This window comes from Fibrobacter sp., from assembly GCF_045131395.1.
Lineage (GTDB): Bacteria > Fibrobacterota > Fibrobacteria > Fibrobacterales > Fibrobacteraceae > Fibrobacter.
In genome coordinates this window covers 403,701-461,371 of sequence record NZ_JBGUQY010000002.1, presented here as the reverse complement: position 1 = coordinate 461,371, position 57,671 = coordinate 403,701, and the positions used below count along the sequence as shown (strand labels likewise).

Annotated in this window: 38 protein-coding genes and 1 pseudogene (2 of these 39 cut by a window edge); 10 read left to right on the top strand and 29 right to left on the bottom strand. The window is 51.4% G+C overall.

Annotation, left to right across the window (positions count from 1 at the left end):
* The 10 genes and pseudogenes from nuoK to ACJMNB_RS01870 form a co-directional block, all read right to left on the bottom strand.
* Nucleotides 1-29 carry the 5' end (the start) of an NADH-quinone oxidoreductase subunit NuoK gene (gene nuoK / locus ACJMNB_RS01915; protein ID WP_405338427.1) on the bottom strand. The gene continues 286 nt to the left of window position 1, outside the view, so 29 of the gene's 315 nt are visible here — the first part of the coding sequence; it begins with the start codon at nt 27-29; the stop codon falls past the left edge of the window.
* Nucleotides 29-583, bottom strand: a complete 555-nt coding sequence (locus tag ACJMNB_RS01910; protein ID WP_405338425.1) for an NADH-quinone oxidoreductase subunit J — start codon at nt 581-583, stop codon at nt 29-31. Before ACJMNB_RS01910 ends, nuoK begins: the two co-directional genes overlap by 1 nt.
* On the bottom strand, nt 583-1,152 hold the full coding sequence (locus ACJMNB_RS01905) for a NuoI/complex I 23 kDa subunit family protein (RefSeq protein ID WP_405338423.1): 570 nt from the start codon (nt 1,150-1,152) through the stop codon (nt 583-585). Before ACJMNB_RS01905 ends, ACJMNB_RS01910 begins: the two co-directional genes overlap by 1 nt.
* Complete coding sequence (locus ACJMNB_RS01900) at nt 1,152-2,507, bottom strand: NADH-quinone oxidoreductase subunit H (protein ID WP_405338421.1); 1,356 nt, start codon at nt 2,505-2,507, stop codon at nt 1,152-1,154. Before ACJMNB_RS01900 ends, ACJMNB_RS01905 begins: the two co-directional genes overlap by 1 nt.
* Nucleotides 2,507-4,138: a 2Fe-2S iron-sulfur cluster-binding protein gene (locus ACJMNB_RS01895; RefSeq protein ID WP_405338419.1), complete on the bottom strand. Its 1,632-nt coding sequence runs from the start codon at nt 4,136-4,138 to the stop codon at nt 2,507-2,509. Before ACJMNB_RS01895 ends, ACJMNB_RS01900 begins: the two co-directional genes overlap by 1 nt.
* A 4-nt stretch (nt 4,139-4,142) precedes the next feature.
* Complete coding sequence (gene nuoF, locus ACJMNB_RS01890) at nt 4,143-5,450, bottom strand: NADH-quinone oxidoreductase subunit NuoF (protein ID WP_405338417.1); 1,308 nt, start codon at nt 5,448-5,450, stop codon at nt 4,143-4,145.
* 2 nt (nt 5,451-5,452) lie between these two features.
* Nucleotides 5,453-6,517 carry an NAD(P)H-dependent oxidoreductase subunit E gene (locus ACJMNB_RS01885; protein ID WP_405338415.1) on the bottom strand — a complete coding sequence of 355 codons (1,065 nt, stop codon included), beginning with the start codon at nt 6,515-6,517 and terminating at the stop codon, nt 5,453-5,455.
* Complete coding sequence (locus ACJMNB_RS01880) at nt 6,514-7,707, bottom strand: NADH-quinone oxidoreductase subunit D (RefSeq protein WP_405338413.1); 1,194 nt, start codon at nt 7,705-7,707, stop codon at nt 6,514-6,516. Before ACJMNB_RS01880 ends, ACJMNB_RS01885 begins: the two co-directional genes overlap by 4 nt.
* A complete protein-coding gene (locus ACJMNB_RS01875; protein WP_405338411.1) occupies nt 7,704-8,330 on the bottom strand; it encodes an NADH-quinone oxidoreductase subunit C in 627 nt (208 codons plus the stop codon). The genes ACJMNB_RS01880 and ACJMNB_RS01875 overlap by 4 nt, the downstream gene beginning before the upstream one ends.
* Before the next feature lie 138 nt (nt 8,331-8,468).
* Nucleotides 8,469-8,969: pseudogene (locus ACJMNB_RS01870) on the bottom strand (NADH-quinone oxidoreductase subunit B); the annotation flags it as partial.
* A gap of 280 nt (nt 8,970-9,249) precedes the next feature.
* Here ACJMNB_RS01870 and ACJMNB_RS01865 point away from each other — a divergent pair.
* The 3 genes from ACJMNB_RS01865 to ACJMNB_RS01855 are packed head-to-tail and all read left to right on the top strand — an operon-like array spanning nt 9,250 to nt 12,343.
* Entirely contained in the window at nt 9,250-10,938 is a 1,689-nt protein-coding gene (locus tag ACJMNB_RS01865) for a putative bifunctional diguanylate cyclase/phosphodiesterase (RefSeq protein WP_405338409.1), read from the top strand.
* An 18-nt stretch (nt 10,939-10,956) separates the two neighbouring features.
* Entirely contained in the window at nt 10,957-11,148 is a 192-nt protein-coding gene (locus tag ACJMNB_RS01860; protein WP_405338407.1) for a 4Fe-4S binding protein, read from the top strand.
* Nucleotides 11,141-12,343: an NAD(P)/FAD-dependent oxidoreductase gene (locus ACJMNB_RS01855; protein ID WP_405338405.1), complete on the top strand. Its 1,203-nt coding sequence runs from the start codon at nt 11,141-11,143 to the stop codon at nt 12,341-12,343. Before ACJMNB_RS01860 ends, ACJMNB_RS01855 begins: the two co-directional genes overlap by 8 nt.
* Nucleotides 12,344-12,371: 28 nt before the next feature.
* Here ACJMNB_RS01855 and ACJMNB_RS01850 read toward each other — a convergent pair whose 3' ends face one another.
* The gene (locus ACJMNB_RS01850) at nt 12,372-13,097 is read right to left on the bottom strand and encodes an NAD(P)H-binding protein (protein WP_405338403.1); all 726 of its coding nucleotides are present in this window, start codon (nt 13,095-13,097) and stop codon (nt 12,372-12,374) included.
* 12 nt (nt 13,098-13,109) lie between these two features.
* Nucleotides 13,110-14,195: a histidine phosphatase family protein gene (locus tag ACJMNB_RS01845; RefSeq protein ID WP_405338401.1), complete on the bottom strand. Its 1,086-nt coding sequence runs from the start codon at nt 14,193-14,195 to the stop codon at nt 13,110-13,112.
* A 119-nt stretch (nt 14,196-14,314) separates the two neighbouring features.
* On the opposite strand from ACJMNB_RS01845, the gene ACJMNB_RS01840 reads away from it, so the two are divergent.
* Together ACJMNB_RS01840 and ybaK are read left to right on the top strand one after the other, a co-directional pair.
* On the top strand, nt 14,315-16,789 hold the full coding sequence (locus tag ACJMNB_RS01840; RefSeq protein ID WP_405338399.1) for a glycogen/starch/alpha-glucan phosphorylase: 2,475 nt from the start codon (nt 14,315-14,317) through the stop codon (nt 16,787-16,789).
* Nucleotides 16,790-16,855: 66 nt separating this feature from the next.
* Nucleotides 16,856-17,353: a Cys-tRNA(Pro) deacylase gene (gene ybaK, locus ACJMNB_RS01835; protein ID WP_405338397.1), complete on the top strand. Its 498-nt coding sequence runs from the start codon at nt 16,856-16,858 to the stop codon at nt 17,351-17,353.
* On the opposite strand, the gene ACJMNB_RS01830 is transcribed toward ybaK, so the two are convergent.
* The 11 genes from ACJMNB_RS01830 to ACJMNB_RS01780 all read right to left on the bottom strand — a co-directional run bounded on the left by ACJMNB_RS01830 (nt 17,319) and on the right by ACJMNB_RS01780 (nt 44,538).
* On the bottom strand, nt 17,319-19,775 hold the full coding sequence (locus tag ACJMNB_RS01830; protein ID WP_405338395.1) for an ATP-binding protein: 2,457 nt from the start codon (nt 19,773-19,775) through the stop codon (nt 17,319-17,321). The two genes, ybaK and ACJMNB_RS01830, sit on opposite strands and share 35 nt — an antisense overlap.
* 59 nt (nt 19,776-19,834) lie before the next feature.
* Nucleotides 19,835-20,941 (bottom strand): BMP family ABC transporter substrate-binding protein, encoded by a 1,107-nt coding sequence (locus tag ACJMNB_RS01825; RefSeq protein WP_405338393.1) that lies wholly within the window; start codon nt 20,939-20,941, stop codon nt 19,835-19,837.
* Nucleotides 20,931-22,031 carry a BMP family ABC transporter substrate-binding protein gene (locus tag ACJMNB_RS01820; RefSeq protein ID WP_405338391.1) on the bottom strand — a complete coding sequence of 367 codons (1,101 nt, stop codon included), beginning with the start codon at nt 22,029-22,031 and terminating at the stop codon, nt 20,931-20,933. The genes ACJMNB_RS01825 and ACJMNB_RS01820 overlap by 11 nt, the downstream gene beginning before the upstream one ends.
* Before the next feature lies 1 nt (nt 22,032).
* On the bottom strand, nt 22,033-24,249 hold the full coding sequence (locus tag ACJMNB_RS01815; RefSeq protein WP_405338389.1) for a response regulator: 2,217 nt from the start codon (nt 24,247-24,249) through the stop codon (nt 22,033-22,035).
* A gap of 22 nt (nt 24,250-24,271) precedes the next feature.
* Complete coding sequence (locus tag ACJMNB_RS01810) at nt 24,272-25,318, bottom strand: HD domain-containing phosphohydrolase (protein WP_405338387.1); 1,047 nt, start codon at nt 25,316-25,318, stop codon at nt 24,272-24,274.
* Between the two features lie 114 nt (nt 25,319-25,432).
* Nucleotides 25,433-30,469, bottom strand: coding sequence for a hypothetical protein (locus ACJMNB_RS01805; RefSeq protein WP_405338385.1), 5,037 nt, complete (start codon nt 30,467-30,469; stop codon nt 25,433-25,435).
* Between the two features lie 95 nt (nt 30,470-30,564).
* Nucleotides 30,565-32,436, bottom strand: a complete 1,872-nt coding sequence (locus ACJMNB_RS01800; RefSeq protein WP_405338383.1) for a T9SS type A sorting domain-containing protein — start codon at nt 32,434-32,436, stop codon at nt 30,565-30,567.
* Nucleotides 32,437-32,566: 130 nt separating this feature from the next.
* Nucleotides 32,567-33,649, bottom strand: coding sequence for a tRNA 2-thiouridine(34) synthase MnmA (gene mnmA / locus ACJMNB_RS01795; RefSeq protein WP_405338381.1), 1,083 nt, complete (start codon nt 33,647-33,649; stop codon nt 32,567-32,569).
* The gene (gene sprA / locus ACJMNB_RS01790) at nt 33,649-40,521 is read right to left on the bottom strand and encodes a cell surface protein SprA (RefSeq protein WP_405338379.1); all 6,873 of its coding nucleotides are present in this window, start codon (nt 40,519-40,521) and stop codon (nt 33,649-33,651) included. Before sprA ends, mnmA begins: the two co-directional genes overlap by 1 nt.
* Nucleotides 40,522-40,837: 316 nt before the next feature.
* Nucleotides 40,838-42,457, bottom strand: a complete 1,620-nt coding sequence (locus tag ACJMNB_RS01785; RefSeq protein ID WP_405338377.1) for an acyl-CoA carboxylase subunit beta — start codon at nt 42,455-42,457, stop codon at nt 40,838-40,840.
* Between the two features lie 188 nt (nt 42,458-42,645).
* Nucleotides 42,646-44,538, bottom strand: a complete 1,893-nt coding sequence (locus ACJMNB_RS01780) for an AIPR family protein (RefSeq protein ID WP_405338375.1) — start codon at nt 44,536-44,538, stop codon at nt 42,646-42,648.
* 265 nt (nt 44,539-44,803) lie between these two features.
* Between ACJMNB_RS01780 and ACJMNB_RS01775 the strand changes: the two genes are divergently transcribed.
* The 3 genes from ACJMNB_RS01775 to ACJMNB_RS01765 are packed head-to-tail and all read left to right on the top strand — an operon-like array spanning nt 44,804 to nt 48,389.
* A complete protein-coding gene (locus ACJMNB_RS01775; RefSeq protein WP_405338373.1) occupies nt 44,804-45,556 on the top strand; it encodes a leucine-rich repeat domain-containing protein in 753 nt (250 codons plus the stop codon).
* 34 nt (nt 45,557-45,590) lie between these two features.
* Nucleotides 45,591-46,901 (top strand): S41 family peptidase, encoded by a 1,311-nt coding sequence (locus tag ACJMNB_RS01770; RefSeq protein ID WP_405338371.1) that lies wholly within the window; start codon nt 45,591-45,593, stop codon nt 46,899-46,901.
* A 39-nt stretch (nt 46,902-46,940) separates the two neighbouring features.
* Nucleotides 46,941-48,389 (top strand): S41 family peptidase, encoded by a 1,449-nt coding sequence (locus ACJMNB_RS01765; RefSeq protein ID WP_405338369.1) that lies wholly within the window; start codon nt 46,941-46,943, stop codon nt 48,387-48,389.
* Between the two features lie 34 nt (nt 48,390-48,423).
* Here ACJMNB_RS01765 and ACJMNB_RS01760 read toward each other — a convergent pair whose 3' ends face one another.
* Nucleotides 48,424-49,737, bottom strand: a complete 1,314-nt coding sequence (locus ACJMNB_RS01760) for a M23 family metallopeptidase (RefSeq protein WP_405338367.1) — start codon at nt 49,735-49,737, stop codon at nt 48,424-48,426.
* A gap of 84 nt (nt 49,738-49,821) precedes the next feature.
* Entirely contained in the window at nt 49,822-50,751 is a 930-nt protein-coding gene (locus tag ACJMNB_RS01755) for an FKBP-type peptidyl-prolyl cis-trans isomerase (RefSeq protein WP_405338365.1), read from the bottom strand.
* A gap of 127 nt (nt 50,752-50,878) precedes the next feature.
* Here ACJMNB_RS01755 and glmS point away from each other — a divergent pair, with 127 nt between their 5' ends.
* On the top strand, nt 50,879-52,705 hold the full coding sequence (gene glmS / locus ACJMNB_RS01750; protein ID WP_405338363.1) for a glutamine--fructose-6-phosphate transaminase (isomerizing): 1,827 nt from the start codon (nt 50,879-50,881) through the stop codon (nt 52,703-52,705).
* 117 nt (nt 52,706-52,822) lie between these two features.
* Nucleotides 52,823-54,391: a segregation/condensation protein A gene (locus ACJMNB_RS01745; RefSeq protein ID WP_405338361.1), complete on the top strand. Its 1,569-nt coding sequence runs from the start codon at nt 52,823-52,825 to the stop codon at nt 54,389-54,391.
* 38 nt (nt 54,392-54,429) lie between these two features.
* Here the strand turns inward: ACJMNB_RS01745 and ACJMNB_RS01740 are convergent, their stop codons facing one another.
* The 4 genes from ACJMNB_RS01740 to ACJMNB_RS01725 all read right to left on the bottom strand — a co-directional run.
* Nucleotides 54,430-55,143 (bottom strand): zinc metallopeptidase, encoded by a 714-nt coding sequence (locus tag ACJMNB_RS01740; RefSeq protein ID WP_405338359.1) that lies wholly within the window; start codon nt 55,141-55,143, stop codon nt 54,430-54,432.
* A gap of 70 nt (nt 55,144-55,213) precedes the next feature.
* A complete protein-coding gene (locus tag ACJMNB_RS01735) occupies nt 55,214-56,404 on the bottom strand; it encodes an ABC transporter permease (protein ID WP_405338357.1) in 1,191 nt (396 codons plus the stop codon).
* Nucleotides 56,401-57,648 (bottom strand): ABC transporter permease, encoded by a 1,248-nt coding sequence (locus ACJMNB_RS01730; protein ID WP_405338355.1) that lies wholly within the window; start codon nt 57,646-57,648, stop codon nt 56,401-56,403. The genes ACJMNB_RS01735 and ACJMNB_RS01730 overlap by 4 nt, the downstream gene beginning before the upstream one ends.
* A 10-nt stretch (nt 57,649-57,658) precedes the next feature.
* A protein-coding gene (locus tag ACJMNB_RS01725) for an HlyD family secretion protein (protein WP_405338353.1) crosses the window boundary here: on the bottom strand, nt 57,659-57,671 show its 3' portion. The gene runs 986 nt beyond the window's last position; 13 of the gene's 999 nt are visible here — the last part of the coding sequence; its start codon lies beyond the right edge, outside the window — the gene reads right to left on this strand; its stop codon occupies nt 57,659-57,661.

The following is a 57,671-nucleotide window of genomic DNA, read 5'->3' as shown; positions in this document are numbered from 1 at the left end:
ATCTGGATGTAAATCGGTTGGAGTTCCATTACTTATCCTCCTTATGATCGGAGACATTTTCTTCGGAGACTTCAGAGCCCAGGCGCTTCTTAGCCATCAGCACGGCAGCACCCATGGAAGAGAGCAACAACAGGCCAAGCACTTCGAACAGAACGAAGTAACCGGGGCCCGTCTTCGAGGTATCGAAGAGGTTCTTGGAAGTCATTTCCACAGAGCCACGGAGCGTCGTCACGTCGAAACCCATGGGAGAAAGCACCAGGGCAAAACCCACGAGGCCGGCAAGGGCGAGAGCCGCAATGATCACGAAGATGGACACTCCATCGAACATGGGCGTCTTGGAATCCTTCGCAGCGTTCAAGACGGAAATCACGAACACCAGGAGCATCATGATTGCACCGGCGTAGACCATGATCTGCACAACGCCGATAAAGGGGCTACCCACAAGGCCGTAAATGCCAGCGAGGGAAAGCATGGTGAGCACCAGCGAAAGACCGCCATACAACGGGTGCTTCGAGAAAAGCACGCCAAGAGCGGCAATCACGGCAACCGCAGCGAGAACAATGAAATAAATCAGGGCAAGCATTACTTTACCTCCATTCCCCAGACAGCACGGGCCTGGGCATTCTTTGTTCCACCCGGAGCCTTCTGGCTCTGTTCATCTTCGGGGTAATCCTTCGGATCCCAGCTGGTGAGAGTCTTAAGGTTTGCGACGAATTCTTCGCGGGTGCGATGTTCAAAGATGATTTCCTTGGTATCCATGCGGAGTGCATCTACCGGGCAGGCTTCAACGCAAAGGCCGCAGAACACGCAGGTCAAATGGTCGATATCGAAACGCTTCACCTTCTTTTCGATACGGGGATCGTCACTGGCGGTAGCTTCGATATAAATACAGTGAGCGGGGCAAGCTGCAGCGCACATGCCGCAGGCCACGCAACGGGGACTGCCATCGGGGCGAAGCATCAGGCGATGCTTGGCGCGATAGCCGCTAAGAACTTCGGGCTGACCTTCCGGGTAAGAAATGGTCGGCAAGGTTTCGTAGCGGAACAGGCCGCGGGCTGCGTGCTTGAGGGTTGTCCACAAGCCGCGAATGGCCTCGAAAATGTAGAGGCGTTCCACCCAGTTCATGGGTCTCTGTTTAATAACGCGAGCCATTAGTTACCTCCCATAAGCTTTGCAACCACGGCGGTCACAACGAGGTTCAAAATAGCGATGTTCAAGATAATCTTCCAGCCGAGATGCATAATGTGGTCGTAGCGGAAACGCGGGAGCGTCCAGCGGACCCAAATCCACACCCAGCAGAAGAACACGCTCTTCACGAGGAGCACCAGCAAGTGGATGAGAGCCGTACCGAGGGCAGCGCCCAGGGTATTCACGGCAACGCCGTCAATCATGGTGATTTGCGGGTTATAGAACATCCAGGAGCAAACGCCGGCAGCAATGAATGCGGCAGCGGCCACCCAGCCGATAGTCTTGTAGAGAGTATATTCGCGCAGGATTTCCATCTTGTTGCTCTGCTTGGAAGCGGCAAGCTTGCGAGAGTAACGGTAAATCATGTGGAGGAATGCAAGAGCGAGGAAGGCCAGCACCCAGCAGAGAATGGCGAGAGAGCCACCCATGTGAGCCTGGATGGTTTCGGTCGTCACGAACGGGACCGAGTAGCCGCCCAAGAAGAGGGTTGCCACCAAGAGGCTGCTAATGCAAATGTGGGAGTATTCACCCATGTAGAACAGGCCGAACTGCATGGCGCCATATTCAGTGTGGTAACCGGCAACCAGTTCAGGTTCACCTTCAGCCACGTCGAAGGGAGCACGACCCGTTTCAGCAATCGTCGCAATGAGGAAGCAGAAGAAAGCCACCGGCTGGGCCACAATGCCCCACACGTGGTTTTCTTGCCAGCTCACGATGTCGGTGAGGCTGAAGGAGCCTGCGAGCACCAGGAGACCCATCATGGAAAGGCCCTGGCAGACTTCGTAGCTAATGGTCATTGCAGTGGTACGCAAGGAACCGAGGTAGCTGTACTTGGAGCGGGAGCTAAGGCCAGCGAGAACGGCACCGTAAGCGGAGAGGGAGCTGAAACCGAAGAGCAACAGGATGCCCACTTCGGAATCAACGATCGGGCCTGCAATACGGACTACAGAGCCGCCCCATTCGAATACCATCGGACCAAACCACGGGATGACACACGGGCTGAGGAACACGATGGCAAAGGGGATGGCCGGAGCCACGTAGTAAAGGAACTTCTTGGAACCGGTCGGAGCAAACATTTCCTTGAAGAAAAGCTTGGTACCGTCGCACATGTTCTGCACATAGCCGAACAGGCGAACCTTACCGAAGAACGGAACCTTGATATAGGAGCGGTTCGGGCCCTGGCGGTCCTGCATAAAGCCTGCACCACGACGTTCCATAGGAATCAGGAGCAGAATATAGAGAACCGGCACAAAGCAGAAACCAAACTTTGCGATGGTAATGAGCCATTCCACCCAAGTTTTGGATTCAATAATATCCATTAGGCGTTACCTCCTTCGAGCAACTTACCAGTGCTCTTGATGGTATCGTAAGAAAGTCCAGCCAAGACGCTTGCATATTCGCCAGCCTTCTTGAAGGCGTCGAATGCGCTTTCGAACTTGTAGCCGGCAAGTTCAGAGAGCACTTCGTAAGCGGGGCGAAGGTTTTCGTCGGGGCAAACCGGGCAGGCGTTCAGCTTCTGAAGAATATTCATGCTGTTCACCATGGTACCCTGGACTTCGCTCCAGTGACGAATACCGAAAGCCAGCGTGGCCTTCTTGGCAGTAGCGTCGTCGAAAGCAGAGAGGACGATGCGGGTCGGAATCTTTTCGAGAGCGGCAGCGACATCGCCAACTTCGCCGAAGATATCCGCATTCACCGTAATGAGCACCTTGAATTCAGGAGCACCCTTCACCAGGTCGCTTCTGAGGCGATCCACGAGATTGTCCAGATTGTTGTCAGGAATGCCCAGCAGCTTGAAACCGGCGCGGTTAGCCAGCGGGTCGCCACTCATGGCGATGCCGTCGGGGGCACCCACCTTCTTGAAGGTGCCGCCGAAGAGTTCGGCGGAGTCGCCCAGGCTTTCCTTGAGCATGCGGAGGGCAGCAAGATCTTCAATCGTGCAGGAGCCACCGGCAACCAGGGCGACCTTGCCCCCATTCTTAAGGGCGGCCTTCACTGCATCCAAGTCCATCGCCGGAAGGCGGTTCTTGTCGAAGTTCTGGAAAGCGAGACGGCTGGTGTTAGAGAGCCAGCTGCGGTTCACTTCAGGATTGCAACGCGGCATCACACGGTAGATGTGACCGTCGGCGTGATCCAGCCAAATGTTTGCACCCAGGGAGTCGTCCATCGAAATGGTCGGCGTATGGGAAAGGAGCCATACGCGCTTCTGGAAACGGAAATACTTGGCGGTCATGGCGCCCACCGGGCAAACGTCGGTGACGCACAAGTCATATTCGTGGTCCAGCTTTTCGCCCGGGAAGGTGGTAATGTAAGTGTGGTCGGCGCGGCCAGCGAGCTGCAGCTGTTCGGAACCGGCGATGCTACGCATAAAGCGCACGCAACGGTCGCACTGCACGCAACGTTCTTCGTCGAGCAACACACGGGGACCGAGGTCCACGTGCTTACCGCCACGGAGCTGACCCTTGGCATCCACAAACTGGTGGGCCGGATTGCCGTGGTAGTTCTTGCCGTATTCAGGACGCATGCGAGATTCGCACTGGCCTGCTTCCATGTAGTTTTCTTGCAGGGTGCATTCACCGGCCTTGTCGCAAATGGGGCAATCCAGCGGGTGGTTCACCAGCATAAATTCCTGCGTTGCCTTGCGGGCGTTCTTCACGCGGGCGCTAGAAGCCGGCGTGTAGATCTTCATGCCCGGAGCCACCGGAGTATAGCAGGCAATCACCAGCATGCGACCGCGGGGGCCTTCTTGTTCCACCAGGCACTGGCGGCAGTTACCGGACACCGGCAAATACGGGTGGTAACATACGTGAGGAGTTTCAATCCCGACAGCCTTGAGGGCTTCGAGGAGGTTCGTATCGCCTGGAACCATCACCGGCTTGTCGTCCACGAAGATTTCCACCTTCGGGCTGTTCTCGGTCGGGAGTTTCGGCATGTTGTAGTAGTTACTCATATTATTACCAGAAAATTCCAGGACGATAGTTTTCCTGAACACGCGGCTTGGCGTGGTCGGGGTTCTTTGCAATCAATTCATCAAAGTCGGCTCTGAACTTTGCGGTGTAGCTAGACACCGGGCCGCCGAGAGAAATGGAAAGCGGACAAATCGTCACGCCGCCAAATCCACCGGAAAGGCTCTGCATGAGTTCCACGTCGCCGTCGTGACCCTTGCCATCCACAATCTGGTTCAGAATGCGGTGCAGGAGGCCCGTACCTTCGCGGCACGGAGTGCACTGGCCACAGGATTCGTGGCTGTAGAAGTTGCCGAGCACGTTCAGGAGTTCAGCCATGTTGTGGGTATCGTTAATCACGATCATGGCGCCCGAACCGAACATCGTCTTCATGGAAGCGAGGCATTCGTAGTCCATGGTGGCCACGGCGCATTCGCCAGCATTCAGCGGAGCGCAAGAGGAACCACCCGGAAGCACAGCCTTCAGGTTTCCGCCCACGACGCCACCGGCGTATTCGTTAATCATCGTCATCATCGGGGTGCCGAGCGGAGCTTCGTACACGCCCGGATTCTTCACGTCGCCCGAGATGCAGAACACCTTGGTACCGCCGGCACGGGGAGTACCCATCTTGGCGTATTCTTCGGGTTCATGCTGGAAAATCCAGGGGAGAGCCATAATGGTTTCGACGTTGTTCACGCAAGTCGGAGACTTCCATGCACCGCTCACTGCCGGGAAAGGCGGCTTCAGGCGGGGCTGACCCTTCTGGCCTTCGAGGGAGTTGATAAGAGCAGTTTCTTCACCGCAAATGTAGGCGCCAGCGCCGCGGTGAACAAAGATATCGAAACTGAACTTGGTTCCGCAAATGTTTTCGCCGAGGTAGCCGGCAGCGTAAGCCTGGTTCAAAGCCTTGTTCAGGCTTTCAATGCAGGGCAGGAATTCGCCACGGCAGTAGATATATGCGGCGCGGCTACCGAGAGCCCAGGCAGCAATAATCAAACCTTCAATCAAGCGGTGCGGATCTTCCATCATCAGGAAGTGATCCTTAAAGGTACCGCCTTCGCCTTCGTCAGCGTTCACCACGATGTACACAGGCTTGCCGGAATTGCGCGGAACAAAGCTCCACTTCATGCCGGTCGGGAAGCCTGCACCGCCACGGCCGCGAAGACCGGAACGCTGCACGTAGTCGATCACTTCGAACTGGCTCATGTTGAACAAGCGTTCAGAAATGTTGGCATAGCCACCCAGCTTCTTGTAGACTTCGATGTCCTGGGCGCCCTTGCCAAAGTTTTGCGTACAAACTTTAATTGCTTCTGCCATAATTAAGCCTTCGCCTCCTCTACCGGAGCCGGTTTCTGGGTGGTGACGGCTTCCTTGGAAGGCTTAGCCGTGCGTTCACCGGAAGTTGCAATCATGCGATAGACATCGCCCGCCTTGCCGCTTGCATCGACGAAAGCCTTGTCCTTCACGCCGGGCTCGCCCACAGCGACCCAGTTGCTGCCGTCCTTCTTTTCGACGACAAGCTTCGTGAATTCAGGAGCGCCCTTCCAAGTGAGGGTAGCACCGTTTTCGTCTGCTTCGGCCTTCACGTTCAAAACCGGAGAAGGAGGAGCGTAGTCAGCAACCTGCGGCTTAGCCGTAGCGCCCGGAGCACCGGGGTGACCGCCGTGGCCCTTCACGATACCGCCGAGCACGTCGTGCTTCGGCACGTTATTTGCATTGGCCTTGCACCAGTCGATAATGCGATCGATGCTAGCTTCGGTAAGAGTCGTACCGCGCTTCATCTTGAGCTGACCGTCCACCACGTCGGTGGCGAAGTCATCGTTCACCAGCATCATGGGGCCGTTTCCGCAGCTACCCAGGCATTCCACCTGAAGAATCGTGAACATGCCATCGGGAGTGGTTTCGCCGCTCTTGATGCCGAGCTTGTTTTCGACATACTTGATCAGCGGCTGAGCACCCTTGATAGCGCAGCTGATGTTGCGGCAGAACTGCAACAGGAACTTGCCCTTGGGAGCATGGTTGTACATGGTATAGAAAGTAGCGACGCCGAGAGCGTGTGCCGGAGCGCAACCGCAAACGTTTGCAGCCCAGCGGATACCTTCGGTGGGAACCCAGCCGAACACGCCCTGCACCAGCCAAAGGACTTCGAGGAGAGCACCCTGGCCCACCGGATAGCGGCTGAGCAAGTCGGCGCAACGTTCCTTGATTTCAGGAGTGTCGAGTTTTTCGAGCAATTCCTTGGTAGAGGGCTGCGGAACGGGCTTGTTCACGTAGCCAAAAGTCTGTCCCGGATCCGGGAGGGCGCCAATGGCTTCGCTCGGACCGTCGAACTTCAAATGGTTGTTCGATACAAACTGAACTGCACCTTGAATATGTTGTGTCATCGGTCAAGTTCTCCAGCAATCATGTTGAGGCCAGGCAGAGTTGCCATCGAGTCGGCAAGGGTCAGGCCTTCGACCAGTTCGTTAAATGCAGACACATGGGCAAACGACGGGGAACGCACCTTGATTCGGTACGGGTGGCCGCTGCCATCAGAGACGATGGTGAAGCCCAGTTCGCCGTTAGCGCATTCGCTTGCGCAGTAGTATTCGCCTTCGGGCACGCGGATGCCTTCGTACACGCTCTTGAAGCGGCCAATCAAGGCTTCCATATCCTGGTAAGCGAGCTTGTGCGCGGGCACGCGGATGCGTGGGTCGACGATGTCGACCGGGCCCGGAGCGAGGCGCTTCAGGGCCTGGCGCACAATCTTCACAGATTCTTCGATTTCAGCGAGGCGAACCTGGAGACGGTCGTTGGCGTCACCCTGAGTGCCGACCACGACTTCCCAGTCGTAGGTTTCGTAATCGTAGTAAGGTTCATCCTTGCGGAGGTCGCTTTCGACACCCGTGGCGCGGAGACACGGACCAGTCCAGCCGTAGCTGATAGCGCGTTCGGCAGAAATCTTGCCGACGCCCACGGTACGATCGAGGAAGATACGGTTGCGGTCCAAGCAGGCATGCAGGTCCTTCAGGGCCTTTTCCACCGACTTGCAAGCGGCAAGAACATCTTCTTCGAAGCCATTGTAGCTATCGCGATAGAGACCGCCAATGCGGGCAAAGCTATTGGTGAGACGAGCGCCCGTGAGCTTTTCCCAAATCAGCATGATTTCTTCACGCGGGTTAAAGGCATACATGAACGGAGTGGTACCGCCCAAGTCCTGGAAAGCTGCAGCGACGCAAATAAAGTGGTCGTTAATACGGGAGAGTTCGTTCACGATCACGCGGAGCACCTTGGTGCGTTCCGGGATCTCGATGCCGTACATGTTTTCCACAGCGCGGCAGAACGCAATGTTGTTCATCATGGCCGAGCAGTAGTTCAGACGGTCGGTGTAAGGAATCACCTGCTGCCAGGTGCCGCGTTCCACCATCTTTTCAAAGCCACGGTGCATGAAACCGATTTCATGGACGCCAGCCACGATGGTTTCGCCATCGATAGCAGCCAGCAGGCGCACGCAGTGGTGAGTTGCCGGGTGCGTGGGGCCCACGTTCAGGGCCATCAGGTTTACTTTTTCGCCATTCGGGTCAAGTACGATCATTCTCTGATACTCCCTTCAAGGTATTCTTCTTCAACAGGCATAATTTCCTTGGAGCGCTGGATAACCTTGTAGCCCTTGTCTTCCAGACGCTTTTCCAGTTCCGGAATCAAGAAATCGGTCGTCGAAAGCCACTGGCGCTTCTGGGCAGGATAATCCTTGCGCAGCGGGTGGCCCACAAATTCAACATGGTTCAGAATGCGGCGCAGGTCCGGGTGACCTTCGAACACGATGCCGTACTGGTCATAAACTTCGCGTTCGAGCCAGTTGGCGCTTGCATACAGATCGGTAATGGTCGGGACCTTCAGGTCGGCTTCGCTGACCAGCACCTTAAGACGGAGACGACGGCCCGGATTCTTGACGCTCTTGAAGGCGTAAGAAACCGCAAAGCGTTCCCCTTCATGGTTCGGGTAAGTCAGGTAGTCGATACCGGCCAAATCCAGGAGCATGTCCATCTTGAACGAGGGGTCGTCCTTCAGGAACTCAACCGCATTGTGCAGGTATTCCTTGGGAATCACCACGCAGGCATCCCATTTGGCCTTTTCTTCACGCTTGCCGCCAAACTTCGATACGAGGACGGAGACAGCCGTTTCTGCAAAATTCACTTCGCTATTCACGGAATCCATTTTTTACTCCTTCCAGAACTGGGCTTTCTTGGCGAGATCACCGGCCTTTTCAGCCACCTTTTCCTTCAAGTCGAGAGCCTTTTCACGGGCGAATTCGCGAGCTTCAGCCTTGGCCTCGGCAGTCTTCGCCTTGATCATTTCCAGCTGTTCCTTGACGCGTTCGGCACGCTGTTTCATGTAAGATTCGTCCTTGATCTTCTTCTGAAGGTCAAACATGGCTTCGAAGAAGGCTTCCGGACGAGAGGGGCAACCGCCGATATAGACGTCCACCGGAATAATGTGGTCAATGCCCGGCACCGTGCAGTAGCAGTCATAAAAACCGCCAGAGCTTGCGCAAGCGCCCATGGCAATCACCCAGCGGGGTTCAGCCATCTGTTCGTACATGCGCTTGAGAATCGGAGCCTGCTTATAAGAAATCGTACCTGCCACGAGCAGCACATCGGACTGGCGCGGCGTAAAGCGGACGTATTCTGACCCGATACGTGACAAGTCGTAGCGGCCCACTTCGGTACTCATGAATTCGATTGCACAGCATGCCGTACCATACGGAAACGGCCATAGGGAGTTCGTACGGCCCCAATTGACCAGAAAGTCAAGAGAAGTCGTAATGAAATTCGGCTTTTCTGCCTCATTACTCATAGGAGGTTACCTCTTTAAATGCGAGCGTAAAGATAGCTTTTTAGAGTAAGGGAGAGTGGCTAAAGGGCAAAGAAAAGATGAATGTAATATATATTCCAAGTTAGATTAATCTAATTCAACAGCCTACTTTTTTGTGACCGGTCGCACACTTTTTTCTAGAAAAGCTTATATTAGAAGAGTTCTGAGCGAATTTGCCCACATAGGAAAGAAATAAGCTTGCAACCTATATAAATTTTTTATAGTTTTGGCGCGGTTTTGGTATGTTGATGTTGAGGATGTAATGGATATTCCGCTGTACAACGACATCTATCTTGATTTCAGGTCCAAGCTCCTGGGGCCTGTCTTCAGTACAGACGAAATATTCGCCATCATGGCCAGAAACCTCCCTCCCCTCGCAAAAAGTGCTAACATCGGCTTGATCCACTGCAATTTCTACGCACCGGTCAGCCAATTTGCCCCGAACGGCATTTCTGGGGAGTTTACGGCCTACCATGACAAGGAAAAGCTCCCTACACGACCGGCCACTCCGGATTTTTCCGAGACCATGACCACCGGCGAGCAGGGTTCCTTTACATTCCAGGCTCACCCCATCGAAGGCCATACCTTCACAGATTTTGAGAGAAAGTTCGTCCAACTGCTAAGCTGGGACTTCTTTATCCTCTCCGGTCGAGCCCGTCTTATGGGCAATACCCGCAAGGTCGCCATTTCCGACGGCATGACGGGCGCCTACAACCAGGCCGGCATTTTCGCCTTCACCCAGCAGTTCATCAGGGAAAACCTCAAGGACTACACCGCCTTCTTTATTAACCTGAAGAACTTTAAGTATATCAACAAGTCCTTGGGCAACAACATGGGCGACCTCGCCCTCAGGACATTCGTAAAACAGATCCTCCTGTTCCTGGACAAAACCGAACTTGTTGCAAGACTGGGCGGCGACAACTTCTTCATCCTCACGAAGAAAGAACGCCAAAACGAATTTATCGAAAAGTTCAGAGTCTCCGAGCTGAGCCTGAGCCAGGGCCCCAAGCCCGTAGACATCCGCATTCAGGCCCGCATGGGCGTCTACCCCATCGAAGAAAACGTCATTGTCGGCGATGCACTGAATAACGCCTCCACGGCAGTGATGGCTGCAAGAGCCATCAAGAACCGCGACGTGGTGTTCTTCACTAAGGAAATGCAGATCCAGTCGATCCACCAGAGGGAAATTTCCAGCGAGTTCCACAACGCCCTCAGGAATCGCGAACTGGTGGTATTCTATCAGCCCAAGGTCTCCCTGACCGACAAGCACATGAACGGTGCCGAAGCCCTGGTACGCTGGGTCCGTCACAAGACTATCGTGCCCCCCATGGACTTTATTCCCATCCTGGAACGGGAAGGCACCATTTGCGAACTGGACTTTTACGTTTTCGAAACCGCCTGTAACGACCTCCACGAATGGCTCAAAGTCGGAATCGAGCCCGTACGCATTTCTTCGAACTTCTCAAAATTGCATTTGCGCAACAGCGATTTTGCCGACCGTATTCTCGGCATCATGAAAAAGTACGAACTTGACGGCAAGTACATCGAAGTGGAACTGACCGAAGTATCGGACTTTGACGATTCTGTCGCCATGCAGAAGTTCATCGACATCATGCGCAAGCACAATATCGGCGTCGCTATCGATGACTTCGGTACGGGCTACTCCACCTTGAACGTGCTCAAGGACTACAACATCAGCGTCGTCAAGATCGACAAGTCCCTCCTGAACAACATCGGCAAGGCCAACTCCCACGACGAAATCATTCTCCGCAACGTGGTGAAAATGGCCCGCGAACTGGATAAGGACGTCATCGCCGAAGGTGTGGAAACCCAGGAACAGGCCGATTACCTGAAGGGAATCAACTGCGGCAGCGCCCAGGGATTCCTGTTCGACAAGCCACTGGTCCGCGACGATTTCCAGAAGCGCCTGATTGGCGAAGTAACTTACTAATTGCTATATTCTTCTTTAATGAAGAAGCTTGTTCACGACAGAAAGGTTTGTCTCGCCTGCGCTGGTTGCGTAGGCATTTGCTCCAAGATGGCACTTGACATGTACGGGCTCGATTTGCAAATCGACCACGAAAAATGCATCAAGTGCGGTATTTGCGCCAAGGCATGTCCCGTAGGCGCGCTGAAACTCGTGGAGGTGGACAATGCTTAATTCCGAATACGATGTAGTTGTCATTGGCGCAGGGCCGGGAGGCTCTGTGGCCGCAAGAAATCTGGCCCGAGCTGGCCACAAGGTCCTGCTTCTCGAAAAGCGGGAACGCATCGGGTTCCCGGTGCGTTGCGGCGAAGCCAGCACTACCCTCGCCGACTTGCAGACTTACGGTCCCATCGACGAAAGCTGCATCGAAAGCATTATCAACGGGCTGTACATTTATGGCCCCAACGGCGTGAATATCGAAGTTCCCAAGCCGGGCACCGGCATCATGCTGAACCGCGAAATATTTGACCCCTGGCTGGCAAAGCTTGCGGCCGACGACGGCGCCCAGGTAGAAACTTGCGCCCGCGCGGAATTCGTGGGCGACGTGGAAGGCGGCAAGCGCATGGTCCGCGTCGTGCTCGGCAAGGGCGACGGATGCGGTAGCGTTACCGAAACCGCCACCCAGGAAATTTTTGCCAAGATGGTCATTGCAGCCGACGGCGTAGAAAGCCGCATCGGTCGCATGGTAGGCCTCAAGTCCGAACAGAATCCCCGCGAAACCTGCACGGGCGTCGATATCCAGGTACAGGGACTTTTGACCAAGCCCGACTACCTGACCTTCTGGCAGGGCCACGACTTTATTAACGATGGCTACATCTGGAGTTTTCCGAAGCAAAAGTCCAACGTGACGAACTTCGGCGCAGGCTTCCTGGCCGCCGGAAAGCATTCGGGCAATATCCTCGAAGTCACCATGGAATGGCTGGAAAAGCTTTTCCCCGGCGCAAAGATCAATCACACTGTCGGCGGAATGGTTCCGGTTTCAAGCACCCTCAAGGATTATACCCTCGACCACTTCGCCCTGGTGGGCGACGCCGCCCACCACACCAACCCGCTCACGGGTGGTGGCATCGCTGCCGCGATGCGCGCCGGCAGGTTCTGCGCCCAGTACGTGGACCAGGGCCTCAAGGTAAACAACCTTTCGAAGCAGTTCCTAAAGCAGTACGAAAAACGCTGCTACGACCATTTCGGCAAGACTCACGACTTTGAATACAAGTTCCGCCGGTTCCTGCTCGCCATCAACCGCGAAGAACAAATCGGGCTTTACAAGGTGCTGCAAGGCTTTGCCCTCAGCGGATACAAGAAGAGCGCCTTCTTGAAGACGCCCGTTCAGACCGCGAAGTACCTGTACAAGTTCTGGAAGTTCAAATAGTTCCAATGTTTTCCCGCATAGGCGGGACTCAAAACAAATCGTCGACTTTCGTTTGCGCAAGCACGCGGTTATAGATAATCCGCTTGCCCAATTTTCCGTCCGTGGCGCACACGTGATCTTTGGGCGGTCTCAAGATAGAAGTCACCAAATGGGCCGCCACCGTTTCGGCATGCACCGGGCGCACGTAGGCAGGAATCCATTCAGGATGCCTTCCGATGGTCTTTTGCAAAAGATCTTCACCAAAACGTTTGTCCTTGTGTTTACCAAGCAAAAGCGAAGGGCGCACCAGCGTCAAGGTTTCAAAGCCCATCATGTCCAGACCATCTTCCAGTTGACCCTTTAGGCGGTTATAAAAATAAGGCGAACGGCTGTCGGCACCCATGGCACTGACACACAGGAAATTTTTCACCCCAGCCTTCTTGGCGAGGGCAGCCAGTTTCAGCGGAAGTTTCAGATCCACCTTTTCTTGGGCGGCCTTGCTTCCCGCCTGCTTTCGAGTGGTCCCTAGACAACACACCACGGCATCGCAGCCCACAAAGCCCGCGTAGAAAAACAGGCGCATGGCATCGTCGTCTTGTTCAAAATCCACCTGCTTGAAGTCAATCTTGGAAGCCCCTTCCAGAATTCCAAGTTCATTCATGTCCGGCACATTCCGCACAGGACAAAAAACTCGCACCACCTGCGGGAGGCGAGCGAGTAATTTCAAAACATTCTTGCCGACGAGACCCGTCGAGCCGAGAACCGCAATTTTCATATAGGGACTATTCTACGGATTTTCTAATGCAGCAAGGGAATCAATCTTAGCTTGTCTTGCTTCGGTATACATGAAACCGACATCGTTTCCACGAACAGGATAAACTTCAACCTGATCTTCCGCATTCAAAACAACCGCAATACCCGACAGATAATTCACCCAGCGGCCGTCTCTATAGAAATTCACAGTCGCTTGTCTATTGCTTGCGTAAACAACCAAAGGTTCCAAAAGGACATCATGTGAAACCAAAACGCTCACACGTTTCCATTTAGGCATATTCGCAACAATGTTTTCCATCACAAACTGATTTCCCCTTTCAAAGAGATCATAAAAATGAAGATTCAACGTCTCTACTTGAAATTGTTCTCCAAAAGCATAGGCAGAAACGACTTTCCAACTACCACCTTTTTTCTTGGCATAGGCATCGAGACTATCTGAAGAAACCGTCAAGAAATAGCTTCCATTCAACAACTCCGCTTGCGTTTCCGTTTCAAAATCAGTTTCCCCACGGCCTTTTGCAATGTTATTGCAGGTTTCACGGGTACGGACAAAATCCGTCGATGCATAATAGAACGATTCATCGCCACCAGCAAGTTTTGCACCAACATTCAACGCTTGAGCCACGCCAGCCTCAGTAAGAGCTGATTCTTGGCCAAGTCCCGATTCACGTGCAGCATGACGTAATACAAAAGCGATTCTATAAGTTTCGGGAGCGGCCTTGTAGATATCGCCGACATCATAAAAGCCGTTCGTATCGGGTTCTACAGACAACGTTTTTACTTCAGCAAATTTGGCAGGCACCGTTACAGATGCCGACGACAAGATTTCAGGATCGGAAGATTCCGATGCGGAAGAGAGAGTCTCGGTACCGGCCTCCGGATTCTGTTCACCCGGATTTCCTTGATTGCCGGAATCACCCTGGCTACTAGAAGTGGGGTTTTCAGCATTTTCTCCAGCAGAAGAAGACTCCACAGTAGCGGGGTCCGACGGATCAGCCCCATGACTGGACGAGTCATCCCCGCAGCCGACCATACAAGCAAACGCAATGGAACAGACGATTGGGAAAGATTTCATAGCCGTTTTACAAATCAAGTTCATATTTTTTCCTTATAATCGTTTTTTCATTGAACAATTTAATTATTTGCACCTCGCAAAGCCCGTAAAAATTTCTAAACTTACTGATGTAGAATTTTAACCCTAACCCTAAGGACTGTCTTATGGCAAAAACATTCAAGAAAGCTGAAGAAGTCTCCGTGCTCGGGACCGATGCGGAATCGTTCCGCAAGGCATTTACCGACCATATCCACCACACCCTCGCTCGTAACAGCGCTACCGTGACCGACCACGAAAAGTTCTTGGCCGTTGCTTACGCCGTGCGCGACCGCCTGGTAGACCGCTGGATCAAGACCCAGGAAACCTACTACCAGAAAGACGTGAAGCGCGTCTATTATCTGTCCCTCGAATTTTTGATTGGCCGTACTCTCGGTAACTCCGTTCTGAACCTCGATGTCGAAAGCGCCGTGACCGAAGCTCTCGACGAACTGGGCATGACCCTCGAAGAACTCCGCGAACAGGAAGTGGACGCCGGTCTCGGTAACGGTGGTCTCGGCCGCCTCGCCGCATGCTTCCTCGACTCCATGGCCACCCTGGAACTCCCGGCCACCGGTATGGGTATCCGCTACGAATACGGTATGTTCAGCCAGAAGATCGTGAATGGTGAACAGGAAGAACAGCCGGATAACTGGCTGCGTCTCACCAACCCGTGGGAAATCGCACGTCCGTCAAACGAAGTCAAGGTGCCCATGTATGGTTACGTAGTCAGCTGGATGGACGAAAAGGGCAAGCTCCGCAACCGTTGGGAAACCAAGGACTACGTGCTCGCTCTCCCCTACGACACTCCGATTCCGGGTTACAAGAACAACACCGTGAACAACCTGCGCCTCTGGAGCGCCAAGTCCACCGACGACTTCGGCCTCTCCTACTTCAACAACGGTGACTACATCGCCGCCGTGCAGGACATGGAACTTTCCGAAACCATTTCCAAGGTGCTCTACCCGAACGATGCTTCCATGAACGGTAAGGAACTGCGCCTCAAGCAGCAGTACTTCCTCTGCTCTGCATCGCTCCAGGATATCATCCGCCGCTTCAAGAAGCTCCACGAAGGCGAATGGAAGGTGTTCCCCGAAAAGGTCGCCATCCAGTTGAACGACACGCACCCGGCAATCTCTATCGCCGAAATGATGCGCATCTTGCTCGACGAAGAAAACCTGGAATGGGACGAAGCATGGGAAATCGTGACGCACACCTTTGCATACACGAACCACACCTTGATGCCCGAAGCTCTTGAAAAGTGGCCGGTCAGCCTCTTCGAAAAGCTCCTGCCGCGTCACCTCCAGATCATTTACGAAATCAACGCACGCTTCCTCCGTCAGGTGTCCCTCAAGTGGCCCGGCGACAACGCTCGCCTCGCCCGCATGAGCCTCATCGAAGAAGGCGGCTGCAAGATGGTTCGCATGGCTTACCTCTCCATCGTGGGTTCCTTCGCCGTGAACGGTGTGGCAGCACTCCACTCCGACCTCCTGAAGACCACTCTCTTCAAGGACTTCTACGAACTGTGGCCTGAAAAGTTCAACAACAAGACGAACGGCGTGACGCCGCGTCGCTGGGTCCGCAAGGCTAACCCGGCTATGTCCGAACTCATCACTTCCAAGATCGGCGAAGGCTGGGTCAAGGACCTCGACGAACTCAAGAAGCTCGAAAAGTTTGCCAAGGACGCCAAGTTCCAGAAGGACTTCATGGCTGTCAAGAAGCAGAACAAGGAACGCCTCGCCAAGTACCTGAAGGAAACTCAGGGCGTGGAAGTCGACACCAACACGTTCTTCGACGTGCAGGTCAAGCGTATCCACGAATACAAGCGCCAGCTCCTGAACATCCTGCATGCCATTCACCTGTACATCCAGTTGAAGGACGGCAAGGAAATCATGCCGCGTACCATCATGATTGGTGGCAAGTCCGCTCCGGGTTACTGGATGGCCAAGCAGATCATCCGTCTTGCCAACGCCGTTGCCGCCATCATCGATGCCGACCCGGTTTGCAAGGGCAAGCTCAAGATGGTGTTCCTCGAAAACTACCGCGTGTCTTTCGCCGAAAAGATCATTCCGGCCGCAGACCTCTCCGAACAGATTTCTACCGCAGGCACCGAAGCCTCTGGTACCGGTAACATGAAGTTCGCCTTGAACGGTGCACTCACCATCGGTACTCTCGACGGCGCCAACGTTGAAATGAAGGAAGAAGTCGGTGACGACAACATCTTCATCTTCGGTCTCACCGTTGAAGAAGTGACCGACCTGCTCGCCAAGGGCTACCGTCCGCGCGACTTCTACGAACACGACGATGATCTCCGCCGCGTGATCGATCTGATCGCATCCGGATTCTTCTGCCCCGATCGTCCGGACCTGTTCAAGCATATCGCCGACAAGCTCCTCACCAACGACACCTACCTGCTCTGCGCAGACTTCCGCAGCTACGTGGACATGCAGAAGAAGGTCGCCGAGGAATACTTGGACAAGAAGACCTGGGCCGAAAAGGCTATCCTCAACGTGGCTCGCATGGGCAAGTTCAGCTCCGACCGTACTATCAAGCAGTACGCCGAAGAAATCTGGAATGCCAAGGGCTGCAGCATCAAGCTGTAATTAACGGCTAACCTTTAAGCAAAGGGCTGCGATTTTATCGCGGCCCTTTCTTTTTATATTTGGGCTATGGAAATCAAGAAGACTAATGCGGCACGAATCTTGGACCGCCAGAAAATTTCTTACGAGCTAATCCCCTACAAGGTTGACGAAAACGATCTCGGTGCGCAGCATGTGGCCGACAGCCTCGGCGAAGACATCAATCAAGTTTTCAAGACGATTCTTGTTCACGGCGACAAGATCGGTTATCTCGTGTGCGTGGTGCCGGGCAATCTCGAAGTGGACTTGAAGGGAGCCGCCAAGGTGAGCGGCAACAAGAAGATTGATACCGTCCCCCTCAAGGACTTGACTCCGCTTACCGGCTACATTCGCGGCGGTTGCAGCCCCCTTGGCCTCAAGAAGAACTTCCCTATTTTCATTCACGAAACCGCGATGCAGTTCGAATACATTTACGTGAGTGCAGGCGAACGCGGCTTGCAGCTGAAGGTTGCGCCCGCCGACTTAGTGAAAGCAACCCGCGCCACCGTAGGCGTCATTGCGCGAGTTCCGCCTGAAGTACCCGAATAAGCGCTTCGTATTCAACCATGAACGCTTCGTGATTCTTCTTTACGAAATCTAGATTGCCTTCCTTACAGGCCATTTCAAGGGCCTTGGCATTTTCCGAAACTTTAGTAGCACCGATCGTAAGAGAGGTGCTTTTTATTGCATGCACCGTAATGCGATAATACTCGAAGTCGCCCTTTTCAAAGTATTCCTTCAATTCTCCGGACTTTTCGCTCTTTGCATATTCGTCCAGCATTTCCTTATAAAACGCCTGGTCGTTCATGCAGTAGGCAAGGCCCGTGGCCGTATCCAAATAATCCGACAATTTGGTTTGCTGCTTTGCCGTAGACATCTGAACCGGTTCAGCAGCCTTGTCTTCACCAACCTTCTTAACCAAATCCTTCCGCAAGAATTTTTTCAGCGTTGTCAACAGGACTTCTTCGCGGATCGGTTTCGCCATATAATCGGAGAAGCCTTCGTCCATATAGCCGTTTCGGGCATCGGAGACTGCATTTGCAGTAAGCATTACTACAGGCGTAATAGCATTCGGATTCTTTTCCAGCTCCTTCATGCGGCGGAAAGCTTCCACCCCATCCATCACCGGCATCATGTGATCCAGGAAAATCACGTCGTAGCGTTTAGCTTGAATAAGTTCCAGGGCCTCGGCACCATTGACCGCCGTATCAATTTGGATCTTGGTTTCCTTCAGGAGGCCAGCAAACACCTTCAAGTTCATTTGGACGTCGTCCACCACCAAGATTCTTGCATCAGGAGCTTCGAACCTTTCGTGAGCGGCATCGACCACATTCACGTGTTCCTTATACAGCTTCTCAAAGTCACCTAGAGGTTTTTCGTCGCTTACTTGCTGCAACAGGCGCACCGTAAAGACGGAACCCTCGCCATAGGTACTTTCAACGCCGATGGATCCACCCATCATATCCAGCAGTTGCTTGGTCAGATTGAGACCAAGGCCCGTACCTTCGATATTGCGGTTGCGTTTTTCGTCCAGTCGCACAAAGTCGGCAAATAGTTTCTCGCGATCCCTTTCGCGAATACCGATGCCCGTGTCCTTCACCTGAATGCAAAGTTCCACCTGTTTTGAATCGTCTCCCTGAATAGGGTCCACCTTCACCTTTTCGGAGTAAACCTTCAGCGTCACGGAGCCTTCATTTGTGTACTTGACGGCATTGGAAAGCAAGTTGTTCACCACCTGCCTAATGCGCACTTCATCGCCAAACAAGGCCCTTGGAATTGCCGGCGAAATGTCCATCACCAGTTCCAGGTTCTTGTCGTGGGCACGAATGGCCACCATATTGTAGCAGTCGTTCAACACCGTAAACACACTATAGGTAACAGGCAAGATTTCCATTTTGCCCGATTCGATTTTAGAAATATCCAGAATATCATTAATGAGTGACAGCAACGTCTGCCCGGCACTTTGAATGTTCAAGGCATAATCCCGCAGAGTTTCGTCTTTACATTCCTTTAGGAGCATGGAATCCATACCCAAAATTCCGTTGATTGGCGTGCGTATTTCATGGCTCATGTTAGCCAGGAAAATACTTTTCGCCTTGCTTGCACTTTCGGCATTTTCCTTTTCCCGGAGCAGTTCCTTGTTTTCACGCGCCTTCTTTTCGGAAAGCACCACATAAATCATGGCAATGGTAAACATGAAAATCAAAAGACCGAACACCCAAAGAATCAAGAACGAGATGCCGTCTTTTTCTGAAGCTACCACGCTTGCAGGCACCACGCCCCGCAAAGAAACTCCCGGTAACTTAAGTTCCGCCACAAAATAATAATATTCCGTTCCCTCTACTTCCCAATTGGTTGCAGAGGCAATAGAAACGTTCAGGCCGCTGGAAAGTTTATCGCGAACAGCCCCATAACCGTCTTCACCCCACAATAAATCGGTTCCTAAAGAATCGTTGGAAGAATTGATAATGACGTTGTCGTTTGCTCCCCAAATCGTCGCATAGCCTTTACCGCCATAACACACCACGCCAAAATTCTTGACAACCGTTTCTTCTTTATACATGCGGAACAACACATACTTGATATTTTTCCCGCTATACACGGGAGCCGAGAACATGAGTCCCGTTCCCTTGGAATAGCTGATGAATCTTGCTCCATGGAAGGATTCCGAAATACCCTTGAAATCCGAGGCTTGAATTTCTGCCGTATCACCACTATAGACAACATTACCATTCAAGGCCACGACACCATAGTAATATTCTCCATTGGGATCTTCCAACGCAGAAAGCATTCTCTCTACATGGGGCAAATTGGCAGAAACACCCGAAGCGATACCCGACAAGGATTTCAATTCAAGCAAAAGACGGTCAGCCTCGGCACTGGCATAGCTTTCCGCTTGGTAAGCCACCTGCTTTTCCGCATAGTTCTGGAATAGGCTAGAAAACTTGACCCGCAGCAATACTCCTACCAAAAGGAGAATCAATACAAAGAATAAAATTCCTATTAAGGGTCTTACACCAAACTTTTTTATCATGGTTCAATCGCACCCTTGATGAGCCAATTCATTTCGCTGTGCAGAACTTCGTCACTAAAGGTTTCCCCCTCCTCAGACCGAATTTGTCCTTGGACATCCACAATCCGCCCAGAGAACACATTGTAACCCGTCTTGATTTTCTCGGCAGCTGCATTTACCAACGCCTTCACGGAATCAGGGACTTCGCTTGAATAGAACGCAAGGCCCACGGCATCTTTTTCAAGACCGATCCAGTAATCCATATTCTCGTTATCCTTTTTCTGGATATAATCCTGAATAAAGTTCCTATAAATAATGTACCAGTTTATCGCGATAGAGGTGAGCATTCTCGGAGAGAAACGATTATTTTCTACATGGTTTCCAATGCAATAAAGGCCTCGTTTTTCGGCAACTTCAATAATAAAGGCGCGATCTTGATGGAACGCGATGACGTCAATGCCCGAGCTGTCAATCAACTTGTTGGCATTTTCGGTTTCCGTCTCCCCTTCGTTCCAGGAATTTGTCCAGCGCACATATACATTCGCATTCGGATTAACGCTTTGCACACCCAGGATAAACGCATTCAGGCCTCTGTAAACTTGAATGTTCTTCATGGCAGCCACAAAGCCCACATGGTTCGTCTTGGTCATGGCGCCCGCGACAATTCCCGCCAGGTAGCGAGCCTGGTAAATGCGAGCAAAATAGGCCTTATAGTTCGGAGCGTCATACTCCCAGTTGATTCCGTAGAATGTTACATCCGGATGGGATTCAATAATATCCCTAATCAAGATTGGATAGTTGTAGCTCGTAAGCACAATGACTTTCAAGCTATCGGCAATCATTCCGTTCACGGCATTTGCTAGGGGAATACGTTCTTCGGGAACATCGATAGTCAAAGTTCTTTGCACGCCAAGGGAATCACACGCTGCCCTAATCCCCTTATAATGCGTTTCATTCCAGCCGTTATCAGCTGTATCGCTTAAAAGGACAAAGCCTACACGGAGCTTTTGAGATTCCGTTTTCTTGACCGACTCCCTATTATCGACTTTGTTAAACACCACATACAGCATTACAAAAAAGATGGCAACCGCCGTCAATGCCCCAATGGTTATTTTACTCTTCATCTATTTTCACCCCCTTTACGAACCAGTTGAAATTATTCAGCATATCGCTATCGGACATGCTTTCCCCTTCGTTAATACGAATCGTTCCGGCGTTATCTTCGATGGGTCCGTAAAATACATCAAAGGAACCGTCCTGAATCTTTTTGCGTTCACTGGCAACCATTTCGATTGCTTTCGGATCCACATGCTTCGTGAAAGGCGCCAAGTCCACTACGCCCGAACTAACTCCGCTCCAGTAATTTCTCCCTACGAACTTTTTCTTGAGGACTTCCAGAATATGGGGCGTATAGAAATTTTCCCAACGCCATACAGGAGCTGTCAAAAAATGTTCCGGATACAAATCCGAATTATCCAGATTGTAGCCCACAATCCATAACCCAAGGGAATCCGCAATACGCATGGGCTCATGGCTATCCGCATGCAAGGTAAGCACGTCTATGGAATCGTTTTGCGCAAGAAGTGCACGAGTCGCTTCCCCACAGGCCTTGTCGTCATTCCAGGATTTTGTCCAACGAACAATCACGTTCGCATCTGGGTTCACCTTTTGTACGCCCAAGGTAAAGGCGTTAATGCCGCGAACCACTTCGGGTATTTCGAAGGAAGCCACATAGCCCACCTTGCCGGTTTTTGTCTGCATGCCAGCGACAATGCCCGAAAGGTAACGCATTTGATAAATGCGTCCAAAATAGGTTGACATGTTCTTTGCGTATTTCACTCCAGAGGCATGGAAGAATTTTATGTCAGGATGCCTAATCGCAACTTCCTGGACATAGGGCCCCAACTGGAAAGAATTCGCCACAATGATTTTGACTCCGGCCGCAATGAGACCTTCCATTACTTCTTCAGATGTTTTATTTGCCGGAATCCTTTCACGGAAAAAAACATCCAGGTTCAGTTCCTTGGCAGTCTTTCGCATGCCCTCGTAGTGAGACTGGCCCCAACTTTGATCGCTAATGGAGCCGTTCATGATCATTGCAACTTTTGTCTTTTCGCGCGTAATGTCAGTATTTTTCTTTTTCACATTGAACGTGAGCAATCCTGCTATAATGACAGCAAGGATTAACGCCGGAATAACATAAACCAGTTTCATGTTACGAACCTCCTGCAGCAAGATAGTTCGACAGTTTTTCTAGAACCGCTTTGTAATCAGCCATGCACTTTTCGTGCTGGTTCCGGACAAAATCAACATTTCCTTCTTTACAGGCCATTTCAATGGTCTTAGCCGTTTCTGACAAGGCCACCGCACCAATCGTCAGCGATGTACTTTTCAGGGAATGCATATTGATGCGGTAATTGTCAAAATCCTCTTTTGCAAAGGCACTTTCCAAATCGGCGCAATGATCATTTTTAACGTATTCGGCAAGCATCTCGCGATAAAAGTCTTTATCGTTCATGCAATAACCAAGTCCCGTTGCAGTATCCAGAATTTCCGAAAGTTCGTCCATCGGGTGCGACGTCGGCCTTGGCGGATTTTTCTCGACATTTTCTACCTTGTCGATCAGTTCCGGCGGCAAGAGCTTTTTCACCGTCGTCAACAAGACCTCTTCACGAATGGGCTTGGTGATATAGTCCGTAAAGCCGGCCTGAATGTAGGCATCCTTCGCGCCCACAACCGCATTTGCCGTAAGCATCACCACAGGTGTCTTTTTAATGTCAAAGGATTTTATATCCTTCATGCACTGCAGGGTTTCTATGCCGTCCATCACAGGCATCATGTGGTCCAAAAGAATCAAGTCGTAATGATTTTTTTCAACAAGGGCGAGAGCATCTTCGCCATTGGTTGCCGTATCGACTTGTATTTCGGTTTCCTTGAGAAGCCCGCAAACAACCTTCAGGTTCATGGACACGTCATCCACTACCAGCAACCTGGCGTTTTTCGCCTTGAACTTTTTCACGCCGGAATTAAATGAAATAAATTCCTTATGGCGCTCCATAAAGTTGCCTATGGCGGCATCGCCCATTACAGGCTGCGGAACATGGACTTCAAAGACGGAGCCGGAACCATAAACGCTCTTTACCAAAACCCGGCCATCCATCATTTCGACCAGCTTTTTGGTAAGGTTCAATCCGAGACCCGTTCCCTCGATATTCCTGTTGCGGTCCAGGTCTATGCGTTCAAAGCTCTGAAACAACTTGCCGCGATCGTCAGAACGGATACCGATACCCGTATCGGCCACAATGATAACCAGCTCAATGCGCTTGCCCGAATTTTCCTCGGGCAAAGCCTTAAAATCGACCAGCAAGTCAACCGTTCCCGCAGGCGTGTATTTGATGGCATTCGAAAGCAGGTTGTTTATAATCTGGCGAAGCCGCACCTCGTCACCGCTGAGCAGCGAAGGCGTTTTGGGGTTCACGTTGATATTGAACTCCAGGCCCTTGCTTTGGGCTCTAGGATTCGCCACACTGTAGCAGTCGTTCAATACAGCAAATAAATCATAGTCCCCAATCAAAAGCTCCATCTTGCCAGATTCAATCTTAGTAATGTCCAGGACATCATTCACCAGCGAAAGCAAGGTATGCCCTGCATTCTGGATATTTTGGGCATATTCAAGTAACGTGGCGTCCTTGCACTCCTTCAAAAGCATGGTATTCATTCCCAAAATGCCGTTAATCGGAGTACGAATTTCGTGGCTCATATTGGCAAGGAAAAAGCTCTTGGCCATATTTGCCGATTCCGCGTTCTTGCGCGCTTCTTCGGCTTCGGCCCAGGCCTTGCGCAGTTCATCGGAATGCTGCGCCTTTTTGCGGGCATTGTCCAAGTTTTCAAGCAACCTATGGGTAAGCTTCGCAATGGTAATGCACAAGAGCGTCATGGCTATGGCTTCGATCAAGAACCCCGCCGATCGAGAAATCCACCAGAACGTGTCCGAAGAAAATTCGCCGTGATTTGCACCGGGAGCCCTAAAATAAAGGGATATCACTATCAACAAATAACTGAAAATCGAAATCTTGAAAGTAAAGGCCGCATTAAAGAACAGTAGGCTTGTGACCATGGCAAGGGTATAGGTCATATAGACGCCAATGTTTTCATTAGTCGCAAGCATTGCAATAATGCATCCCATGCCCAGTACGCAAAAATACCTGCGCACCATCAACGAAGCCCCCATGCGCTCAATAAAAGTCGGGAGCCACAAGATAACAAAAGCAATTGCCGTCAAGACATTCAATTCAAAATAGTCAATTTTGAACAAATGAACAACATTCCCGAGATAAATCAACGGAAACATGGCCCACAACCAACGCATGACCCTAGTCAGCGTCTGCAAGACCCTACGGTCATTTTCATCGAAAATGTCATTAGAATCCATTGTCGACTCCAGTTGATTCATTCTAATAGTCCTGCCCGTCATCTCGCATTTCGTAGTTTACATCGTCATCGATCATCTGAAGCATGATGTCCGCAAAGTCCGGATCGAACTGCATTCCCCGGCCTCTCAGAATTTCACTGCGGACAGAGCTCTGCGGAAGGGCAGAACGGTAGCTGCGGCGGCTGGTCATGGCATCGTAGGCATCGGCCACGGCAATGATTCGGGCAATTTCGGGAATAGCGTAACCGGCTAGGCCCTCGGGGTAACCCTTGCCGTCAAAGCGTTCATGGTGATAATGGGCCCCGATTTCGATATTGGGCATGCCGGTAATGTTCTTCAGGATTTCGACACCGATACTCGGGTGCTGCTTAATGGTTTCGTATTCTTCGTCCGTGAGCTTTGAATTCTTGTTCAAGATATTGTCCGGAACCCCGATTTTTCCGATATCGTGCAAAAGAGCCACGAAATAGATTTCATCTTGGAATTCCACAGGCTTGCCTAGCCGACGGGCGATTTCCCTGCTATACTTGGCCACTCGGCTGGAATGGCCGTTTGTGTAACGGTCCTTGGCATCAATGGTAGACGCCAAGGTCTTCACCACCTGTAACGAAAGGACTTCAAGCTTATGCCGGCTTTCTTCCAGTTCAGCAGTCCGGCGTTCGACCTCATTCTCCAGTGAGACCTGCAACTTGCGCAAAGACAGGATTCTCTTGATTCGCTCCAGCACCACCTCGGGCACCAAGGGCTTCTGGATATAGTCCTGGGCCCCCTCCTTAAACACCCGGACCTCGGTCTCCCGGTCGCTGTCCGCCGTCAGGAACACTACCGGTAAGTCGTTGCAATTCTTCATCTTACGAATTTCGGCCAGCAACTCGAAGCCGTTCTTTCCCGGCATATGCACATCCAACAGCGCAAGTGCGGGCATTTCCTTTGACAGGTAGTCCAGGGCCTCTTCATAGGAGTTCGCCATTACGACGTTATACGTCGAACTGAGCATGTGCTCGGCGAATCTAAGGTTCATACGATCGTCATCCACAATTAAGATCGTTTTCTTTTGCGAAACCAACATGTTAAATCCTCTTTACAATAAATATATAATTGGAAAAGGCCCCGTCAAGGGCTTTCTCACAAAAACAATACGCAAAAATGTCTTTTTTATTACAACTTTAAAGCTTTGAACCGTCTACAGCTTAATTTTGAAGGTCTTTTTCACCCCCGGAGAGTTCACCCGGACAAGGACAACTCCGCTCGCCGGTATATCCTGCAAAAGGATCGACCGCCCCATATTCAGGGACTTTACCGGAATTCGCTTGCCATCGATACCCACCACAGTCACCTTGGCATTGGCTGGAATATCCTGGGAGAACTCAAGAGCCCAGCTCCTGACACCACGGTGAACTAGGTTCACGCGGTTCGGGGCGGTAATCGCCGCCACAGCCCTCGTCGGACCGGTAAGGATCTTCCAGACAAGAACAGAATCCTTGTAGCCCCGGCCCACGTACAGAGAAGTATCGTAACGCAGCACGGCCATTGCATGGTATTCACCCGGCATGGTCTGCGAGACATCGGCATAATCGACCAAAACCTGCTCCGGAACATTTTCAAGCTTTACGGAATGTTCTGTGGCATCGAAATCGAATTCTATGGTCTTGCCCCACACAACCCTGGAAAGATCCAGCGTATCCTTGTTGATGACCCACTTTAGGCTATCCTTGAAGACAGGCGCATTGTAAAGGGCGGTATCGTATTGCAATGTCACACGAGCGACATACGTTCCAGGTACAGTTGCGGAGCCGTTGGTATAAGTCGCCTTCACTTGTTTCGGTAAGCCACTCAAAGAAACCGACTTTTCCTTTCCATCATATTTGAAAGGAGCCGTATAGTTCCAAGCCACCTTGGAGAAGTCCAAATCAGTCTTTACCGGCGGAATTGTCTTTTCCGCAATCAGGCGAACCCAAATCGACTTTGCAACACCATCCGATTCAACCGTCAGCATTGCAAGCGTATCGCGGCTCAGAGCATCGAATGTCACCGAATCTGCATTGAACGTGACCGCGGCCAAGTCCGAAGACCACGTGACACTTTCGCCAAGTGCATTTTTAGAGGCGACCTTGAAGGTTGCATCTATCGAATCAGCGCTGACATAGCTACTGTCCGTCAAGGACAAATAGACGGGCGTTGCACCGAGCGCGCTAATATTGCGAACATCGTCGACCGTCGATTCCGCGAAAATCTTCAGCTGCGGGTAATAGCCATTCACATTCACCCAATCTTCGGCGCGAAGCACCGAGGGCAAGGAGTCGGCAGTGAGTTCGGCTGTAGTATATAGCGACAGTCCCTCAAGCGTATCCAAAACAGCAAGCTGCTTGTCGACAACCGCACTGTCCCATGCCACCGGATGGTAATAGGAATCATCTTTCACCACAACAGCACCATAGGCAATAGCCGAATGTATTTCGAAAAGTGAATCCGCGGGCGCATTGACAATGCTATTGTACAAGGATTTTTCTGCATCTACATCTACCACAATAGAGCCGCCGTTCACAACATTCCTCATATTGATGACTCCATAGGAATACCCCATCAAGCCAGCAACTTTCGACTCGGCAGAAGCACTACGGACACGGACAGACCCATAATTCGCCACGTTTTCAAAACCGATGGAACTCTTCACCAAGGCCATAATACCCACACCCACAATTCCACCCAGATAGGCGTTCCTCACTCCGGATGACTTTGCAATATCAAAATCGATGTTTCCAACATTGATCACGTTTTCAAATTTAGACCAATCTTCAGAATACACACCAGGATTAAGCGAACCTACAATACCACCCACCATTTCTCCGCTCGCAGGCGTTACGTTGATAACCTCAATCTCGTCTGAATTCGATACATACAGATTTCCCTTATTGTAGGAATCCTTCACAAGGAGACGACCTGCAGATCCTAACAAACCTCCCAAAGTCACGGTACTATAAGAAGACACATTCCTCTTCGCATAAAGATTTGCTTCGTTGTGACAATTTTCAACCCGGAACTGATTTAAATCGTTCAAAATACCGACAAGGCCACCTTCATGAAGTTCTCTCGAATAGGCATCAATCTCTCCGAAATTATGATTGTTCGCAAAGTACAGGGAATCGGCATTGATTTGACCCGCAACTCCGCCGATAAAGACATCATTCTGTACAAGTTCAGCCAGAACAGATGTCGTAAAAGACACGTTTCCTTCATTGGTAGAATTTTTCACCGTTAGGAACGGAGACCTTTCTACATAACCAATGACACCGCCAACATAGGCATGGGTCATTTGAGAATCGGACTTCACTTCAACACGTCCAGTATTCGCAACAGAATCGATAACAACGGGATCTGAATCGTAACTTACATCAAGCACGCCCATAATTCCACCGGCATTCAAATAGGCATAGCCACCCTTTTCGAGCAAGAGATTACCCTTATTGGCAAGTCCTGTTAACTGGTGGAAATGGCATTTACCAAATAGGCCACCAACAGAATATGTTTTTATGAACAAGCTTGTGGAATAAGAACCCATTTGTACATGGATCAAGCCTTCGTTTGAAGAATGTTCAATGACACTCTCACTTGTATGGGGCAATATAACACCCGCAAGGCCACCCAAAACCGGATTTCCACTATCAAAGCGGACCTCACCCTTGTTGTGGTTATTCACAAAGCTATCGCAATCCATGACACGACCGAACAAACCTCCCAAATACTCACCACCGTTCGCAACAACTTCACCTTCATTCACGTTATTTTCAATAACCGATTTTACTGTAACATACCCGACAATACCACCAGCCAACTCTACGACGCTATTTACGTTTGCTCGATTGACATTGCCCGAAATAGTAACTTCTTTGCCCGTAATCAAGCACCCGACAACGCCACCCATGCAAGCAGACATTCCATCTTCTATCGAACGCGGCACCGTAACCACCGAGCCTTCTACGGTATTGTCAAGCAGGTAAAAATGTTCAGCTCCACCAGCACTCATAATACCGCCGGTCTGATTTTCACCTTGAATCGAACCATTCACCGATATATTGCGGAGAATTACGACCTTACCATTAATATAAGTCGATAGCGCCGCAGCATTGTATTGTTTTGTAGTACGGATATTCACGTTTTCAAGAGAAAGATTTTCGATTACAATCGTATCTTCGAGTGCAATAATAGCCGAAAACAAGCCACCTTCATACAATTCAAGGTCACCGACCCTATAGAGGTTCGAAATTTTATGATTGCCTCCATTGAGTTTTCCCCTGAAATTCACAATCGGAGTCCAGTCTCCCTTGGTGGGGCCACAGACAGAACTCAAATCCAAGTCGTTGGTAATCTTGAAGGCAAGACGGGAGCCGGCACTATCCATCTTTACGCCCTTGTATTCAGTCGTATCGGCAAGAGCCTTTCTGAACTGCAACAGTTCATTCACCGAAGAAATCGTGAGCGGATTTTCAACAGTGCCCAACTTACTTGTTGCAGTAACGTTCACGATAATTTTTTTCTTTGCATTTTCATTCAACACATACAGGGTGTCTATGCCCAAGGAATAAGGCATCGCCACAGAATCATTCACGAAAGAAACATTTCCACGGGCACTATAGACATCGACGGCGTTCCCTGCGGGATCTTTAGTCGTATAGCTTATGTTTTTCGTGATGTGTGCTGCATCATCGCCAAGACCCAAACGCACCGGAGTTGAAGCCACCAGCTGAGCATCGCGGATTTCTTTCATCGGGTTTTCTGCGAGAGTCATGATTTGCGGATAGTAACCTTCCTTGAATTCCCAAAGAGAATCGCCCAAGGCATCAATCGCTTTTCCCGAAATCAAGCTATCTGTCACATAGGCGTGGGCGGCATCAATTGTATATAGGCAATCTTCTTCGAAATGCGACATGACGCTATCGTAGATTGCAAAGGTATCGGGAGCGGCAATGCTTAAATTTGCAAAAACTTCTTCACTAGTTACATCACCGACGCGACCCGCAATACCGCCGGCATAACCAAAGCCAACCGCACCAGCATTCATATTATGGTCTGCGTAGAAATAGACGCTGTTATTATTTCCCACAATTCCACCGGCATAGGCACCCGCATTAATCGTGCCCAAATTAAGAGTTTGAGAAATCCTTGCCGGGAAATGTCCATTGGAAAGTCCGACAATGCCGCCCGCATTTGTTCCTGCAAAAACATTTCCGGTATTCACACACATTAGAATATCTTGCGCGTAGGCCGATTTCAGTTGTCCCACAATGCCTGCGGCAGAAGTAGAGGCCTGAACATACCCAGCATTAAATGCATTTGTAATGTTGAAAGCACCTTCTCCGGCAACAGCGACAATGCCACCCGAAATTTTACCCGAGCTTACATACCCTTTGTTAATCAAATAATTCAACTTAGCAGAAGTTCCAGCCGCATTATAAATCACGGCGACAATTCCTGCAGCCGTATCAGACGCAGAGACGCTACCTAAATTTGTACAGCTATCGATGTGCACACCAAATCCATTGACAGCCCCCACAATGCCTCCAGCCTTGAGCATTGCATCGACATAGCCTTCATTCACACAATTCTTGATACGCACACCGTCAGGGAGCGGAACATTCGCAACAAAACCGACAATGCCTCCCGCAACAAGTCGACCATGCACACGGCCCTTATTTTTACAATTGTCGATAACGACATTAAAACCGGCATATCCAACAACGGCTCCTATTTGGCCATCTCGTTGAGTATAAATGCTGGAGTTTTCACCGATGGTCAGATTCTTAATTTCGGTATTTGATGAAATTTCAGTCTGCATTACACCAAACAAGCCGTAATAAGCCGAGGCCGTATCGGTGCGTTCCGGCAGTTGTTCATCGATATACAAATAGTCAATCGTCTTGCCGTTACCGTCAAAACTACCCTTGAACGGATGTTCCATCGTACCGATTGGAGTCCAGTTTCCGACATCCTTTCCGCAAACAGAACTCAAGTCCAAATCGCGGCTGAGTTTAAAATACAAGTCAGTCGCACCGTTAGAAACATCGACACCCTTGAATGTTCCACTACCGGCATTCACCGCATTGCGCAGCAAAACCAAGTCATTTTCGTTATCAATGGTCAGCGGATTTTCGGCCGTTCCCAAATCAGCTGCAAAAATCGCACAAGAAAAAGCAACAAAAAGCAGACACGCCCTTTTGAGCATATTCATCCTCCTTATATTGTACAAGTTAAATGTAATTAAAAAGGCATTGTCCGTTGAGACAACGCCTTCTGCAAAGCCAATTTAGGGCAAAAAAACTATTTCACTATTATTTTTTGAGACAAATTGATTCCCTGGCCCACCACCTTCACAAAGTACATGCCCTTTGCGGCATCTATCTTGAACTGATGAGAGCCCGAGGCAAGCATTCCCTTGTGCAAAGTAGCCACACGATGACCGGTTACGTCGAGGAGTTCTGCTGTCACGACCGCAGGACGGGTCATCGTCAAGCTCAGGATTCCATTGTTCAATTGCATTGCCTTGGCACTTGCGCTACGAATAGAAGTAATCCCCGAAGAAGCATCAAATACGATCTTGATTTCAGGAATCATCGCTTCGGTATTTTCGAAACCGCGGCTAAAGGCATCGTACTTGTCTTCGTTAAAGTCCCAAAGAACCTGGTCGCCCGCCTTGAAGTTATCGTATAGGATGGTGCCGGTATAGCCAGCGGCATAGTTTGCCACGACAACGCTCAAGGTCTTGTTGCGGTCGGCATGGGCCGAAATATCGTAAGAGCATGTCACGGACTTGCCAGCAGGCACCGCGCAATCACCATCAATTTCAGTCCATGTCCAGGCATCGGTCAGCTTAAAGATCAGGTACAGCTTTGCGTCGCTTGCACCTTGGTTCGTCGCTTCGAAGGTAAACGTATTCGCTTTGCTCAAATCCCAAGTCTTCTGGTATTCGATCTGGGCGTTGTCTCCGCCGTAGGTCACAGCCATCTTGCCGTCACCGCCCTGCTGGCTAATTACGACATCCTTGATCTTGATGCTAGCTTCTTCTGCAGCAGCGAGGACCTTCATGGCATCGAGTGCGGGGTCGATGGTGTAAGTGTAACCGCCAAAGGTAGCTTCGGTCTTGTCGCCGATGTACTGCCAGGCAAGAGCCCCCGCATAGCCGCCGTCAAAAGCCTTGCGGTAGCATTCTTCAGTCGAAATTTCGGTCTTTGCAGCAAAATTCGACCTGTAGGTATCGCCCTTCCAGCCGCTGGCCGGGAATTCACCGATAATCATGGGCTTAGAATCATAGCCGTAAGTAGAGGCCATCTGGGCCGCGGTATTTACGAACGGAGAAACGGAATTGTCCTGATAATACGGGTAGTAATGGGTCTGGAAGAAGTCCAGCGTACCCTTCGCTTCGCCACCAGCTTCGACGAGAGCGGCGTCGTTCCAGTACTTCTGATACTTGATATTCACGCTACCGGTCGAAACGAGAAGTTCCGGGTTGGTCGTATGAATAGCCGCAGCCACCTTGTTGGTAAACTTCTGGATCTTGGCAAGCGACATCTTCTTGGACGTCCAACCACTACATTCACTCGTCATGCCTTCGGGTTCGTTGAAGACTTCCCAAGTCATGAGAGCCTTGTGGTTACCGATTGCCTTGACCACCGGATTGAGCACATTGTCGATAAAGGCCTTGGTGCCTGCGTCTTCAAACAGATTTTCATTCGCGGTGATATCGAGCTTGTCGTCAGCGTAAAGGCCCCACTGATTCGGCTCCATCAGGTTATGGCTGAAAAGGCACATGGAAACCATCACGCCGTATTCTTCGGCGATATCCAAAGCCTTCTTCATATTGGCAATAGTGTTTTCCTTGAGCCCCGAAACCAGATGCGTCGTCTGATCGATTTCCGGGCTCTGGCTCATGTTATTGAAGAGCCACCAACGGATTGCATTACCGCCTGCGGCACGCGTGCCTTCGACAGCCTTGCGCCAAGCGTTTTCGTTCAGCGGAGCATCGCCCACGTCAGAGTTGTAATCACTCCAGGCGAGGTTCGTACCCGAGAAGAAAATCTTCTTGCCGTTGTAGAGTAAATCGGTGCCGCTCACGGTAAGGCCCGGAGCAGCGAAAGTAGAAATTGCGCCGCCAAACAAAGCGGTTGCAACCAACATCTTAAAGGTGTTTTTCATAATTTATCCTTTTCCAAACAACAGTTGTTCTTTTAAACAACCTGACCTTAAAATATATTATAAAACCCGCTTTTTCCATAAAAAAAGCAATTCTTAAGCTCAAAAAGCAAATATTCCAATAAATAAACGCTTAGCGCACGATCCAGCCGCCGCCCAGCACCATATCGCCATCGTAAAATACGGCGCACTGGCCAGGCGTAACAGCAAATTGGGATTGCTCGAAACAGGCGAGTGCACAGCCGTTTTCTAGAATCTTGACCATGCAACGGGTCGGACGCTGGCGATAACGGACCATGCCTTCGCATTCGAACGTATCGCCTGCGGCGTAGGCAGCGCCTGTAGCCGGATTCATGCCGTGCCATTCGCAATTCTGGATGCGAACTTCGCTGGCCGAGACGGCCGACTTGTCGGCCGTCACCAGGATGTCTCCGGTTTCAGGATTCACGCTCTGCACGAAGGCGGGGACGCCCAGGGCAACGCCAAGTCCCTTGCGTTGCCCCACCGTGTAACGGTGGTAACCTTCGTGACTTTTCAAAATCTTGCCGTCGGCGGTCATGAAGTTTCCTGGGCGTGTCATCGCACCGAAACGTTCCTGCAAGAAATTCGTGTAATCTTCACCGTAAATATCAAAGCAAATATCCTGGCTGTCGCTGGCACTGGCATTCACAAAGCCATGCTTCGCCGCAATGGCCCGCACATCGGGCTTTTCCATATCGCCCAGCGGAGTCATTACCCGCGCCATGGCAGAATCGGGCACGCCGAACAAGAAATAGCTCTGGTCCTTGGCGCGGTCTTTCCCCTTGAAAAGCCTACGCACGCCACCGACCTCCTTCACGTTCACATAGTGCCCCGTCGAAAGGAAGTCTGCGCCGTGCTCCAAAGCAAAATCAAGCATCCAGCCGAACTTCACGTAGCGATTGCAATAGCAGCAAGGATTCGGCGTACGGGCCCCTGCGAAATCATCGTGACAACGTTTCAGCACCCTGTCCGTAAAGGCGTCATCGCACACCGCCACAAAATGTTCAATGCCCAGCTTGTTCGCCACCGCACGGGCCCGCAAAACGCTTTCGTCTTTTTCGGGATCGTAGTCATTTGAAAGAGGGGGCAACACGCGAAGCGTCACACCAAAAACATCGTAGCCTTGTTCCAACAAAAGCAGAGCCGCAACAGAGGAATCTACTCCCCCGCTCATTCCGACAGCTACTCTAGCCACTAGTCAAACCTCAGCATCAAAGCAATTTCAAATTGCAGAATCTGACGCAAGTGCGGAGTTTCGTCATCCAGCTTTTCATGAATCTGGCGGTATTCAATGTAGCTGCTCATAGACGCAATCTTATTGAACTGGTAACCCGCACTGGGGCGTATAAACCATTCATGGGTACGTGACGGCACCGTGCGATCAACTAATTCCAGTTTCGGGCTATAGACTCTATCAGGCAAGTCCGCATGCAAGCCGTCATCGAACTTCCACTGTTCAAAGATACCGTCGGTACCGCTATCCTTGTTCCACTTGTCGTAACCTTCCACCGGATCGTATTCCTTACGGATCGTCTTCTTGTAGTCATAACCGGCGGTAAACTTCAGGTCAATGGAATTCTTGAACTTGAAGAACCACTTGAAGAACTTCACGGCCTTGTCAAGCTTCAACGGGTAGGTTATGGTGAAGTCATCGCCAATGTTGAACATGAAGTCATTGTACAGGGACGTATGAATCCAGGGAATTTCCCAGAAGTAGTCCGAAGTATCGCGGATGCTGCCCGAAGAATCAGGCCATGACGTAATGCCAATCACTTCTTCCTTGGGGCGACGGTCCGTATTTTCAATCTTCATGCGCACGCTATTTTCAATGCGCATATTGTTCTGCAGCAAGAAGGTAATTCGAACGAGCGGATTGAAATTCAGGCTCTGGGACCAGGAATCTTCGGCACTCTGGAACGGATGAACTGTGGTGGTATAGGCGTAATCAAATCGATGGTATGTCGACACGCTACGGAAGCTGTTCAAGAAGGATACTTTTTGGGCAAAGTTCGGCACCGTCACGCCAATGCCAATCTTCGGCCACACCGTCGTAGTATCGATATACATCGGGTATTCTCTAGACTGAGAGAAGTCTTCCTTCCATTGCAAGTCACCCGTTACGCCAATGTCCCAAATCGGGAGCGTAATGCCCGATCCCACCTGGAACTGGCGGGATACGGAATGCCTGAAGTTGCCTTGATAAACAACCGTATCTACATGGTGGTTCCTGTACTGGGCAAAGCGCAGGTAATCGTCGCGGTGGTCCAGGCCCATGTCGCCGGTGACAATGTTATAGAAGCCACGGTTGCGGTAACCGTTACCCAGGCCAAGGCCATACAAATAATACTGCAGCGGAGTCACACCCTGGTCTTCATACAGCTGAGCCAAGGTGAAGTTTTCGCCCACGGTGTTGGTACTTGCAGTCCAGTTAAAGCGGACTTCGCGCCACTTGACCTTATCAAAGGCACTTGCCACCGGATTTTCCTTACCAAAGCTTCGAGCCAAGTCCAGCACCTTCAAAGAGGGCGAGAACTCGAAACGGTTCGTCTGCGAAATGGTCCAATAATTTTTCTCCAGGGTGGTTTCATCCATAAAGTCAAAATCATCGGGGATGGTCTTTTGCTGGTTGAAATCAGAACTGAAGTTAGCACTGAAGGGCAAGAAGGGAATCAGGCGCGGATTGAACCCGATCTTGAACTGCTGAGAACGGGCACGTTCATTACGCAAAATACCGTAGGCACGACCATATTCCCTATGGCCCACGCTATCCACCTTGTAGAACACCGTAGTATCGTACTTGATTTCATAAGATTCCGGATTCTGCATGTCGATGGCAAAGGTATCGCCGTTTTCCTTAATGCGCGGAATAGTGTCGTAAGGAATAGCCACAATACTGTCGCCCGATATATAGACGCGGCGGTCCGTATGGTCGTAATCGAAGATATAGTCGCTGGCAAAAAGTCCGCCATCCCTTGTGGTAAAGAAGTTCTTTTTCACGAAGGCTTCACGGTCGCCACCGCCGTACATATCACGCTTGATGTTCAACGAATAGTTCGTCGAAAGGAACGAGAAGATATTCCAGCGCATGTTCAGCTTGTGGTTCAATTCCGTGGTATAAGTTACAATCTTGTCGACCTGGGGGTCCACATAGTCCGGGTCACGGCTCTGGTTCACATAGCGCACATAGTTCAAGTCGAAAAGCGTAAGGTCGAAGGTCTGGGGCCACGGTTCAAATTCAGTCTTCGCAATGGGTTTCAACCATTCATACTTCGAAAGGCCATCAAGGGGCCTGAACTTGAACATGCTGAAGGTACCCAACTTATATTCGATTACCGTATGGTAAGAATAGGTGGAGTCTGCAGAAGTCGTGGATCTGCCTTCGGATTCATTGTAGGAATAGCTAAATGCCGGACGGTCAAGGAATATCTGCGACATTACCTCGCCAAACTTGGAATCGTGGGCGTGGTAATCCTTACGGTAGCTGATACCAAAGGACTTGTCACGCACGTAAGACTGGTAACCCTTGGATTCCGCATTGTCGCGCAAGCCCTGTTCTTCCTTGTCGGAACCTACTTCCAGCTTGTTCTGGAACATATCGCCCGTGAGGTCCACAAAGCTGCTTCTTTTAAGCATCATGTCGTCGGTGGGCTTCATGTAAGGGCGCTTGGTCGAGCTATGGTAACCCAAGGAAAGGGGAATATGGAATCCGGCACTATCGTTCAAGAACTTGTTCAAGTTCATGGTGAAGTCGCTAGCCACATCCAGCTGGGAGGCTGCCACAGAGGATTTCGGCTTCGGCGAGCCATTGGAAGTGGAAAGGGTCGCAAAGTTTCCATCCTGGTAACGCACCGTTCCCGAAAGCGAGATAAAGTCGGCAAAGTTCACCTGGGCGCCCGTACGAGCCGCATAGCCCCATTCCGTATCCATGTCCGAAAGGCGCAGGTCATCCAGCCAGAAGGTACCAGAATCCAGTTCATCCGTGGAGGCACTGGAATCGGCCATAACCACAAAGCGCATCCAGTCGATGCTGGTAATCGACGGATTACCCACCAGCTTCAACTTTTCTTCGCGTTCACCGCCCAGGTCTTTTTCAACAGCGCTCAAGTAAGGCGGACGACGGCCACGCTTGAGATCCGAGAAATCAGCCACATCCATGGCGAAGGCGTTGGCCAGCCAGTTACGTTCATGACAATCCTGGGGACGTTCCTTGTCTTTACAAGGGGTATTGACCGGACGGAAGCTCCATTCGTAGTAATCGCTGGAACCTTCCAGGGACCCCTCACCGAACTGAATCGCAAAGCGCACCGGAGCCTTGTCTACACCCTTCTTCGCCTCGTAATGGATTTCCATCTTGAGGGAACGGTAACTGGAGAAATCCTTCACATCGGTTTCAAAGATTCGGGTAACACCCACTTCTTGGCCTGGGCTCATCCCATGGTAATTAAGGACCAAAGCCGTTTCCTTAAGCGGGGCATTAGAATCAGAATCACGTTCCGTACGGGTATTGGGAGACTTGTGATACTTGTTTGCATCTTCGCGGTTGTTAATCGTCTTGACGCTAATATAGGTCGTATCGCGGGCCACCACATTTTCAGAAACCTTGGTTTCAAGCCCATTCACTTCCACAATCTGCGAATTCTCCGTAGAGCTGGTCCTGTACAAGTCGGCAACCGTCGTTTCTTCCCAGGCGTTACCGATAACGCCAAGACTTACAATCTGGACCTTGGCTTCGGCCACACCGTTATTCAGCTTGCCCAACCAAAGCCTACTGAACTGGGCTTCGGCAAGAATCGTCAAGTAATCATTGGTAGAAGGCGAAACAATCGTATCGTACTGGTAAAGCGGAATACGCCACCTACGCCAGCCATTTCGCAGTTCTTCAAAGTTCATCTTATTGGTGTCAGACAAGTCGATTCGGTAACGGACAAAGCTGATATCCTGATCCAAGGATCCATTCTTGTTGATATCTTCGGTATCGTAGGTGCGTTCGCCAGCGTTGTTTTCGGTTCCGTTAATCTGTCTGGGCGGATCGCTTTCGTCTTCCAAATCGTCATCATAATTGTCGCGGGCAATATCGCTTGTAGACGCATCCACATTACCCATGCGCAAGCTAAGCTCAGTTCCTTTACAGGGGGTGGTGCGGCAATCCCACACCGAGTCAAATTCATCGTTACCTGACAAGCCGTCGAGACCCTTGTCATGAAGCGCCGTCGTGGAACCAATATCGTTTTCACCGTTATACTGGCCGTTCGGGGCTGTACCGTTAATAGAAAGGTCTTCACTGATAAGGCCCAAATCCAGGTAGAGAGAACCCACGTTTCCGCGAGCCACCACCTCGATGTACTTCATGTCGCTCAGGTCATGGTAATACTCGCTGTTCGGACGCATGACGCCACCCCAAGAATTACCGGAGAGGTTATCATTAGCGCGGAGCGTCATCTTGAGCACAGTCAGGTGTTGGTTATCCACATCGGAATTTCCGACCGGCGTATAAATGTTCTTGTACAGTTCGGTATTGTTGCTATGCCAAATGAATTCACCCTTGTGCTTATAGTCCTGATTTTCGATATAAGTCAAGGCGCTTATATCTCCATTATTTGCAGAAGGTTCCACACCGCCCGGAGGCGAAGCCTGGTACCAGGAAAGACGGGATAGAGGGTACATCAACCCAGAAGTGGTCGCTTCGAAATCTTCAACCAGGGCAGACTGTTCATCGCTGGTATTTGCATTATGGCGGCTGGCAGCGAATTCAGCTTCATAGCGCCAAGAAGACTGGGCCGTCGTGTTGATACCCGGAATCAGGTTCACCAGTTCGGTCAAAGCCGGCACCGTATCCTGCAGGCGCAGGTTCATGCCCCACAGCACGCTGGAGTAGGGTTCGTTACCCAGAGTCGGCGTCGTGGCCGTCGTGCTCTGGCTCTTGTAAAGGGCGGTAATACCGAACACAGATCCCGCGCCCATGCCGTACAGATCCAGCGGGAGTTCGGCGCGGGCACCAAGCAACAGTTTGTTGTCGATTTCAAACAGGGGTTCGCATTCGTAAGTGACCTTGATTTCTTTATTCGGGTCAAGGGCGCGTTCACTCAAAAGTTCAATCTGGCCCAGTTCATAGTTCACTTCGTAGTCGGTTCCACGGATAAGGGTCGTAGAACCCGCCGTCACCTTTTCTGTGCCCGGCGAAATATCCATACAGGAACTACCGCTCACAGAATAGCTGGAGCTGGGGTCACGCACGCTCAAGGTAGAACTGCGGCGCTTGCCCACCGATTCGAAATAGAAGCGGTTCGTATAGCGAGAAAGGTTGTAGACCGGAAGCGTATAGAGCTGCGCCATGGCCGCCGAAGAATCCAAGTTACGCATCGGTTCCAAGCAGTTCTGCTTGGCGAGTTCTTCGGCATTGCGCTTGCCAGAATAAATCGGGTCCGAAGCCTTTTTACAAGGAAGCCACATTTCACCCGTGTAGTTACCCGAGGCATCCTTTTTAAAGATGGTAGCGTCGTTTACCAGCGGAGTTCCCGTGGTGGTATCTACAAGTCCAAGTTTCTTGAGGTAGTCCCCCGCAATACCGGACTTGCTTTTCATGCGCAGCACAAAGTTCGAAGAACTTGCATCCGAAATGCCGATGGAATACACATTACGCAACATCAGCTTGTCAATATCCACAAGTTCCGAAAGAGTTGCGTCCCACTGGATAAGCGAAATCGTATCGCCTTTCTTCACAGACGACTTACCACGATTTTCAGACCAGCTTGCAGCAAGCAATGTGTTACGGCTTATACCGTTCACTTTCACGACGCCCATCTTATCATCGTAATCAAAGTCTTCGATGGGAGCAAGACGTTCCACCTTTTTAACGATCGGTTTGCCGCTAGGTGTCACGTATTTAACATACACGTCCTCAATTACATCTTTCGAGTTCGTGGAACCGCGCTTAAAGAGTTTCAAGTCCGTTGCCTTATAAATCTTGGACCTTTTACCTGTTTGCGAAACATCTCTGACGTATGAATCTCTCGTAGCATAGTTCAAGAAGAAATAACGGTATGCAACAAACTGCTTATCCAGAATCTGGAATTCCGTAGTCGACTCATTGGCCTTCAGGCTGTATTCTTCCTGGTCGCCGCCATCCTGCGACGCAATGGTGGTAAGGCGCCAGTCACCCAGTTTCCAATCCGCCTTGATACCGAACAGCCCCTGGTGGTTCTCGGAATAACCCGTGAGTTCCGTACCGGTCAAGGCTAGGTTCGTGGTACCGGCTTCTACGCGCTGCAGAATGTAGTCTTCAAATTCATCCTTGTAAGATTCTTCGTAAACCACGCGCACCTGGTTGCGGGCGCCCAAGCCTTCTTCCACGTTGTTAATTTCAACCGTGATATAAGGACCGATTTTGCCCTTCACCATGAAGTTCGGCGTGTAGTTCAAAGTCGGACTGGGCCACAGGCTCGTGTTGGTGCTACCCTCTGCGTCATCCTTTTCACCGTAGCCCTTCAAACGAATGTCCATGGTACCCTGGAGCATCAGCTTCGGCTTGTCCAGGCCAAAGTCGCGCATCCATGCAGGCATGGTCACCGGAATCGTAATATCGAATACCGAGCCGGTCTCGGGGGTCTCGTAGCCATCGTTGGCCTTGCCCACCAAGTCGTTCAGCCACAGGCTCTTTTGGCCAATGCTGTACATGTCCGACACGTAGTCCGCCAGTTCGGGGTAATGGGCCGTCCACAAAGTCGTCGTATCGCGCGAAACGGAGTTCACACGCTTTTCGCTCACGTCCATTTCACGGGTCGAGACATCGATATCGTGACTAAAGACCTGCCCCTTGCTGGTACTCATGAGCGTCGGCGAAGAACCGATGCCGCCAAAAGGCAGAAGTCCATTAAGCGGGGTTACCGAAGGAGGGAGCGAAATGTACTGGTAAGTAGGTTGCCACTCGGTCTCTGCCGGGTCCGGTTCAGAGGTTTCAGCATCGCTTGCAGACACAACCGAAACAGAGTCGCTCTGGGACCAGGCGATTCCTACGGCAAGGGCGACAGTCGCCACCGGCCACAAGCGTTTTAGACCTTCAAAAAACACAATTATCTTCTATACAGGTTCCCATAAAATACTGAATTTGCACACCGCAAAACCACTTCGAATATGGATTTTTCCTGCAATTTGTGCGAAAATAGAAAAATTTCAGGCCCTAAAGGGCAATTGTTTAATGCAAATTCATTCTTTTCCCACGCTTTTTCCATATGCAAAAAGCCCGCTACGAGCGGGCTTAATTTATTTAAAACAATAAAACCGATTCGGTCTCCATGAGCGAAAAACGCCTGGTATTAACCAGGCGTGTTCGCGAGAGCGAGGCGATATCACATTCTTGCGAATGCTATAGAGCCGAGCGGTCTCATTAAAGCGGGATATTCGCGTGCTTTTTCCAGTGACGCTTCTGATCCTTGGTCTTCAAGGCGTCGAAAGCGGTAATCAAGCGCTTACGAACATCAGCCGGGTGAATCACTTCGTCGACCACACCCATAGAGGCGGCAACGTAGGGGTTCATCAGTTCATCTTCGTACTTGGCGATGCACTGGGCGCGAGCGGCCACCGGATCCGGGGCTGCAGCGATTTCCTTCTTGTTGATGATTTCCACGGCACCTTCGGCCCCCATCACTGCCACCTGAGCAATCGGGAGTGCGAACACGTAGTCGGCACCCACGTCCTTACTGTTCATGGCGATGTAGGCACCACCGAAAGCCTTACGCAGAATGAGCGTCACCTTCGGCACGGTTGCTTCAGCAAAGGCGTACAAGAGCTTTGCACCGTGGCGAATGATGCCCGAGTATTCCTGCTTGGAACCCGGCATGTAACCCGGAACGTCAGCGAGGGCGAGCAGAGGAATGTTGAACGCATCGCAGAAACGCACAAAGCGGCCAGCCTTATCGGAACCGTCCACATCCAAGGAACCGGCAAGTACCTTGGGCTGGTTGGCGACGATACCGATGGCTTCGCCGTTCAAGCGGGCGAAACCAATCACCACGTTCTTGCCCCAGTCGCTCTGAACTTCAAAGAAGCTGTCGACATCGGCAAAGGCGGCAATCACGGACTTCACATCGTAAGCCTGCTTGTAGTTATCCGGAACGATGTCCTGGATAGAGGCGCTGTTGTCGAAGGAAGCTGCCACTTCGTTCGATTCGGACTTGGAGAACAGCTTCTTGAAGAAACCTTCGTCATTCTTGGCGGCTTCGGCAATCTTGCAGTTGCATTCGGCACCTTCCTTGCGGTTGCTCTGCGGCAAGTAGCTCAGGAGCTTGCGGACGCCTTCGAGGCACTTCTTGTCGTCTTCGTACATGAAGTGAGCCACGCCGGACTTTGCCATGTGCACCGGAGCACCACCGAGTTCGGCAGCAGTAATGTTTTCACCCATCACCTGCTTCACGACAGCCGGGCCGGTAAGGAACATCTGGCTCGTGTTCTGGGTCATGAAAATAAAGTCACTAAGAGCCGGAGAATAGCAGGCGCCACCGGCGCAAGGTCCCATAATCACGGCAATCTGCGGAATCACGCCAGAAGCCCAAACGTTACGGGCCATAATGGCGCTATAGCCGGCGAGCGAGAACACGCCTTCGTCAATACGAGCTCCACCGCTGTCGTTCATGGCGACAAAGGGAGCGCCGGCTTCCACAGCCATATCCATGACGCGGCAAATCTTTTCAGCGTGGCATTGGCCCAAGGAGCCGCCACCCACCGTAAAGTCCTGAGAAGAAGCAAACACCAAACGGCCGTTCACCTTGCCGTAACCGGTCACGACGCCGTCACCCAAGACGACCTTGCTTTCCTTGAGCACGCGATTGCTAGACTTGCGGAGCGCACCGACTTCAACAAAGGTGCCTTCGTCGAACAACATTTCCATGCGTTCGCGGGCGGTGCACTTTCCGGACTGGTGCTGCTTATCGACACGGGCAGCCCCACCTGCCGCCTGGGCCTGAGCCAGATAGTTATCCAACTTGGCGATATACTTTTCGTTCCACATTTTGTAAAGAACTCCTGTACTTGTAAGATTTTCGTAGCCAAAATTAGAAAATGCCGTTGAGCTAGTCAACGGCTTTTGTATAATTTTGTTTAAATAAGTAAGATAGAAGAAGTTTGTATTTATAGTCAGGGGCCAAAATAAAAAAGGCGGGTAGATAACCCGCCTCTATAATTCTTATAAACGAAGCATTACAGGAACACTTCGATGCCACCGCGGCACTTTTCCCAAGTGGGGTTCTTCTTCACCAGAAGATCCATCATCTTGTCGTAGGTAGCCGTGTTGGAGAAGCCCTTCCACAGGCGACGTTCCACGGATTCGCCGCTATCCTTGTCGATAGTGGTAATGGTGTCGTAGTAAGACGGATTGTCCTTGAATTCAGAAATCAGGATTCCCTTCAGGTCTTCCGTATAGATCTTGGAAGCGTACTTGAGGATAGAATCGTTGAAGTTGAGTTCGTTTTCAACCAGCCATTCGAAATCCTGAATCGGGTCACCGTAGATGAGCCAGTGCTTAAGGGCAAGGGCCACCACCAGGTCCTTCACGGCGCTACGGAAGATAAACTTGTCTTCGAGGCGGCCGTTCCAGGTGATACGGGTCAGCGGGTTATCATCGTTAGCTTCGATAGACACGCCCTTACCCGGGGTAACGCGGCGAATCTTGATCGGAAGACGGCTAAGGAGCTGCCAAGCCTTGGTGAAGGCGATGGTCTTGCGCACAAAGTCGCGTTCCTTATCCGGGGAAACACGTACGAAAGCACCGAAGCAGCGCTGGTACAAAGTTTCCTTATCGAAAATGCAGTCGCTGGAGCGGCATTCGCTGAGCTTGCCATCCATCATAAAGAGGGTCTTGGCAAGTTCGGGGCGCATACGCACTTCGAGCTTACGGGTACGTGCCTTCAGGCGCACACCATCCTTATAAACGTAGGTAAAGCCTTCTTCCTGGTAACGCTGCCAAATGAAGAACTGCAGGTCGTCAGCGGCACGCAGGTGGTAGCTGAACACCGGGTTCTGACGGTTGTTGGCCATGGTCACCTGGTTCAAGAAGTTATCGGCACCGGGGTACGGCACCACCACCTTCACGAGCACCTGGGGGTTCACCGGCTTCTTGCTCTTCTTGGCATACTGTTCGTATGTGAAGAGAGACTGGGCACCGTTAATGATCTTCGGGCGTTCGATGTAAAGAACCTTCTTGCCGTCGCGTTCCTTGAGGCGCAGGTCATCACCCGTCAGGGTCATACCGTTGTGCAGGAACGGGAAGTCGTCCACGTTCACGTTCTGGTCGTCGTTGCGTTCCATGGTCTGGAAGGCATCGATAAGAGCAGCGTTCGTGTGAGTGAGGTTGCCGAGGTAAGTACGGATGTTGCTCGAGACGATAGCCATGTTGTGCTTGGTCTTGAGGCGCTTACCCAGGTTCACGTGGTAATCAAAAATCGTACGAATCGGGCAGAAACCGAGGAACAGTTCGCCGTGATCGCTGGTCAAGTGCAGCGGATCGGAATCCATCACGATTTCAAGCTTGTCGTCGGCGCTGCGGAAGTCGCGAGTCAGGTCGTCATGTTCGGCAATGATTTCGAGTTTTGCCTTGACTTCGTTCTTCCAGATACCGAGCTTGCGGCGCATGTCCTTAAGGGTACGTTCCAGTTCGGAGTCGGTAATGTCACGGGTCGCACGAGTACGGAGCACCGTAATTTCCAACGTTTCCATGTAAGGACGGCTAGCCGGGGAATCGGAATCTTCTTCGTCTTCGTCGTCAGAAATCTTATTAACAGCCCAAGGATCAGCTTCTTCGCGGAGCGACATGAAGAACGGATTAGGAGGGTCGCTGGTGCGGAAAACGGCAATCTGGAGCTGTTTCAGGTCGGAATTCAGGTGAGAAACGACCTTTTCGAGGGGAGTATCTTCATCAAGGAAGATGAAGAATTCCATAAAGCCTTGGGAATATTGGAAACCATGGAAGCAGCCGTTTTCATCAAGGTTTAGATGCCGGAGTGCCTTAATTCTGTCAGTAGGATCGTTCGGATTGAGACTCAAGAGGCTAGCCACAAATGCTAGACGGCGTTCCTGCGATTTGGTTAGTTCCATTTTTTCCTCAGTTCTGTTATTTTACAATAGCAAAAGTCGGGTGCAATTGCGGCACCTTACCCTTAATATCGTATTTTGCACCCTAAAAATAGTTTCAAAATGTACCTTTGTGAACAAAAAGCATACATTTTTTTCATTTTTTTTCAAAAACGCCCCTATTTACGGTGAACATTTGTGCAAAAATCATACTTTTTTACTTTTTTTGAATAAAGTTTAATCTTTTCGGGGCAAAAATGCTATGATTTACACTATAGGAGATGTTCCCATGAATTTGCTAGATATTATTAATAAGGCCAAGGCCGAAAAAGCCACCTCGTTAGACCTTTCCCAGAAAGAACTGAGAATCCTTCCTCAGGAACTTTTTGAACTGGAAGACCTCGAAGAGCTCATCCTCGACCGCAATATGCTCGTGGAACTCCCGGACGACATTTCCAAGCTCAAAAAGCTCAAAAAACTCTCCGTCAGCGAAAACGACCTGATGGAACTCCCCGAAACCATCGGTGAACTGGAAAACCTCCAGCACCTGTACCTGGGTTACAACAGCCTCTCGGAACTTCCGGATTCCGTGGGCAACCTGAAAAAGCTGGAAACGGTGAACATCGCCAAGAACCAGCTTCTGGACTTGACCCTCGAAGTCGGCAAGTGGACCAACGTCACCAAGATTTCCCTGCACGACAACATGCTTTCCGAAGTGCCTCCTACCCTCGGCAAGCTCAAAAAGCTCCGCAAGCTTTACCTCGACAACAACGACCTGACTTCCATTCCGGCCACCCTCGGCCACCTGGAATCTCTCGAAGTCCTGATGGTGTCGGGTAACAACCTGGGCGCAATCCCCTCGGAATTTTCAAACCTGAAAAAGCTCAAGGAACTGGTCCTTGACGCAAACCAGCTCGCCACCCTCCCCGAAAGCCTCGCCGAATGCGACAGCCTCGAAACCATTTCCGTGGTCGAAAACCCCATGGAAGGCGGCATCCCCCGTGTGCTCCTGGACAAGAAGGGACTGAGCATCGATCAGTAAGTTCAAGTTCGGAATCAAGGGTTAGGAGTTAATCATGGATTGTATACGCCACGTCATCGCATGCCGTAGGCAATGCAATCCATTTTTCATATTCTCTTTCCTGATTCTCAATTTACTCACCGGCTGTAGTGATTTTTTCCATCCGGTGGATTCAACTCCGGCCCCGACGGAATACACTTATAACTACTGGCTTCTGCAAAGGACCTACCTGTTCGAAGACGAACTGCCGCTGCTGGATGAAAACGGCAGTTCAGTCAACGATCTTTACGCCGCCCTCTCGGACCCCTACACACGCTACGTCCCTCCGGCAAAAAGCGAAGACACCAAGACCCATATCAACACAAGCATCGTGCCCGGCGATGTGGGAATGGAATATGTCGCATTCCCGCAAAGCGAACACCCGCTCGTCATTTACCGAGTATACGCCGAAAGCCCCGCCGGTCGAGCTGGAATCCCGCGCTACAGCACCATCTTGAACGTAAACGGCGTAGAAATCGTGGGCGATCGCGCCAAGGCCACCTACGATTCCGTCCTCACCCATAACAGGAACCTGTCCATAAAGGTCACCTATCAGGGCGATACCGCAACATACAACATCACGAAAGAAGATGTCTACGCCCCCACCGTTTTCATCGACACCCTAAACGATATCGAAGTCATCACCATCACGTCATTCAAGCTCAATACGGTCGACCGGGATAGTGGCACCCTGGGCGAGCTGAGAACCTACCTAAACGCCACAAGGAATACGACCGCCCCCAGGCTCATCGACTTGCGCAACAATCCCGGTGGACACGTAAAGCACTGCACCGCCATGGCCGACCTGTTTATCGCAAAGGGAATTTTATCCACCCGTTCCTGGCGCGGCCTTGCAAGCGACGGCACCCCCACCTACAACACCGCTTCCGAAATGGCGGAACAGGGCAACGCTGGCGAAGGCAAGAAGTTTGTGGCGCTTGTAAACAGGAATAGCGCAAGTTGCGCAGAAATCTTTGCGGCAGCCCTCCAAGAAGGCGCCAAAATTCCAATCGCCGGCGATACTACCTATGGTAAGGGAATCGGACAAAGTACCTGGAACACCATGGACGGAGGACTTGCCATTATTACGAATCTGGAATTCCTGACCCCCGAAGGCAATTCCTACCACAAGAAAGGAATTGCACCCAATTACTATTGCAAATCCCCCTCGATCACGTGCGGGCTAGAGGCTATTCAAAAGTATTACGGGAAAAAAGACGTTAAAAAGGAAAAAATCAGCATTCTTGGCGAAGAACGCCCCATACTACGCAGATACCAGTTCGATAAAGGAGCCTTTATCGAAGGTGACAGCCCCCTAGTTTTCTAGAAATTCTTACAATTAAAACCATAAAAAGGAGGTTTTTGTATGAAACTGAATCTTTTAGCCTCTGTCCTGGGCATTTACGTCCTCGTTTTTACCGCATGCGATTCCGGTAGCAGCAATGACGATTCTCTTCTCTCCGATGCAGACGTAGATCCGTTCTTTGCGAATGCCTATCCAGAAATACTCGAAATTAGTGATCCCGTGGAGCTGGAATTTTATTCAAACTACACAATGCTAGATCTTCTGTACTTGTACGCCCATACGCGCAACGAAATCAGCGATGACTATCGAGTATATCTTGGCAAGGGATCTGCTGCGGATAACCAAGTGAAGGGGCGCTGTACAGAAGGCTATTACGACATCTGCTACATGTACAACCAGATGGCCGACCCATTTACCCAGTACTTCGATCCGAGTGTTGCAGACTTGGTTTTAAGAAGTGTCATGGAAACCGAGCAAGCCGTCGGTGTCGGAGCCGAAGTCGAAGTTGTTTCGGATGGAGAGTCCAATCATTTGGTCGTTACCGAAGTATATTCGGAGGGGCCGGGAGAAAAGGCCGGACTTAAAACAGGGGACGTCGTTTTAAATGTAAACGACATTCCCATTACAACTCCCGAAAACTTTAACAAGCTGTGTTCTGGCGAAGCAGGCTCAACCGTTCCAATTACCGTCCAGCGCGGTGAAGAAATTGTGGTTGTCAGCGTTGTTCTAGAAGAAATCCACACACCCTCTGTTAAAACACATTACGAAGATTCCATACCTGTCATTGAAATTCTGGAATTTTCTCAGACGACCTCCCATAAAGAAGGAACTTACGGGGAATTTGTCGAGGCTCTGAAGAAGACCGAAGGTGCAAAATCAACGATTATCGACTTACGTCGTAACCCTGGTGGCGATACCGATCACTGTAACAGGATCGCGTACGAAATGCTTTCTGCCGGTGACACCGTTATCACGGATATCATGTCTGATATCGATCTTAAGCATCTTAAATACATTCCTATACAGGTTGACACAACTTATGCGGCACCAAGAGACGGCATCGGCAAAGACCGCTACTATGTTCTTATGTCGAGTGACTCATCGGCAAGTTGTGCAGAAATTGTATTGTCTGCAATATCTGTAAACAAGAAGGCCCCGATTGTGGGAGTCAAGTCTTACGGCAAGGGCATTGGCCAGCGCGTCGTATATGGTGATATCCTTAAGGGTGTTACTATTAAGGGGCTTGCTTTGATTACCGGCCTGCAAGGAGTTGATAAGAACGGTGAAAGCTACCATGACTTAGGCATTGTTCCGGATTTCGAAATTGTAGACCCTAACGCCCAGATGGCCAAGGCTGTCGAACTTGCTAAAGAAATGACCTTCGTTCGCACCGCCGGATACGGCACAGAAAGGCTGTACCATTTCTCGAAGGACCGCGAAACAGCATCGAACAAAAAAATCCCGGATATCCGAGACTTGAAGACAAGATACACAATTATGAAAAAATAGATCCTCTAGGCCAAATCGACGAGGATAGGCAAAATTACAAATTACGCATACGCACCATCACATCGGTGGTGTCGTTTGCTTTTACGGCAGGGGCGGCGAGAGTCGCCTCTATTTGCGAGCGGATTTCAGCCACTTCCTTCTTGAGGCGAGCAAGGCGTTCGCCTTCCAGCTTGGGGGCCGCAATCATGGTCTTGGAGGCCGGATTGATCCAGGCGCCCTTTTCGTTTTTGAAGCCCAGATGCAAGTGGGGACCGGTGCTTCGGCCCGTGGAACCCACGCGACCAATACACTGACGGGCGGCCACCTTGGAGCCCACCTTTACCCCGCGAACAGACAGGTGCATGTACCAGCTTTCGGAACGGTCCCTGTGACGAATGGCAATCTTGTTTCCGCTAAAGGGGTCAAATCCGGAAACCGTAACAACGCCCTCTGCAACAGCATAAACGGGAGTGCCCGTAGGGCTACCATAGTCAATGCCGTAATGGGTCTTGCGCTGACCCGTAATGGGGTGAATACGGGAACCGAATGGACTTGTAACGTGTAGACGGTCCAGCGGGTAACGGAGCCCGTCAAAGACCAGGGCCTCACCCTTTTCGGTATAATGGGCGTTAAAGGAACTCTTCGGATCCGGGTCTTCGTAACGGAAGGCTTCGTGGTGCCCCACGATGCGACCGTCGAATTCAGCGTAGACCACGCGACCGTCAATCCAAATGGAATCCTGGTAGAAGGTTTCTTCCAGCAGGATGCGGAACTTGTCCCCGGCGCGGGCCAAGGGGAAAGCCACCTTGCACTGGAGCACGCCACTGACAATACCCACCATGCGGCCGGGAATCCCCACCTTGAAAAGGGTTCCGTTCAGGGTGCTGCCTTCGGTAAGGGCACCTTCGAAAATTGACTGGCGACGGGTTACCGGCTTCTGGATCAGGCTATAGACGTAACCGTTTTCGGTACGGCTGAGCATGTGGACAGTTGCCGGGTTAGGGGCATAACGGAATCGCTGGACGCTGCCCGCGGAATCGATGGCGGCATAAAAGACCTGGCCCACCCGAAGCTTGGAAAGTTCCACGCTATCCTGGAGCGCAAGCACAATCTTACCCCTTTCCTTCTCGTTAATCTGCATGCGGACAAGCACCTGGAAAAGGCCATCGCCCGCACGGACGGTATCATTATGCACAAACCAGTTGCCGGGCTGCATTTGCACCTGTTCAATGGCATTTGTAAGGGAATCTATCTGTGCACGGAGCCTATCGCCTTCATCTTTAAGATTTTGAATTTTTTCCTGTTCATTGCAGCCGGAGAAAGAGAGCAAGAAAAATACAGACAAGACGACAAACAAAAAGCGGTTCACGTGCACCTCAAAATGATGTTACAAGATAGAAAAAATCCCCCCGCGGTTAAGCAAGGGGATTCTCAAAGTTCTTATGCGAACCGATTACTGTGCAGCAGCCGGGGCTTCTGCGGCAGGCTTAGCTTCTGCCTTCGGGGCTTCGGCGGGCTTTGCAGCTTCAGCAGGCTTTGCTTCAGCGGCCGGCTTTGCAGCAGCGGGCTTGGCTTCAGCCTTCGGGGCTGCCTTCGGAGCAGCAGCCTTCTTCACTTCGGCCTTCGGGGCTTCGGCAGCGGCCGGAGCGTCGGCAGAATGAGTATCGATCAATTCCATTTCGAACACGAGGAGGCTATTACCCGGAATCTGCGGGCCACGGCCACGCGGACCGTAAGCGAGGTCGCTGGGGATCCAAGCGGTGACCTTGCCGCCCACCTTCATGAGCTTGAGCATTTCGGTCCAACCCGGAATCACGGCGCCAATCGGGAATTCGAGCGGTTCGCCACGGTCGACAGAACTGTCGAACTTGGTGCCGTCGAGGAGCGTACCGGTGTAGTGCACCTTCACGATGTCGCCATCGGCCGGAGTTGCACCCGTACCTTCGGTAATCACCTTGTACTGGAGGCCAGATTCGGTGGTCACGACGCCTTCGGCAGTCTTGTTCTTGGCGAGGAATTCTTCGCCAGCAGCCTTGTTGGCTTCGGCAGCGAGGCTGTCCTTCTTGTTCTTTTCAGCCTGACGGGCCTGGGAGAGGTCAGTCAGAGTCTGGAAGATGATGGAATCGTTCATCAAGAAGTGAGCGGAATCTTCGTTGTAGCGTTCCTTGAAAGCCTGGATAAAGAGATCGAGGTCGAGGTCGATAGAGTCGCGGGTCACCAACTGGAAACGAGCCTGGTTGCCGAAATGGGCACCAAGAGCATAGCTGTACTTATCCTTTTCGGTCACCAAGGCAGTCTTGGTCTTGGGACCCTGGCACAGCTGGTCACAACCGGTCAGAGCAAATGCGAGAGCACCCGCAGCAATAATGAGTTTTTTGTTCATTTTATCCTCTTTTTTGTTAGACAAACGAAAAATAACAAAATCTTACAGGAAAAGACCATATGTAACCCTTTTTTACCAAAAGAAATTGGTATATTGCGTTTCGTAAACAAAAAAAGGTGCCTTTACTATGTGCGGAATTGTAGGCTACATCGGCCAAAACGAAGCTTTACCGGTCCTGATTGGTGGACTCAAGAAACTCGAATACCGTGGCTATGACAGCTCGGGCGTCGCCCTCATCGAAGACGGCCAAATCGAGACCGTTCGTGCTTCCGGCAAGATTGCCGCCCTTGAAGACAAACTTAAAAACAAGGCTCTTCACGGTCATGTCGGCATTGCCCACACCCGCTGGGCCACCCACGGCGCCCCCACGGAACAGAACGCCCACCCGCACCAGAGCTTTGACGGCAAGATTTCGATTGTGCACAACGGCATTATTGAAAACTACGCCATCCTCAAAAAGAAACTCCAGTCCGAAGGCGTCGAATTCAAGTCCGAAACCGACACCGAAGTCGTTGCCCACCTGATAGCCCGTTACTACAAGGGCAACTTGAAAGAGGCTGTACTCAAGGCCATTTCCAAAATTGAAGGGACCTTTGGTCTCGCCGTCATTTGCAAAGATGAACCGGGAACCTTGATTGGCGCCCGCCGCGGCAGCCCCCTCATTCTGGGCATCGGCCAAAACGAATTCTACCTGGCATCCGACGTTTCTGCCATCATCATGCATACGCAGAAAGTCGTTTACCTGGACGACAACGATATCGTCGAAATCAAGAACGACGGCTACAACCTGCTGAATACCCACAGCCAGCCCGTGCAGCACGAAGTGCAGGACGTGGAATTTGACGCAGACGCCATCGCCAAGGGCGGTTTTGCCCACTTTATGCTCAAGGAAATCTTCGAGCAGCCCGAAGTGCTCCGCAATACCATGCGCGGCCGCCTGCTGTACGCTGAAGGCAACGCCAAGCTTGCCGGCCTTGACACCAACATCAAGGAACTGCGCAATATAAACCGTATTATCATTACCGCTTGCGGCACCAGCTACTATGCCGGTATGGTGGGCGAATACATGATCGAAGACTTGGCCGGCGTCCCGGTCGAAGTCGAATACGCTTCGGAATTCCGCTACAGGAACCCCATTATCAAGCCGGGCACGCTCGTGCTCGCCATCAGCCAGTCTGGCGAAACCGCCGACACCCTGGCCGCCCTCAAGGAAGCCCAGCAGAAGGGAGCTACCGCACTTGCCATTTGTAACGGCGTGGGTTCCACCATCGCTCGCACCAGCGACGGCGGCGTTTACCTGCACGCAGGCCCCGAAATCGGCGTGGCCAGCACCAAGGCATTCACTAGCCAGGTGACCGTGCTCGCCATGATCGCCCTCTTGCTCGGCCGTCAGCGCCGCCTTTCTTTCGAAGCCGGTTCCGACATCGTGAAGGCCATGCAGGAACTCCCGGAACTGGTGGAACAGACCCTCAAACTTTCGGACCAGATTGCAGGCATCGCCAACAAGTACGTGAAGGCGAACAACTTCTTGTACCTGGGCCGCCACTTCAACTACCCCGTTGCCATGGAAGGCGCCCTGAAGCTCAAGGAAATTAGCTATATCCACGCCGAAGGCTACCCCGCCGCCGAAATGAAGCACGGCCCCATCGCCCTTATCGACGAAAACATGCCGGTCGTGGTGATTGCCCCGAAGGACGCCCTGTTTGACAAGGTAATCAGCAATGTCCGCGAAATCAAGGCTCGCGGTGGCAAGGTCATCGCCATTTCTACCGAAGACTGCCACCCGCTCGACGAAATCGCCGACCACCTGATCAAGGTTCCGAAAACCAGCCCCATGCTCATGCCGATTGTGACCTGCGTGCCGCTTCAGCTGCTCGCCTACCACATCGCAGTGCTCCGTGGCAACGACGTGGACCAGCCGCGTAACCTCGCCAAGAGCGTGACCGTGGAATAAGGCAATACAGTAAACAGAAATTAAAGCACGCCTCCCTAACGGGAGGCTTTTTTGTTTAAGGCACAAGACAATTTGGGCTCCCCTTCAAAAACGAGAAATTAACTACATTTAATTCAAATGACTGAATTCGAAGAACAGGAAGACTACGAAGTACGCATCGGGGCGTTCAATGGACCGATGGACTTGCTGGTCTATCTTGTCCAGAAGAAGGAAGTTCCGCTGGAGCAGATTTCCATTGCCGAAATTGCGGACCAGTTCTTGAAATGGGTGAACGAGTACGAGGGCACCGACCTTTCGAAGGCAGGCGACTTCTTGTACATGGCTAGCCGCTTGATGGCACTCAAGGTGCAGGAACTTTTGCCGGCCGAGCAGCGCGACCCCGAAATGGAAGCGGAATACAACGAAGACCGCGAGCAGCTCATGAAGGAAATGCTCGAATACCAGCGCTTTAAGCAGGTGGCTGGCGGTCTTCAGGAAATGGAAGCCCAGAACTTCGGTACCTATTCCCGCGGTCGTCTCGAAAAGACCCAAAGCGACGAAGAGACTTTGGCCGACGCCAACATCTGGCAGCTTTTCCGCGCCTACCAGAAGAGTTTAAAGACCAAGATTTCCGAAACGATTCACCATATCGAACTCGACTACGTGACCATTCAGGACCGCCAGCAGGCGATCAACAACTACTTGTCGGTGAATGGCCGCGCCCTGTTCGAAGACTTGCTGGATAACGATTCCCACCCGATTGTGGCGGCAGTGACCTTCATGGCTATGCTCGAAATGATCAAGACAGATGAAATCGTGTTCCGCCAGAGCGAACTGTTCGGACCGATTTGGATTTACCGCAAGAAGAACAACGCCGACTACGCCGAAGAAATGGCGCACGAGACCGTGTTCTTCAGCAAGGATCCGGATGTGAAGCCGGGCCTTGTAGAGGCCATTCGCAACCAGGCAATTGCCCGTTCCAAGGAACAGAGCGTGGGCGATTTGGCCGCCGTGATGCGCGAAGCCGTGCTGTGGACCAGCCGCGGCAGGAACGTGAGCGACGAAGACTTGACCGCAATGCTCGAAGGTCGCGAAGACTTGAGCGAAGTGCAGGAAAATCCGTTCGCTGAAATGATGAAGGAAGATGAGGCGGCTGAGGGTGCCGCATCTGCAGAAGGAACGGCTCCGGTCACTGAGAATGCTCCGCCCGCTGAGAATGTTCCGGCAGCCGAGAACGCTGCGCCGGCAACTGAAGCTACCGCAGAAGCAAGCGTCCCCGTTGTGGAACATGCTGCCGAACAGATTGTTTCGTCGCCTACAGCTCCTCGCAATGACAAGGGAGCCGAGAGCAGCAGAAATGCTAGCATTTCTATTGCCGAGGCGAACCAGTCATGCGCTTTGCGCAATGACGTGGTTACCGAAGATACTGCCGCGCCGATTGAAGAATCTCCTGTGGAAGATATTCCCGTTGTCGAAGAAACTCCTGTTGAAGAGAATGACGAATGGATCGCCACGCCTTCGGCTCGCGATGACGCGACTGAAGAAATCCCTACAGAAGAGCCGCAGCCGTCGGATAACATGACGGACGAAGAATTCGAAGCCTTCATGAAAAAAGCCCAGGCGTTCTATGACACCCAGGCGAATGAAAATTCTGGTTCAGACGACGATGACGAATTTCCCAATATAGAGATTCATTCAGGCGACTAGAGGAGATCCCGAGGCAAGCCCGGGATGACAACAGAAGGCTAGTCTCGTCGGCCACCGATAAGGCCTGCGCGGTACGCCCAGTAAAGCAACTGCATAATGGAGCCGATAGCGGCTGCCACGTAGGTAAGCCCTGCGGCAAACAGCACTCCCGAAACCGTATTGTATTCGCGGCCCTGCGCCACAATGTCAAGGCGAGCAAGCACCTTCTTGGCGCGGGAAGAAGCATCGAATTCCACCGGCACCGTGATCAGCGTAAAGAGCGTTGCAATGCCGAAGAGCACAACGCCAGCCACCGCAAGGGAATAACCCAGCGCACGGCCTGCACTCATCAGAACGATACCAAGAATCACAAGCCACGGACCCAGATTAGAACCCAAGTTTGCAGCCGGCACAATAAAGGAACGCAGCCACAGCGGGAAGTACCCCTGCGCATGCTGAATGGCATGGCCCACTTCGTGAGCGGCAACGCCAGCGGCAGATGCATTGCGGCCGTTATAAACTTCTGGCGACAAGTTCAAAGTCTTGTTCAGCGGATTGTAATGGTCCGACAAGAATCCATGATGCTGCAAAACCTTCACATCGGTAATGCCCGCATCCATCAGGATAGCCTTCGCCACATCGGCGCCGGTTAAGCCACTCGAAATACCGACCTTCTGGCCAGCGTTAAAACGAGACTTGACCATCCAAGAAACACTACCCGAAAGGGCCAGCGTCACCAGGAGAATTGTCATGTATAAAGGATCGAACATCATATAGTTACCTCAAGGAACAATATACAAAAAAGACGACGGAATCATGAAGCATTTCGTCGTCCAATAATTACTACATATCGCCGGTTTCGAGTTTGCTGCCGTCGCGAAGGTTCGTAAGCACAAGCCCAAGCAGCAAGTAGAACACCGCCTGCATGGCAAGGGGCAGCAAAAGGGAGGCCGCATCGTAAATGTCGGCTCCGCGCTGTTCAATGGTCAGCCAAGCCGGAATTGCAAAGGTCGAAGGCAACAAGCAAGAGAGTCCCTTCATCCACGCCGGAATCAATTCAGTAGGCCAGCTAAAGTTCGACAGGAACAGAATCGGGATGCTCATGTACAGGAACAACTGCATGCTGGTTTCGCGGCGCAAGAACACCTGCGAAAGCACCATCCCGAAATTAATCACCGAGAACAGGAACACGATGGCGAACGCCACCATTGGCAAGATCTCGCCGCGACGCGGGAAGTCAAACACATTGTACACCACAAAATGGTAGAACAGAATGAAGCTGCAATAATGCAAGAAGTACGCCAGCGAACGCCCGAAATAGCGGTAAGGCATCAGTTCGTTTTCCACAGAACTATCGCGGTTCTTTTTGCGGAACTTGCGGTGAGCACGGGCACCACCCAAAATGCAAATGCCGATCACAAGGGTCTGCTGCAAAATCAGCACCAACACGCTAGGCACCACGTAATTGGAATAACTACCCGTGTTGTTGTACATAGTCTGCACGCTGATGGGAATGGGGTCGCGCATGGCAATCGCCTTTGCCGCCGGAACCTTCTTGCCTAATGCAATCCGCTTGACTTTTGTAGTCGCGCCCACCGTGAGCGCACATGTGGTAAATGCCGTTCCGATGTTTCCGTGGAGCATCACGTAAGCGCCGTGCGTAAACACGTTCACGTTTGTCTTGCCGCCATTGCGGAGCGTCTTTTCCATGTCTTGGGGAATCACCATGAAGCCATAGATTTTCTCATTTGCCATGGCTTCTTCAGCTTCGCGAATATCCGAAAACACATAACGCACATCGATCTGCTGGGCAGCCGCCGACATTTGCGTCAAGTCGCGGGACATCACGGTCTTGTCCAAATCCACCACGGCAACAGGAATCTTCGATGCCGTCTGGTTCATGTACGGAGTCGGGTAATAGAAGGCGTAAAGCACACCCGCCACCACCAGCAAAAGCACAGCGGCCGGATCCGTGTAAAAGAGTTTCCATTCGGCAAAGGCCACCTTGAAAAGTCGCTTAAAGAGGTCAATCATCTTTGCCTCCTCAGAGCGATATCAGCCGCAACCGCCTTGCGAACGCTTAAATCCGAAGCGATAGCCTCGGCAGCACTCTTGATTTTGTCTTTCAACTTCAGTTTTTCGCGGGCTTCCCAATCGGCTTCTTTTACCAAAGCTTCTTTCCAGCGCAAGAACAAGAGCCTTGCACCAAGCATGTGCCAGAACAACGCCATAAACAAGAGTACCACAATCGATTCCCAAGCATGAGCCTTGCCGACAGAGCCCAAGAGCATGGTCGATTGCACCTTAAGCACATGGGTAAGCGGAAGCAAGAATGCAAAGCAGCGCACCGCAAAAGGCATCGCCATCACCGGGAAGGTTTGGCCTGCAAAAGCAAAAGCCGGGCCCGCAATCACGCCCGCCACACTCGTGGACATACGCATATTGCCCGTGATGCCCACAAAGGCGGCACCCGCACCAGAGCAAGCCAAGAGCATGGCCAACTGCCCCGCCGACACCATGATGAATTCATCGAGAGTCATGGGTGTAAGCGCCCGATGGGCATAAGCGTAGACCGCCATCATGGAAAGCCACAGAATTGCAACCATCGGCAAGAAGGTCGCCGCCCCAAGCACCATGCGAGAGTTACCTGCCGCCGCCAAGAATTCACGAATGCGATGATCGCGGAACGGGAAACTGAACAGGTAAACGGCCGCAAGAATTCCTGCTAAGTGGAAAATTGCCGTCACAAGCCCGAGGCCCAAAAATCCTTGGTAGTTACCGCTGTTATTGCCGACGGACTTGAGTTCCACATGAATGGGATCGTCCATCTGCTTGGTGAACTGGTTTGCGCCAATGGTCGAAATCACCGAGCGGATTTCCTTGACCGCAAAGGTGTTGGTCAGATAATTCTGACCGCTAGAATAAACCGGAATCACGGGTGCCTCGAGCCGGAGCGCACGGCGTTCCATATCGTAAGGCAACACGATGAAGCCCTGCAAGTCGCCACGGACAACAGCATGTTCGCATTCACTGCGCTCTTCGCAAACCATTTCCACAGAAAGCACCGGGTCTGCGCGGAGCGCCATTTCAATCTCGTCGGCTAGTTGCGAACGGTCTTGTTTTAAAATTCCGATAGGAACATGCTGAATGGTTTCGGCCGAGAAAAAATCCACCATGAAGGTAGAAGTTGCCACCGGCAAAATCAAGAGCACCAGCCACAAGACGATATTGTGGCTGATATAGATTTTCTTGAAAGCTCTAAAGAACGCAAGGAACACGATAGCGACCTTACTGAATCTGC

Bases quoted from the DNA above. Each gene is read 5' to 3' on its own strand.
- ACJMNB_RS01895 (WP_405338419.1), bottom strand. From the start codon at position 4,138: ATGAGTAACTACTACAACATGCCGAAACTCCCGACCGAGAACAGCCCG.
- ACJMNB_RS01865 (WP_405338409.1), top strand. From the start codon at position 9,250: ATGGATATTCCGCTGTACAACGACATCTATCTTGATTTCAGGTCCAAG.
- ACJMNB_RS01900 (WP_405338421.1), bottom strand. From the start codon at position 2,507: ATGGATATTATTGAATCCAAAACTTGGGTGGAATGGCTCATTACCATC.
- ACJMNB_RS01780 (WP_405338375.1), bottom strand. From the start codon at position 44,538: ATGGAACTAACCAAATCGCAGGAACGCCGTCTAGCATTTGTGGCTAGC.
- ACJMNB_RS01840 (WP_405338399.1), top strand. From the start codon at position 14,315: ATGGCAAAAACATTCAAGAAAGCTGAAGAAGTCTCCGTGCTCGGGACC.
- ACJMNB_RS01860 (WP_405338407.1), top strand. From the start codon at position 10,957: ATGAAGAAGCTTGTTCACGACAGAAAGGTTTGTCTCGCCTGCGCTGGT.
- ACJMNB_RS01785 (WP_405338377.1), bottom strand. From the start codon at position 42,457: ATGTGGAACGAAAAGTATATCGCCAAGTTGGATAACTATCTGGCTCAG.
- ACJMNB_RS01905 (WP_405338423.1), bottom strand. From the start codon at position 1,152: ATGGCTCGCGTTATTAAACAGAGACCCATGAACTGGGTGGAACGCCTC.
- ACJMNB_RS01910 (WP_405338425.1), bottom strand. From the start codon at position 583: ATGCTTGCCCTGATTTATTTCATTGTTCTCGCTGCGGTTGCCGTGATT.
- ACJMNB_RS01805 (WP_405338385.1), bottom strand. From the start codon at position 30,469: ATGCTCAAAAGGGCGTGTCTGCTTTTTGTTGCTTTTTCTTGTGCGATT.
- ACJMNB_RS01765 (WP_405338369.1), top strand. From the start codon at position 46,941: ATGAAACTGAATCTTTTAGCCTCTGTCCTGGGCATTTACGTCCTCGTT.
- ACJMNB_RS01745 (WP_405338361.1), top strand. From the start codon at position 52,823: ATGACTGAATTCGAAGAACAGGAAGACTACGAAGTACGCATCGGGGCG.
- ACJMNB_RS01800 (WP_405338383.1), bottom strand. From the start codon at position 32,436: ATGAAAAACACCTTTAAGATGTTGGTTGCAACCGCTTTGTTTGGCGGC.
- ACJMNB_RS01775 (WP_405338373.1), top strand. From the start codon at position 44,804: ATGAATTTGCTAGATATTATTAATAAGGCCAAGGCCGAAAAAGCCACC.
- ACJMNB_RS01885 (WP_405338415.1), bottom strand. From the start codon at position 6,517: ATGACACAACATATTCAAGGTGCAGTTCAGTTTGTATCGAACAACCAT.
- glmS (WP_405338363.1), top strand. From the start codon at position 50,879: ATGTGCGGAATTGTAGGCTACATCGGCCAAAACGAAGCTTTACCGGTC.
- ACJMNB_RS01755 (WP_405338365.1), bottom strand. From the start codon at position 50,751: ATGAACAAAAAACTCATTATTGCTGCGGGTGCTCTCGCATTTGCTCTG.
- ACJMNB_RS01810 (WP_405338387.1), bottom strand. From the start codon at position 25,318: ATGTTGGTTTCGCAAAAGAAAACGATCTTAATTGTGGATGACGATCGT.
- ACJMNB_RS01875 (WP_405338411.1), bottom strand. From the start codon at position 8,330: ATGGATTCCGTGAATAGCGAAGTGAATTTTGCAGAAACGGCTGTCTCC.
- ACJMNB_RS01815 (WP_405338389.1), bottom strand. From the start codon at position 24,249: ATGGATTCTAATGACATTTTCGATGAAAATGACCGTAGGGTCTTGCAG.
- nuoF (WP_405338417.1), bottom strand. From the start codon at position 5,450: ATGGCAGAAGCAATTAAAGTTTGTACGCAAAACTTTGGCAAGGGCGCC.
- ACJMNB_RS01735 (WP_405338357.1), bottom strand. From the start codon at position 56,404: ATGATTGACCTCTTTAAGCGACTTTTCAAGGTGGCCTTTGCCGAATGG.
- ACJMNB_RS01825 (WP_405338393.1), bottom strand. From the start codon at position 20,941: ATGAAGAGTAAAATAACCATTGGGGCATTGACGGCGGTTGCCATCTTT.
- ACJMNB_RS01845 (WP_405338401.1), bottom strand. From the start codon at position 14,195: ATGAACTTGATTTGTAAAACGGCTATGAAATCTTTCCCAATCGTCTGT.
- ACJMNB_RS01740 (WP_405338359.1), bottom strand. From the start codon at position 55,143: ATGATGTTCGATCCTTTATACATGACAATTCTCCTGGTGACGCTGGCC.
- ybaK (WP_405338397.1), top strand. From the start codon at position 16,856: ATGGAAATCAAGAAGACTAATGCGGCACGAATCTTGGACCGCCAGAAA.
- ACJMNB_RS01770 (WP_405338371.1), top strand. From the start codon at position 45,591: ATGGATTGTATACGCCACGTCATCGCATGCCGTAGGCAATGCAATCCA.
- ACJMNB_RS01880 (WP_405338413.1), bottom strand. From the start codon at position 7,707: ATGATCGTACTTGACCCGAATGGCGAAAAAGTAAACCTGATGGCCCTG.
- ACJMNB_RS01850 (WP_405338403.1), bottom strand. From the start codon at position 13,097: ATGAAAATTGCGGTTCTCGGCTCGACGGGTCTCGTCGGCAAGAATGTT.
- ACJMNB_RS01855 (WP_405338405.1), top strand. From the start codon at position 11,141: ATGCTTAATTCCGAATACGATGTAGTTGTCATTGGCGCAGGGCCGGGA.
- ACJMNB_RS01820 (WP_405338391.1), bottom strand. From the start codon at position 22,031: ATGAAACTGGTTTATGTTATTCCGGCGTTAATCCTTGCTGTCATTATA.